Annotated in this window: 55 protein-coding genes (2 of these 55 cut by a window edge); 44 read left to right on the forward strand and 11 right to left on the reverse strand. The window is 33.2% G+C overall.

The window, feature by feature from the left end:
- The 7 genes in view from CIGNP103_RS05470 to CIGNP103_RS05500 are tightly spaced (at most 9 nt apart) and all read left to right on the forward strand, a layout consistent with a single transcriptional unit that may run on beyond the window.
- Positions 1-563 carry the final stretch of an MFS transporter gene (locus CIGNP103_RS05470; protein ID WP_086241052.1) on the forward strand. It extends 733 nt beyond the left edge of the window, so the window shows 563 of its 1296 coding nt (coding positions 734-1296); its start codon lies off the left edge, out of view; its stop codon occupies positions 561-563.
- 8 nt (positions 564-571) lie between these two features.
- Entirely contained in the window at positions 572-2500 is a 1929-nt protein-coding gene (gene abc-f / locus CIGNP103_RS05475; RefSeq protein WP_086268727.1) for a ribosomal protection-like ABC-F family protein, read from the forward strand.
- Positions 2501-2509: 9 nt separating this feature from the next.
- Entirely contained in the window at positions 2510-3889 is a 1380-nt protein-coding gene (locus tag CIGNP103_RS05480; RefSeq protein ID WP_086268728.1) for a sodium-dependent transporter, read from the forward strand.
- 6 nt (positions 3890-3895) lie between these two features.
- Positions 3896-5092 (forward strand): M48 family metallopeptidase, encoded by a 1197-nt coding sequence (locus CIGNP103_RS05485; protein WP_086268729.1) that lies wholly within the window; start codon positions 3896-3898, stop codon positions 5090-5092.
- Positions 5079-5870: a peptide chain release factor N(5)-glutamine methyltransferase gene (gene prmC, locus CIGNP103_RS05490; protein ID WP_086241056.1), complete on the forward strand. Its 792-nt coding sequence runs from the start codon at positions 5079-5081 to the stop codon at positions 5868-5870. Before CIGNP103_RS05485 ends, prmC begins: the two co-directional genes overlap by 14 nt.
- Positions 5870-6343 carry a DUF4149 domain-containing protein gene (locus tag CIGNP103_RS05495; protein WP_086238685.1) on the forward strand — a complete coding sequence of 158 codons (474 nt, stop codon included), beginning with the start codon at positions 5870-5872 and terminating at the stop codon, positions 6341-6343. The genes prmC and CIGNP103_RS05495 overlap by 1 nt, the downstream gene beginning before the upstream one ends.
- Positions 6343-6747, forward strand: coding sequence for a YbgC/FadM family acyl-CoA thioesterase (locus CIGNP103_RS05500; RefSeq protein WP_086241057.1), 405 nt, complete (start codon positions 6343-6345; stop codon positions 6745-6747). The genes CIGNP103_RS05495 and CIGNP103_RS05500 overlap by 1 nt, the downstream gene beginning before the upstream one ends.
- Positions 6748-6773: 26 nt before the next feature.
- Here the strand turns inward: CIGNP103_RS05500 and CIGNP103_RS05505 are convergent, their stop codons facing one another.
- From CIGNP103_RS05505 to CIGNP103_RS05515, 3 genes are read right to left on the reverse strand one after another with little or no spacing between them, the layout of a single operon-like run.
- Complete coding sequence (locus CIGNP103_RS05505; protein ID WP_086252361.1) at positions 6774-7910, reverse strand: hypothetical protein; 1137 nt, start codon at positions 7908-7910, stop codon at positions 6774-6776.
- Positions 7907-8527 carry a uracil-DNA glycosylase family protein gene (locus tag CIGNP103_RS05510; RefSeq protein WP_086241059.1) on the reverse strand — a complete coding sequence of 207 codons (621 nt, stop codon included), beginning with the start codon at positions 8525-8527 and terminating at the stop codon, positions 7907-7909. The genes CIGNP103_RS05505 and CIGNP103_RS05510 overlap by 4 nt, the downstream gene beginning before the upstream one ends.
- Before the next feature lie 19 nt (positions 8528-8546).
- Positions 8547-9029: a GNAT family N-acetyltransferase gene (locus CIGNP103_RS05515; RefSeq protein WP_086241060.1), complete on the reverse strand. Its 483-nt coding sequence runs from the start codon at positions 9027-9029 to the stop codon at positions 8547-8549.
- 331 nt (positions 9030-9360) lie between these two features.
- On the opposite strand from CIGNP103_RS05515, the gene purD reads away from it, so the two are divergent.
- From purD to CIGNP103_RS05545, 6 genes are read left to right on the forward strand one after another with little or no spacing between them, the layout of a single operon-like run.
- On the forward strand, positions 9361-10605 hold the full coding sequence (gene purD / locus CIGNP103_RS05520) for a phosphoribosylamine--glycine ligase (protein ID WP_086224765.1): 1245 nt from the start codon (positions 9361-9363) through the stop codon (positions 10603-10605).
- On the forward strand, positions 10605-11063 hold the full coding sequence (locus CIGNP103_RS05525; protein WP_086224764.1) for an RDD family protein: 459 nt from the start codon (positions 10605-10607) through the stop codon (positions 11061-11063). Before purD ends, CIGNP103_RS05525 begins: the two co-directional genes overlap by 1 nt.
- Positions 11053-13236: an LPS-assembly protein LptD gene (locus CIGNP103_RS05530; protein ID WP_086241061.1), complete on the forward strand. Its 2184-nt coding sequence runs from the start codon at positions 11053-11055 to the stop codon at positions 13234-13236. The genes CIGNP103_RS05525 and CIGNP103_RS05530 overlap by 11 nt, the downstream gene beginning before the upstream one ends.
- The gene (locus CIGNP103_RS05535) at positions 13233-13928 is read left to right on the forward strand and encodes a phosphoribosyltransferase family protein (RefSeq protein ID WP_086224762.1); all 696 of its coding nucleotides are present in this window, start codon (positions 13233-13235) and stop codon (positions 13926-13928) included. The genes CIGNP103_RS05530 and CIGNP103_RS05535 overlap by 4 nt, the downstream gene beginning before the upstream one ends.
- The gene (locus CIGNP103_RS05540) at positions 13929-16109 is read left to right on the forward strand and encodes a polyribonucleotide nucleotidyltransferase (protein ID WP_086252362.1); all 2181 of its coding nucleotides are present in this window, start codon (positions 13929-13931) and stop codon (positions 16107-16109) included.
- Between the two features lie 11 nt (positions 16110-16120).
- Positions 16121-16963: a universal stress protein gene (locus CIGNP103_RS05545; RefSeq protein ID WP_086232766.1), complete on the forward strand. Its 843-nt coding sequence runs from the start codon at positions 16121-16123 to the stop codon at positions 16961-16963.
- A 1-nt stretch (position 16964) separates the two neighbouring features.
- On the opposite strand, the gene CIGNP103_RS05550 is transcribed toward CIGNP103_RS05545, so the two are convergent.
- On the reverse strand, positions 16965-17324 hold the full coding sequence (locus CIGNP103_RS05550) for a histidine triad nucleotide-binding protein (protein ID WP_086224759.1): 360 nt from the start codon (positions 17322-17324) through the stop codon (positions 16965-16967).
- A 218-nt stretch (positions 17325-17542) separates the two neighbouring features.
- Here CIGNP103_RS05550 and pheS point away from each other — a divergent pair, with 218 nt between their 5' ends.
- From pheS to CIGNP103_RS05595, 9 genes are all read left to right on the forward strand, one after another.
- Positions 17543-18535: a phenylalanine--tRNA ligase subunit alpha gene (gene pheS / locus CIGNP103_RS05555; protein WP_086232767.1), complete on the forward strand. Its 993-nt coding sequence runs from the start codon at positions 17543-17545 to the stop codon at positions 18533-18535.
- Positions 18532-20868 (forward strand): phenylalanine--tRNA ligase subunit beta, encoded by a 2337-nt coding sequence (gene pheT / locus CIGNP103_RS05560; RefSeq protein WP_086268730.1) that lies wholly within the window; start codon positions 18532-18534, stop codon positions 20866-20868. The genes pheS and pheT overlap by 4 nt, the downstream gene beginning before the upstream one ends.
- A complete protein-coding gene (gene aroA / locus CIGNP103_RS05565; RefSeq protein WP_086252364.1) occupies positions 20865-22142 on the forward strand; it encodes a 3-phosphoshikimate 1-carboxyvinyltransferase in 1278 nt (425 codons plus the stop codon). The genes pheT and aroA overlap by 4 nt, the downstream gene beginning before the upstream one ends.
- The gene (locus tag CIGNP103_RS05570; RefSeq protein ID WP_086238676.1) at positions 22132-22989 is read left to right on the forward strand and encodes a 4-hydroxy-3-methylbut-2-enyl diphosphate reductase; all 858 of its coding nucleotides are present in this window, start codon (positions 22132-22134) and stop codon (positions 22987-22989) included. Before aroA ends, CIGNP103_RS05570 begins: the two co-directional genes overlap by 11 nt.
- Before the next feature lie 84 nt (positions 22990-23073).
- The gene (locus tag CIGNP103_RS05575) at positions 23074-24744 is read left to right on the forward strand and encodes a 30S ribosomal protein S1 (protein ID WP_086238675.1); all 1671 of its coding nucleotides are present in this window, start codon (positions 23074-23076) and stop codon (positions 24742-24744) included.
- A gap of 7 nt (positions 24745-24751) precedes the next feature.
- Positions 24752-25237, forward strand: a complete 486-nt coding sequence (locus tag CIGNP103_RS05580; RefSeq protein WP_086229248.1) for a hypothetical protein — start codon at positions 24752-24754, stop codon at positions 25235-25237.
- On the forward strand, positions 25234-26817 hold the full coding sequence (gene serA / locus CIGNP103_RS05585; protein ID WP_086252365.1) for a phosphoglycerate dehydrogenase: 1584 nt from the start codon (positions 25234-25236) through the stop codon (positions 26815-26817). The genes CIGNP103_RS05580 and serA overlap by 4 nt, the downstream gene beginning before the upstream one ends.
- Positions 26818-26828: 11 nt before the next feature.
- Positions 26829-27398 carry an elongation factor P gene (gene efp, locus CIGNP103_RS05590; RefSeq protein ID WP_086252366.1) on the forward strand — a complete coding sequence of 190 codons (570 nt, stop codon included), beginning with the start codon at positions 26829-26831 and terminating at the stop codon, positions 27396-27398.
- A gap of 79 nt (positions 27399-27477) precedes the next feature.
- Positions 27478-28032, forward strand: a complete 555-nt coding sequence (locus CIGNP103_RS05595; RefSeq protein ID WP_086252367.1) for an SCO family protein — start codon at positions 27478-27480, stop codon at positions 28030-28032.
- On the opposite strand, the gene CIGNP103_RS05600 is transcribed toward CIGNP103_RS05595, so the two are convergent.
- Complete coding sequence (locus CIGNP103_RS05600) at positions 28029-29135, reverse strand: FtsW/RodA/SpoVE family cell cycle protein (protein ID WP_086238672.1); 1107 nt, start codon at positions 29133-29135, stop codon at positions 28029-28031. The two genes, CIGNP103_RS05595 and CIGNP103_RS05600, sit on opposite strands and share 4 nt — an antisense overlap.
- Before the next feature lie 53 nt (positions 29136-29188).
- Here CIGNP103_RS05600 and CIGNP103_RS05605 point away from each other — a divergent pair, with 53 nt between their 5' ends.
- The 14 genes from CIGNP103_RS05605 to CIGNP103_RS05670 all read left to right on the forward strand — a co-directional run bounded on the left by CIGNP103_RS05605 (position 29189) and on the right by CIGNP103_RS05670 (position 44582).
- The gene (locus CIGNP103_RS05605) at positions 29189-30163 is read left to right on the forward strand and encodes an RluA family pseudouridine synthase (protein ID WP_086228265.1); all 975 of its coding nucleotides are present in this window, start codon (positions 29189-29191) and stop codon (positions 30161-30163) included.
- A complete protein-coding gene (locus CIGNP103_RS05610) occupies positions 30099-31310 on the forward strand; it encodes a fibronectin type III domain-containing protein (protein ID WP_086241068.1) in 1212 nt (403 codons plus the stop codon). Before CIGNP103_RS05605 ends, CIGNP103_RS05610 begins: the two co-directional genes overlap by 65 nt.
- A complete protein-coding gene (gene trmB, locus CIGNP103_RS05615) occupies positions 31310-32482 on the forward strand; it encodes a tRNA (guanosine(46)-N7)-methyltransferase TrmB (protein WP_086268731.1) in 1173 nt (390 codons plus the stop codon). The genes CIGNP103_RS05610 and trmB overlap by 1 nt, the downstream gene beginning before the upstream one ends.
- Positions 32467-33138 (forward strand): cell division ATP-binding protein FtsE, encoded by a 672-nt coding sequence (locus CIGNP103_RS05620; RefSeq protein ID WP_086224745.1) that lies wholly within the window; start codon positions 32467-32469, stop codon positions 33136-33138. Before trmB ends, CIGNP103_RS05620 begins: the two co-directional genes overlap by 16 nt.
- Positions 33125-33934, forward strand: coding sequence for an FtsX-like permease family protein (locus CIGNP103_RS05625; protein ID WP_179186983.1), 810 nt, complete (start codon positions 33125-33127; stop codon positions 33932-33934). Before CIGNP103_RS05620 ends, CIGNP103_RS05625 begins: the two co-directional genes overlap by 14 nt.
- Entirely contained in the window at positions 33935-35125 is a 1191-nt protein-coding gene (locus tag CIGNP103_RS05630) for a murein hydrolase activator EnvC family protein (protein WP_086232777.1), read from the forward strand.
- Positions 35126-35202: 77 nt separating this feature from the next.
- Positions 35203-35922, forward strand: a complete 720-nt coding sequence (gene pyrH / locus CIGNP103_RS05635; protein WP_086245040.1) for a UMP kinase — start codon at positions 35203-35205, stop codon at positions 35920-35922.
- A 12-nt stretch (positions 35923-35934) separates the two neighbouring features.
- Positions 35935-36153, forward strand: a complete 219-nt coding sequence (locus CIGNP103_RS05640; protein ID WP_086224742.1) for a DNA-directed RNA polymerase subunit omega — start codon at positions 35935-35937, stop codon at positions 36151-36153.
- 97 nt (positions 36154-36250) lie between these two features.
- A complete protein-coding gene (locus CIGNP103_RS05645) occupies positions 36251-38326 on the forward strand; it encodes a RelA/SpoT family protein (protein WP_442861923.1) in 2076 nt (691 codons plus the stop codon).
- Positions 38327-38331: 5 nt separating this feature from the next.
- Positions 38332-39537, forward strand: a complete 1206-nt coding sequence (gene tyrS / locus CIGNP103_RS05650; RefSeq protein ID WP_236843700.1) for a tyrosine--tRNA ligase — start codon at positions 38332-38334, stop codon at positions 39535-39537.
- A complete protein-coding gene (locus CIGNP103_RS05655) occupies positions 39537-40649 on the forward strand; it encodes a nitronate monooxygenase (RefSeq protein WP_086241072.1) in 1113 nt (370 codons plus the stop codon). The genes tyrS and CIGNP103_RS05655 overlap by 1 nt, the downstream gene beginning before the upstream one ends.
- Positions 40633-42162 (forward strand): N-acetylmuramoyl-L-alanine amidase family protein, encoded by a 1530-nt coding sequence (locus CIGNP103_RS05660; protein ID WP_086252370.1) that lies wholly within the window; start codon positions 40633-40635, stop codon positions 42160-42162. Before CIGNP103_RS05655 ends, CIGNP103_RS05660 begins: the two co-directional genes overlap by 17 nt.
- A complete protein-coding gene (gene mnmC, locus CIGNP103_RS05665) occupies positions 42159-44003 on the forward strand; it encodes a bifunctional tRNA (5-methylaminomethyl-2-thiouridine)(34)-methyltransferase MnmD/FAD-dependent 5-carboxymethylaminomethyl-2-thiouridine(34) oxidoreductase MnmC (RefSeq protein WP_086268733.1) in 1845 nt (614 codons plus the stop codon). The genes CIGNP103_RS05660 and mnmC overlap by 4 nt, the downstream gene beginning before the upstream one ends.
- A 63-nt stretch (positions 44004-44066) precedes the next feature.
- The gene (locus CIGNP103_RS05670; protein ID WP_086268734.1) at positions 44067-44582 is read left to right on the forward strand and encodes a hypothetical protein; all 516 of its coding nucleotides are present in this window, start codon (positions 44067-44069) and stop codon (positions 44580-44582) included.
- Between the two features lie 8 nt (positions 44583-44590).
- Here CIGNP103_RS05670 and CIGNP103_RS05675 read toward each other — a convergent pair whose 3' ends face one another.
- Genes CIGNP103_RS05675 through CIGNP103_RS05685 form a run of 3 tightly spaced genes read right to left on the reverse strand, consistent with a single transcriptional unit; the run spans position 44591 to position 49048 of the window.
- Entirely contained in the window at positions 44591-46390 is a 1800-nt protein-coding gene (locus CIGNP103_RS05675; RefSeq protein WP_086252373.1) for a dynamin family protein, read from the reverse strand.
- The gene (locus CIGNP103_RS05680; protein WP_086268735.1) at positions 46384-48462 is read right to left on the reverse strand and encodes a dynamin family protein; all 2079 of its coding nucleotides are present in this window, start codon (positions 48460-48462) and stop codon (positions 46384-46386) included. The genes CIGNP103_RS05675 and CIGNP103_RS05680 overlap by 7 nt, the downstream gene beginning before the upstream one ends.
- On the reverse strand, positions 48455-49048 hold the full coding sequence (locus CIGNP103_RS05685; protein ID WP_086268736.1) for a disulfide bond formation protein B: 594 nt from the start codon (positions 49046-49048) through the stop codon (positions 48455-48457). The genes CIGNP103_RS05680 and CIGNP103_RS05685 overlap by 8 nt, the downstream gene beginning before the upstream one ends.
- 80 nt (positions 49049-49128) lie before the next feature.
- Here CIGNP103_RS05685 and CIGNP103_RS05690 point away from each other — a divergent pair, with 80 nt between their 5' ends.
- The 5 genes from CIGNP103_RS05690 (at position 49129) to CIGNP103_RS05710 (ending at position 53552) form a co-directional block, all read left to right on the forward strand.
- A complete protein-coding gene (locus CIGNP103_RS05690) occupies positions 49129-49941 on the forward strand; it encodes a DUF234 domain-containing protein (RefSeq protein WP_236847420.1) in 813 nt (270 codons plus the stop codon).
- Complete coding sequence (locus CIGNP103_RS05695; RefSeq protein ID WP_086268737.1) at positions 49934-50917, forward strand: sensor histidine kinase; 984 nt, start codon at positions 49934-49936, stop codon at positions 50915-50917. Before CIGNP103_RS05690 ends, CIGNP103_RS05695 begins: the two co-directional genes overlap by 8 nt.
- Positions 50918-50978: 61 nt before the next feature.
- The gene (gene galU / locus CIGNP103_RS05700; RefSeq protein ID WP_086268738.1) at positions 50979-51809 is read left to right on the forward strand and encodes a UTP--glucose-1-phosphate uridylyltransferase GalU; all 831 of its coding nucleotides are present in this window, start codon (positions 50979-50981) and stop codon (positions 51807-51809) included.
- Positions 51796-53004: a glucose-6-phosphate isomerase gene (locus tag CIGNP103_RS05705; protein WP_086268764.1), complete on the forward strand. Its 1209-nt coding sequence runs from the start codon at positions 51796-51798 to the stop codon at positions 53002-53004. Before galU ends, CIGNP103_RS05705 begins: the two co-directional genes overlap by 14 nt.
- Before the next feature lie 110 nt (positions 53005-53114).
- Positions 53115-53552, forward strand: a complete 438-nt coding sequence (locus CIGNP103_RS05710; protein WP_086268739.1) for a Dps family protein — start codon at positions 53115-53117, stop codon at positions 53550-53552.
- Positions 53553-53586: 34 nt separating this feature from the next.
- Here CIGNP103_RS05710 and CIGNP103_RS05715 read toward each other — a convergent pair whose 3' ends face one another.
- Complete coding sequence (locus tag CIGNP103_RS05715; RefSeq protein ID WP_086224728.1) at positions 53587-54153, reverse strand: YceI family protein; 567 nt, start codon at positions 54151-54153, stop codon at positions 53587-53589.
- Positions 54154-54223: 70 nt separating this feature from the next.
- Complete coding sequence (locus CIGNP103_RS05720) at positions 54224-54595, reverse strand: HIT family protein (protein ID WP_086241081.1); 372 nt, start codon at positions 54593-54595, stop codon at positions 54224-54226.
- A 97-nt stretch (positions 54596-54692) separates the two neighbouring features.
- Here CIGNP103_RS05720 and CIGNP103_RS05725 point away from each other — a divergent pair, with 97 nt between their 5' ends.
- Genes CIGNP103_RS05725 through truD form a run of 3 tightly spaced genes read left to right on the forward strand, consistent with a single transcriptional unit; the run spans position 54693 to position 56981 of the window.
- A complete protein-coding gene (locus CIGNP103_RS05725) occupies positions 54693-55073 on the forward strand; it encodes a hypothetical protein (protein ID WP_086226198.1) in 381 nt (126 codons plus the stop codon).
- Entirely contained in the window at positions 55052-55870 is an 819-nt protein-coding gene (locus CIGNP103_RS05730; protein WP_086268740.1) for a thiamine-phosphate kinase, read from the forward strand. The genes CIGNP103_RS05725 and CIGNP103_RS05730 overlap by 22 nt, the downstream gene beginning before the upstream one ends.
- Positions 55848-56981: a tRNA pseudouridine(13) synthase TruD gene (truD, locus tag CIGNP103_RS05735; RefSeq protein WP_086268741.1), complete on the forward strand. Its 1134-nt coding sequence runs from the start codon at positions 55848-55850 to the stop codon at positions 56979-56981. The genes CIGNP103_RS05730 and truD overlap by 23 nt, the downstream gene beginning before the upstream one ends.
- Before the next feature lie 83 nt (positions 56982-57064).
- Here truD and CIGNP103_RS05740 read toward each other — a convergent pair whose 3' ends face one another.
- Positions 57065-57671: the 3' end of a methyl-accepting chemotaxis protein gene (locus tag CIGNP103_RS05740; protein WP_086268742.1), read on the reverse strand. The gene runs 1193 nt beyond the window's last position; only the last 607 of its 1800 coding nucleotides appear in the window; its start codon lies off the right edge, out of view; its stop codon occupies positions 57065-57067.

Genomic DNA, 57671 nt, shown 5'->3' on the forward strand with positions numbered 1-57671 from the left:
TTACTTGGGTTTTAACTGGATGTATTGTTGTTCTTATACTTTTAATGCCAAATTTTATGCCTAAGGCATTTAACGCTGATGGAGTTGAGTTAGGGCGTCTTACAACTATATATATGCAGATGGGTGCTATAGTTCTTTTATGTTTTGGTTGTTTCATTTATGGTAGATTAAGTGATAAATATGGTATTGCTAAAACTACTTTAGTATTGGCTTTATTATTTTCAATTAGTGTTTATGCCTATTTTGATGCGCTTTATAGTGGGGCGAGTTTTGAGATGGTTCTAGGGCTTTATTTGCTTAGTGGCTTACTGGCTTGTGTTGGTCCATGTGGAGCGCCATTTTTAATGATTGCAATATTTCCTAATAAACTTAGATTTAGTGGGATTTCATTTGCTTACAATATTGCTTATGCTATAGCTGGTGGTGTTACTACTCCATTTGCTACTGCTATGGTATTTAAATTTAACCCTATGTATTTGGCGTATTATATGGTAGTTCTTGGCTTTATAGCTGCTGGTTGTAGTATATGGTTTATGCTTAGACGCAAAGATCTTAACATATAGGAATTGATATGGCTCTTATTGATCTTATAGAAGTTAGTAAAAAATTTGGCGATAAAATTATTTTAAATGAGACGAATTTCAGTGTAAATGAAAAAGAAAGAATCGCCATAATAGGTAAAAATGGTGGCGGTAAGAGTACATTAATGAAGATCTTGCGTGGAGAGTGCGAGATTGATAGCGGTAGAGTGATAAGGCAAAACTCAATAAGTATTGAGATGTTAGCTCAATCACCTAAATTTAATGATAATTTAAGCGTAAAAGATGCATTAAATTATGAATTAAAAGAGATATTTGATGCTAGAGATGAGTATGAGAAAGTTTTAGCTCAAATGAGCAATGAGCATGAAAATCCTGAATTGCTCCACCTCCAAGATGGGCTTGTTAAATTTATTGAGTCTAAAGATGGTTGGAATATAGAAAATAAAATTGAGAGAATTTTAGATAGTTTTGGCCTTAGAGAGTATGAAAATAGGCTTGTAAATAGCTTAAGCGGCGGAGAGATACGCAGGGTAGCACTTGGTGCTTTAATATTAAAAAAACCAGATGTGCTTTTACTTGATGAGCCGACCAATCATCTTGATGTTTATATGGTGAGATTCCTTGAAGAGCTATTATTAGCCTCTAATCAAACAATTGTATTTATTAGTCACGATAGGTATTTTATCGATAGACTTGCTACTCGTTCAGTTGAGATTGAAGATGGAGCATTAAGAAGTTTTGATGGAGGATATGCTAATTATCTAACCAAAAAAGAGGAAATTCTAAGAAGCTTAGCTAAATCTCACGAGACACTAATAAAAAATTTAAAAAGCGAAGAAGAGTGGTTAAGACGCGGTGTAAAAGCAAGGCTAAAACGCAATGAAGGTAGAAAACAAAGAATCTTAGCTATGCGTGAAGAGGCTAAGAAAAATCCAGGATTAATTAGAAGAGTTAAACTAGAGCTAGAAAGAGCTAGTAAGAGTTTTAATGGTGGTGGATTAAATCAAAATCGCAAAAAGATGCTATTTGAGTGTAAAAATTTATCTAAAACTATAGATAATAAGGTACTTTTTAGCGATTTTAACGCTAGGGTTTTACAAGGTGAGCGCATAGGAATAGTAGGTAGAAATGGTAGCGGTAAATCTACTATGCTAAAGATATTGCTAGGAGAGCTAAGCCCAGATAGTGGTGTAATCAATCGTGGCGATATCAAAATTGGCTATTTTGATCAAAGCAGAAAGAGTATTAGTGATGATAAGTCCTTAATTGAGCTATTTTGCCCTAATGGTGGCGATCATATAATGGTTCGCGGAAGAAATTATCATGTGTATGGATATCTTAAAAATTTCTTATTTCCAAAGGAGTTTTTAGACAAATCTGTGGGCGTACTAAGTGGTGGAGAAAAAAATCGCCTAGCTCTAGCTCTTCTTTTTACTAAAGAATATGATTGTTTAATTTTAGATGAGCCAACAAATGATCTTGATATCGCTACTATTAATATATTAGAGGAGTATCTGCTTAGCTTTGAAGGAGCGATATTAATAGTAAGCCATGATAGATATTTTATAGATAAGATTACTAATAAGCTTTGGGCGTATGAAAATGGCAAAATCGAGCAAATTTATATGGAGTATAGTGAATACTTAGATATAGAAGAGGAGCTAAATCAGCTAAGTGATATAGAATCAGAGCTAGGTCAAAACATAGAAACTAAAGAGAAACAAAAAACATCTAAGGTTAAACTAACCTATAAGCAAAATCAAATCCTACAAAATCACCCAGCACTAATAGAAGCTTTAGAGAGCAGAATAAGTGAATTGAATCACGCTCTTTCAACCCCAGAAATTTACCAAAAAATAGGCTTACAAACTTTATTTGAAGAGCTTGAAGAGAAAAAGGGTGAATTGAATTTGCTAGAAAATGAGTATTTTGAGGTGCTTGAGCTTTCTCAAAATTAAGGGATATCAATGGTAGAAAATAGACAAACTTGGAGTTCTAGACTTACATATATTTTAGCTGTTGCTGGTGCTACTATCGGCTTTGGCGCTACTTGGCGTTTTCCATATTTAGTAGGCCAAAATGGAGGCGGAGCTTATGTTCTTATATTTTGTATAGCGATGATTGTTATTGGCATTCCAATGATTTTGGCTGAAAATGCCATAGGTAGAAGACTACATATCAACTCAGTAGATGCATTTGGTGGTTATGCAAATGGTAAAAAAGTAAATCCATTGTGGAAAATTGTCGGATGGATGGGGATTTGTGGTGCCTTTGGTATTATGGCGTATTATATGGTAATTGGCGGTTGGGTGTTAGATTATATATATAATATTATTGTTGGTGGATTTGATATTTCACAGCCAATTAGTGCTACTGTAACAGCTGAGTTTTATGAGACAAATATTATTAATTCGCCACTTGCTATTGGTATTATGACGGCTATTTTTGTGCTTATTAATTATATTATATTAGTAAAAGGCGCAGTAGATGGAATAGAGAAGGCTGCTAAATATCTAATGCCATTACTATTTATATTGATGCTAGCTATGGTTGCTAGGAATGTCACACTTGATGGAGCTATTGAAGGTATTAAATTCTATCTTACGCCTGATTTTAGTAAAATAACTATGAAGCTATTTATCGATGTTTTAGGTCAAGTTTTCTTTGCATTATCGCTTGGATTTGGGGTTATGATTACACTTTCTAGCTTTTTAAGAAAAGATGAAGATCTTATAAAAACCTCAGTAATTACTGGGGTTGTAAATACCGTAATTGCTGTAGTAGCTGGATTTATGATATTTCCATCTTTATTTACTTTTGGAATTTCGCCTGATAGTGGGCCTAGCTTGGTTTTTAAAAGTTTGCCAATTGTATTTTCTAATATGTTTGCTGGGCAGATTATGGCTATTGCGTTTTTTGGGCTACTTATGATTGCGGCACTTACTACTTCGTTGCCAATTTATGAGGTTATTATTACTGTTTTAGAAGAAAAATTTAAAATTAAACGCCATAATGCTATTGTGTTAGTACTTAGTGTAATTTTTGTAGTTGGCAATATCCCTTCTTTGATGGCGACAAATATCCTATCAGATATTACAATTTTTGGTAAAAATATATTTGATGCTTATGATGCTATTAGTGCTACTATATTTTTTGTGCTAACTTCTTTGTTTTGTGCGCTTTTTGTTGGTTGGGTGCTAAAAGATGAGGCTAAAGCTGAGATAATGTATGGAACGAAAAGCTCAAAAACTATTGTAAATATGTGGTTTTATTATGTTAAATTTGTAATTCCATTTATAATCTTAGTTGTATTTATTAGTAGTTTTTATAATAATTTTTTAAAGTGAGTTTTTATGCTTGAAATTTTAATTACTTTGTATGCTTTATTTACAATTTATAGAGTGGTTTTAAGTATCTTACAGATAAATTACATTAAAAGATGTAAGGAGCCAGTAGTATTGCCTGAGGCAGAATTTCATAATGCCGCAATCGTAGCAATACAAAAGCAAAAATTTGAGATAATTCATAATATTTTTCTATTTATTACTGTAGCTATATGGAGCATATGGGGCGCTAGTGCTTTGGCTTCTAGCCTTAGTGGTATAGAGATGGTTATGGTAAGAGATGCTTTGCTTGTTGCTTTATTTTTAGTCATTGGAGCAGTAATTAACCTACCTTTTGAGATATATAGTAAATTTGTAATGGATAAGAAATTTGGCTTTTGCAATAGCACAGTTGGGCTTTTTGCTATGGATTTTATTAAAACTATAATAATGATTTTTGTATTTGGATTTGGAGTTTCATGGATTTTATTAAATTGCTATGAGTTTTTAGGGCAGAGCTGGTGGATATGGGCTTTTGCGATTAGTTTTGGATTAATTTTGTTAGTAAATTTGATATATCCGACAATTATTGTTCCAATATTTAATAAGATTACTCCATTGCAAAATGATGAGTTAAATTTAGCTATAAATAATCTATTAAACTCATGTGGATTTAAAAGTAGTGGTATATATAGTATGGATGCTAGTAAAAGAGATAATAGATTAAATGCTTATTTTGGTGGGATTGGAGCGACTAAGAGAGTAGTATTATTTGATACATTAATAAACAAACTTGATAAAAATGAGATTATAGCAGTTCTTGGCCATGAGCTTGGTCACTTCAAACATAAAGATATAATTAAAAATATAGCCTTAATGAGTGCGGTTTTATTTGGTTTTTTTGCAATTTTTGGAAATATTCCAGTTAATATTTATACCGCACTTGGATTAGAACAAAGTGGTGGCGGATTGTTTATCTTTTTCTTGCTATACTCTTCACTTTTTATGGTGGTTGTAGAGCCTTTAATATCGACATTTTCTAGGTCGCATGAATTTGGCGCTGATGAATTTGGCGCTAATAAAACTAATAAAGAGTATATGATATCAGCTCTTAAAAAACTTGGTAAAGAAAATAAATCTTTTCCACTTTCTCATCCATTTTATAGTTTTGTATATCATTCACATCCAACCCTATTTGAGAGGCTAAAGCGTCTTGAGAATTTGTGATGGTTTGAACTTAGCCAAGGAATTTGGTAATCGTTTTGCGTACTTATTAATGGAGTTTCATTTAAAAAAAAGTAGAGAGTGGATATTTTTACATTTAAATGATGAGTTGGCTAAAAAAGATAAATTCATAGAATTATTAGATAGATATAAAAATGGAGAGCCATTAGAGTATATTTTTGGTTGTTGTGAGTTTATGGGAAGAGATTTTGAGGTAGGGCAGGGAGTTTTAATCCCAAGATTTGAGACTGAGATTTTGATAGAAAAAGCCCTAGAGATAGCTAGTAAATTTAATGCACCAAGGATTGCTGAGATTGGTGTTGGGAGTGGAATTATTAGTATATCTTTAGCCTTAGAGCTTAAAAATGCTAAAATAATTGCTACTGATATTAGTCCAGATGCACTCAAGTATGCTAAGATAAATAAAGATAAATTTCAAGTCGATATAGAGCTTATAGAGTCAAATTATCTTGATAAAGTTAATGGTGATTTTGATATTATTATCTCTAATCCGCCATATATTGCAGCCAATTATCCGCTGGATAAATGGGTTTTAAGTGAGCCAAAAACAGCATTAATAGGTGGTCAAATTGGTGATGAGATATTAAAAGATATTATTAATCTAGCAAAATCTAGAGCTAAATATTTAATTTGCGAAATGGGCTATGATCAAAGAGAATCTATGAAAAATTATCTTGATAAGCTTGATTTTCAAAGTGAGTTTTATACCGATTTAGCTGGATTAGATCGTGGGTTTGTAGCTTATAATAAAGGAAAATAATGGTTAAATTTAGAAGTTTTTATCTGCTTTTGCTTGGTATTTGTATTGGTGCTGAGCTTGCTATTGGGATATTTATGGCGCCTGTGATATTTTATCCATCGCAATATATTGGCGAAGGAGTTTTGAGCCACTATCAAAGCGGTCAATTAATGACTCAAGTATTTTTAAAATATAATGTGATGTTGACATTTATCTCATCGCTAATTTTTCTTTTTGAGATTATTAATTTGAAAAATAGCGAGAGTTTTAATTATAAAATTAGCGCATTTTTCTTAGCACTTATTATAACTCTTTTGGCTATGTCGTTTGTATTTTATTTCACGCCATATATTCTTCAAGCTCAAAAAATCGGCGCTGAAGCGACTGCTACGGCTGAATTTGCTAGTATGCATAAAGCTAGTGAATTTGTGATGAAAGCAATGATGTTGGCTCAAGTGGCACTATTTTTCATTAGAGTGCGTAAGGAGAGTTAATGGGATTAAAGGTTAGAATTTATTACGAAGATACAGATAGTGGTGGGATAGTATATCATAGCAATTATATTAAATTTTGTGAGCGTGCTAGAAGTGAGATAGTATTTGCTTCGGGAATTGAATTTAATGATAGTCGTCACTTTGTAGTTACAAAGCTTGAAGCGCACTATTTAAAACCTACTGTTTTAGGAGATATATTAGATGTTCAAACCAAGCTTGTCAAGGTTGGCAGTGTAAGTTTAACCCTAGCTCAAGATATATATAAAGTAGCAAACATTAAAGGAGAGTGCGAGCGTGAATTGATATTTCGTGCAAAGGTTATAGTAGGGTTTATTAGCGATGGAAAGCTCTCTAGACTTGAGCCAGAATTTGCTAGAGTTTTTGGCCGGTTAAATGAACATTAAAGCTAAGTAATAGGATTTACCTATTACTACTCATCAAAATAAAATCCATAATTTCCAGCACGCATAATATTTATATTGTATTGTATTTGATTATTTTGCATCTCTTCTTTAAAGATAGCTTTTGCGCTTTTGTTTATGTAGTTTAGATATATAAAATCCATTCCAATCATTGTAGAGTAAGCCACCCAATCATAATCAAGCTTTTCTCCTAAAATAGCACTAAGTGTCTCTAGCTGGCTATCAGGAGTCATTATGGAGTTAGCAATATACATATTTTTACGATCACCACTTTGAGTAAGGCTGATTAAAGCGCTATTATAGTTAAGCTGAGTTGAGAGCAGTATGTGAGGTGTAAGCTCAAATACTCTAAATTGCGAACTAAGTAGTGCGCTTTTAATTAATGGAGTATTTAAAAATATAGAGCTATTTTTAACTTTATAATTATTTTTTAAGAAATTTAGCTTTATATCACTACCTTCTATATTCTTAATATATGCTTCATTTGTGTTATTAGTAACTAGATTATTTAGCATATCTGAGACTCTACTACCATCGCCAAATGCGGTTATTTTATGGTTGGCTTTTGTTAATAGCTTTTGAATTTGTGCTTCATAATCAATGCCACCAAAGAATAAATTTGATCTTGGGTTTGAAATATTTTTGATATTGATTGTTGGAATGTAAAATATTAAATCATCATAATCATCGCTATTTACAATCTCTAAGCCGTTTGTTGTTAGTGGAGCAATAAGATATTTAAATCCAGCATTTTTTGCTCTGTTTATAGCTAAATTTAGATTTTCTGCACTCTCATCACCGCTATAAAATATCTCAATATGCGAACCAACATCACGTTTGAAAATATATGCAAAAACTGAATCACTTACTACTACAGAGTAGCTTTTTATTACATCTTGAGGAATTATTAGGGCAACTTTTATATCTTTGCGGCCAATCTCAATCTCTGGAATGGTTGCAAGCTTTTTAATACCAGCATAGTAGCTCTTAAAAGGTTCGCTCATAGTTAGCGGAGTGTAGATAAATTGGATAAAATCAACCCCACGAGATAACTCTTTTAAGCACTCTTTATCACATCTAGATTGCGAATTTGCCTGTATGACTGCTATAAAAATCATAAAAAATGAAATAATTAAATTTTTCATAAATATCCTTTTATTTTTTTTAAATCTGCTATAAACTCATTAGCTTTACTAGGATTTTTGTCTATCCAAGCGTTATCAAAAGTCGGCATATAAAGTGAATTTTTAAGTCTATAAATGCCACCTCTATGGCTCTCAAATGAGCCATTTTTAGCTAGTTCTTTAAAACAATTTAATCCAAAGCTTACAATAAATTTAGGTTTAATGATTGCAAGTTCTTGGTTAAAAAACTTTGTACAAATATCATTATAATACCAATTATTCTGCTTATTAATACATTTTAAAATATATGTAAAATATATCTCATTTGCGTTAAGTCCAGCTAAATTTAAATATCGCAAAAGCGAATCATCAGGAGTACAAAGACCATTTTTATCGCTTCTAACATTTGGACTATCAAGCACAAAAACTACACCACTACTAATATTTCCACTACCAATGACTGCGTTAGTTCGGCTTTTGCATAGCTGGCAAAGATTACAGCTTTTTATTTGTGTATTTAATAGCTTTAAAGAGTTAAACTCAGATATTTTATGTGGTAAAATCTCATCAAAGCTAACAAATTTAAAACCCATTGTACGCAATATCTCAAGCTTGTAAATGGTATAATTTTTATCCATTATACTACCAAAAAGCTATTTAATCTTTAATAAAATTTGCTAAATTTTCCAACTCTTTACCATCGAGTCTAAGATGAAAAAACTCATCTCTATTTTTAGCGCCAAGTTTATAATAAAACTCTAAACTTGGTTTATTCCAAGTCAAACACTCCCACTCTAGTCGCCCCAATCCTTCATCAATGCATTTTTTAGCAAGAATAGCTAAAAATTGTTTACCAATACCATTGCCACGGAATTTAGGCTGAACATATAAATCCTCTAAATATATCCCCGCACGCCCAAGAAAGCTAGAGAAGGTATAAAAATATATAGCATATCCTATGATTTTTTCGCTATGTTGGCAAACTAAAATGTGAGCGTATTTTTTTTCAAAAATAGAATTTTGAAATAATTCATCACTAAATTTTATCCTATCACTCATCTTTTCATATTCAGCCAGTTCTTTAACAAGATTAATTATATCTTTGATATCATCTTTTTTGGCGGGTCTAATTTTATACATTTTCTACCTTAAATTTTAAAATTTATGCTAGATTATAGCAATTTGGAGCTGAATTTGAAAAAAATTTGATTTAAAATCCAATAAACTATCTAAAATTTAAGTCAAATTTGATATAATTTCCCTGCCTGGATGACTCGATAGCATTTTTATGAAGGTCCAACAAATTAGTATTAGCGAAGATGTGCAGAGTGGTGTGACGCGACTTTGATTGATGCCTAACGGTTTAGAAGCTGCGACCTAAAGCTGCTGCCTATTTGCAAGATTGGCTTTATATTAGGGCCGATTCTACTATGCACCGACCATCTGGGTATTTTAAATTTATAGGAATTATATGAATATTCTCATTATTGGAAGTGGCGGTAGAGAGTACGCCATTGGACTTAGATTAACTCAAGATAACCAAACACATAATCTTTTTTTCTCGCCAGGTAATGGAGCAACTGCAAATTTGGGTCAAAATGTAGATATTAAAGATTTTAATGATCTTGCTAAATTCGCACTTGAAAATAAAATAGAACTTACTATAGTTGGTCCTGAAAATGCTTTAAGCGATGGTGTGGTTGATATCTTTAAAGCTAATAATTTAACTATTTTTGGTCCATCACGTGCTGCTGCAAGATTAGAGAGTTCAAAAGCATATATGAAGGAATTTTTAGCCAAAAATAGCATAAGAACAGCAAGATTTATAAATACTAATAATTATGATGAAGCGGCTGAATTTATTGATACCTTAGGCGATATAGTTGTAGTAAAAGCAGATGGGTTATGTGCTGGAAAAGGTGTAATAATTGCTAAGAGCAAAGATGAGGCTAAGACTGCTGTAAAAGATATGCTAAGCGGGGAAAGCTTTGGTGCAGCTGGTAAGAGAGTTGTAGTAGAAGAGTTTTTAGATGGATTTGAGCTTAGTTTTTTTGCTATTTGCGATGGAAATAACTTCGTCTCACTTCCAGTAGCACAAGATCATAAAAGATTGCTAAGCGGCGATGAAGGGCCAAATACTGGTGGAATGGGTGCTTATGCACCAAGCCCATTAGCCAATGAAGAGCTAATAAAAAGAGTAGAAAAAGAGGTAGTAGAACCGACACTTAAAGGAATGCAAGCTGAGAATGCGCCATTTTGCGGGGTATTATTTGTAGGATTAATGGTGGTAAATGATGTGCCATATGTGCTTGAATTTAATGTTAGATTTGGCGATCCGGAGTGTGAGGTTTTAATGCCATTAATTCGTGGTGAACTAGGTGAGATTTTGCACGGTGCAGCACTTGGAAAATTAAGTAAATTTGAACTAGAAAATGAGATTGCTGTAGGCGTGGTGCTAGCTAGTAAAGATTATCCATATAAAAGCAGTCCAGCAGCTAAAATAAGCGTAGAAAATATTCCACAAAACTCGCATATAGCATATGCTGGAGTGTCGTTAGAAGGCGGTAAATTATATGCGACAGGTGGTAGAGTACTAGTAGCTGTAGGTAAAGGAACGAGTGTAAAAGAGGCTAGAGATAGAGCTTATGAACTAGCTAAAAATATTCAATTTGATGGTATGCAATACCGTGATGATATCGGATATCAGGCGCTTTAATGAGAGAGAGCTTAGAAGAGAAATTATATAGAGAAAATATTACTATTGCAAGCATAAATAAGAGAGCTCTAGCTTATGCTATCGATGATGTTATCATATCTGTGCTATTTATGTTAATTTATTGGGATTATATCGCTAGAGCCAGTGATATTGGCGTTGAGGCTACATTAGCTGCGATATCAAATTTATTTTGGCAAATTGCGCTTATGAAAGTGGCGTATCATACATTTTTTATCTGGTACTATGCTGCAACCCCTGGTAAAATGTTATGCAAGCTTGTTTGTATAGATACTGTAATGCTATCTAGACCTAGCCTTAGTAGTAGCTTTTTAAGAGCTTGTATGAGGCTTTTGAGCGAGACGCTATTTTATATTGGATTTTTGTGGGCGCTTGGTAATTCTCAGCGGCAAACATGGCAAGATAAATTAGCCAAGACTGTAGTTTGTAATGCGTATTAGATTACTAGCATTTGCTGGGCTTTTATGTGGCGAGCTTTTGGCCAATATAGAAAATGTCGAATTTTTAGCTAGTGATGTGCAAAAAGATGGCGATATAATCAGTGCTAGTGGTAATGTTTTGTTATATTCACAAAACTACTTAGCTAGTGCTGATAGTGCAAAGTATGACCAAAAAAGTAATATTATAGAGCTATTTGGTAACGTAAATTTAATGCGTGGTGAGTATGAAGCCAGCCGCTCAGAATATGCTAGAATTAATCTTGCAACTAATGAAATGAGCTTTGATAGAAGCTTTGCAATTGACAAGAAAAAAGAGATTTGGCTTCAAAGTAATGAGAGTTGTAGTTCTGATGAGATGCTAAGTGTTAAAAATGCTATTGTATCTAGTTGTAATGTTAGCGATCCAGATTGGCATATAGGATTTAGTAGCGGTGAATTAAATAAACAAAGCAAATTTTTACATCTTTACAATCCTGTATTTTATGTTAAAAACACCCCTGTGATGTATCTACCATATTTTGGTTTTAGCACTGATAAGACTAGAAGAACTGGACTTTTAACTCCACAGTTGTCATATAGTGGAGATGAAGGACTGGTGTATTTACAGCCAATTTATGTGGCTGAGTATAATGAATGGGATTTAGAATTTGACCCGCAAATCCGTACAAATAGAGGGGTTGGGCTATATTCAACTTTTAGATTTGCTGATTCACCGTACTCTAATGGATATATTCGTTCTGGAATATTTAATGAGAGAAGTGAGTATAAAAATCGTGAGAATTTAAAAAATAAACAGCATCGTGGAATTGAGTTAGGCTATGATAGAGATAGGTTAATTAGTTATTTAATTGATGGTGATTTTAAAGAGGGCTTGTGGCTTGAATTTGTAAATCTAAATGATATTGATTATTTAAATTTACGTGGTAGAGATGGATCTAGTCATGCCTCACTAGTAGAATCTAGATTAAATTATTTTATTGCTACAGATAATCACTATCTAGGTACATATGCTAAATACTATATTGATACGGCAAAAATCGGTACAAAATATGGTAATGATGATACGCTTCAAGAGCTACCAAAGGTGCAATATCATAGCTTTTTTAATACCTTTATAGTGCCAAATTTGACTTATTCATTTGATGTTAAATATCATAATTACACTAGAGAAATTGGCGTAAGTGCTAATCAATATGAGATTGATATTCCTTTGGGATTACAGTTTGGATTATTTGATGATTATGTAAATTTATATATTAGTGAGAATTTATACGCTTCACATGTTGATTATAACAGAGCAAAGTACTATGATGGCAGTGATTTTTACAATAATCATTATGATGATATAATTAACCATTATCATAGAATCTTGTTAGAAAATGATATGTCAAGGGCATTTAGCAGCTTTTATCATACTATAAATTTTAAATTTGATTATATTAAACCAGGGTATAATAATGGTGATATCAACGAAAAGCTATTAAAGTATTATATGATAAAAGATGGCGCAACCTATGATCCAAATAATCTAGCACTATTTGAAGATAACTTTATCGATAGAGTTTCAAATAGCTTTACAACTGAGCGAATAACATTTGATGGAACTCAATTTTTTTACGATGTTAATGGCCAAAAAGTGCTAAGACACAGCGTAAAAGAGAGCTATGATTTTGATAGAGATGAGTTTGAGAGTTTTGAGAATCGAATAAATCTATATTATGGTAATTTTGATTTTGGTAATAAAATAGAATATTCGCATTTAGATCATGATATCGCAAAGATTCAAACCGGTATATCATATAGCGGAACTAAAATTGCTACTAGAATCTGGCATACATATGATAAAAACTTTTATGATGGCGATGCATATGATAAGGAGAGCTATCTAAGTGGCAATGCAAGTTTAAAACTTCCATATAATTATGAGATATTTGCAGGTGTGGATTATGATCTGCAAAGGGATTATACTAAAATGTGGCAAGGCGGTATCCACTATAAAAGAAAATGCTGGGATTATAGCTTAATTTATAAAGAAGATATCGAACCTAAAAATACTAGCGCTGGATTAGAGTCTAAAAAAAGCCAGGGCGTGTATCTATATTTTAGCTTCTATCCATTAGGGGATGTGGGATATGATTTTTCCATTGAACAAGATAATAAGGCCACAAATTGATAAGCCCAAATGATCTTAAATTTCAAGATGAACTAGATGCAGCAAGTAAATTGCTAGATGTATTGCCACATAATGAGCTAATATCTGGCGATTTTGTCGTAGTTTGTTCATCTTTAGATAGTGTTGTTTTGGCTAATGCTATTGCTAATGAGCTAGATCTTAGTTATGAGCTGTTTTTTAGTGAGCGACTTTATGCACCAAATAATCCTGAGTGTGAAATTGCTATAGTTAGCGAGACTGAGGAGATTGTTTATAACAGTGAATTGGTTAATGCTTTTGATATAAGCTTAGATTTTATTTATGGTGAAGCACACCGTAAATATGAGGAAAAAATTTTAAAAAATGTTTATAAATATCGTAAAGGTAAGCTTTTAGAAAATCTTCAAGGTAGAAATATTTTATTAGTTGATTTAGGATGTCAAACAGGTATTACAGCACTTGTATGCATTAAATCGTTAATAAATTTAAATGTAAAATCTATAACATATGGCACTCCACTTATAGCAGCTGATATATTATCATACTTTAATACCTTGGTTGATAGTTTATATTATGCTAAAAAGATAAGCAATTTTGTGGATGTAGATTTTTATTACAATTCTAGAGTTGCAGTAGAGTCGGCTATGTCTATTTTAGAAGATAGTCCGCACTATTTACCACTACAAAAAATACAAAAATCAAAGGAGATATAAATGCAGTGCAGTATAGAAGTAAATAATCAAATTCAAATTTTTGATCTAAATAAAGTTGCTAAACAAGCTAGCGGAGCAGTGCTTTTAAGGGTAAAAAATACCGTAGTACTAGCTACAATAGCAAGAGAAGATACTCAAGTTGAAGAGGATTTTTTGCCTTTGACTGTTCAGTATTTAGAAAAACAATATGCAGCTGGTAGAATTCCTGGCGGGTATGTCAAGCGTGAGACAAAGCCAGGGGATTTTGAAACTCTTACTAGTCGTATAATAGATAGAAGTCTTCGTCCATTATTTCCAAAAGGCTATGCATATCCTACTCAAATAGTAGTTATGGTATTAAGTGCTGATCCTGAGGTGGATTTACAAGTTGTAGGATTAAATGCAGCGAGCGTGGCTTTGTATTTAAGCGATATTCCAGTTGAGCGTCCAGTATGCGGGGTTAGAGTTGGACATATTGATGGAGAGTTTGTATTAAATCCTAGTAATTCAGAGCTTAAAAAATCTACACTTGATCTATATGTAGCTGGGGTTAAAGATGAACTTTTGATGATTGAGATGAGAAGCTTACCGACATTAACTAATGATATAACCTCTATGATAGCGATGGATCCAGTGGTGGATATGGGTCTATGTAGTGAGTTTATTCAAAAGCAATCAATGAATGAATTTGATGAATCTAAGATGCTTGAAGCGATTAAATTCGCTAATGAAGCTATCATAAATGGCTCTAATGCCTATGAAGAGGCCTTTAAAGATTATAAAAAACCAGCAGCAAATTTGGAGTATAAAAGCGAGATAGAAAATAACGATATCGCAATTTATATAGATGAGTTTTATAAAACTGAAGTTAAAAATGCTATAAATCAGATGGCAAAAAGTGAAAGAGCAAGTGAATTAGTTAAAATAGCTAATCAAATTGCCCTTAGCGATACAGCTATAAGCGAAGGCTGGGATAAGAATTTAATACTAAATATATTAGGTAAATATAAGAAGAAAATCGTAAGAGAACAGATAATAAATGAATCAAAAAGAGCTGATGGTAGAGGGCTTAAAGATGTTCGTCCAATTAGTATCGAGACAAATATATTGCCAAATGCACATGGTAGTTGTCTATTTACAAGAGGGCAAACACAAGCTTTAGTAGTAGCTACCTTAGGGACTGATAGTGACGCACAAATGAGCGAGATATTAACAGAAAAGGGCGTTGTAGCAGAGAAATTTATGTTTAATTATAATTTTCCAGGCTTTAGCGTAGGTGAGGCTAGTCCTATTAAGGCTCCAGGTAGAAGAGAGCTAGGGCATGGAAATTTAGCCAAAAGAGCCTTGTATCCAAGCGTAGATTTAGATAGTCCATATTCTATTAGATTAGTAAGCGAAATTTTAGAGAGCAACGGATCGAGTTCTATGGCTAGTGTATGCGGTGGTTCTTTAGCGCTTAGGGCTGCTGGAGTACAAAGTTGCAAGCTAGTAGCAGGTGTGGCTATGGGGCTTGTATTTGAAGGTGATAAACATGCTGTATTAACTGATATTATGGGCTTAGAAGATCATGATGGCGATATGGATTTTAAAGTCGCAGGTAGCAAAGATGGTATAACTGCACTTCAAATGGATATAAAACTTGGCGGCATTAGTCATGAAGTTTTAAAAGAGGCTTTATTGCAAGCCAAAGAGGCTAGAGAGCATATCTTAGCCATTATGGAAAAAGCCAGTGATGATATAGTTATAAATGAAGAGATATTGCCAAAATTAGAGCTATTTAGCGTAGATCCATCAAAGATTGTTGATATCATCGGTCAAGCTGGAAAAACTATCAAAGAGATAATTGAGAAATTTGATGTAAGCATCGATTTAGATAGAGAAAAGGGCGAGGTTAAAGTAGCTGGTTCGCAAAAAGGCAAGGTTGAAGCAGCCAAAGAGTATATAATCCAAATCACACAAAAAGATCTAAAAACAAGAGGTGGTAAAAAAGAGGTTAAAAATATAGATAATTTTAAAATTGGAGAGGAATTTGATGGAGAGATTAAAAAGATAGCTACTTTTGGTGCTTTTGTCTCATTAAGAGATGGGGTAGATGGTCTTCTTCATATCTCAAAAATTAAATCACCTATTAAAGAAGGTGATTGCATTAAAGTAAAAGTAAGCGAGATAAAAGCTGGTAAAATTTCACTAGATTTAGTTTAAAAGGGGTGCTTATGAATATCAAAAAAATATTTTGTCCATTAGTTAATAATGATGAAATACAAAATCATATTTATGGTGGTTTGCTTATTGCTAAGGAATTTGGTGCTCATATAGATTTTTTATCTTCTCAGATAGATCTTGAGTTAATATCAAATTTAGATATGACAATTAGTAGAAGCAATATGTTTGAGTCTTTAAAAGGTGCTTTTGCTACTGAATTAAATGATCAAAAAAACAAAAATTACCAAATTTTTGAAAAAATTTGCGGTGAATTAGGCATCAGCATCGGCGATATCACAGGCACAGCAAGTGCGAAATTTGAGACACAAAATGGAATTAGAAGTCGCCTTTATGAGTATGAGGCGAAATTTTGTGATTTAGTTGTGGCAGCGACTCCATTAAAGGGCGAGGCGACATCTACATTTGATGCAACGGTAATAAATAGCGGCAAAAATGCTATTATTATCCCAAATGAGATGAAAAAATTTAGTATGGATAATATATTAATTGGCTGGAATGGTACTACAAGTATCTCAAGAAGTTTAACAAATTCTATAAATATTTTAAAAAGAGCAAAAAATATTCATATTATCGTAACTAAAAAATATGATGATACAGCTTTAAACGCTAAATCAAAACTACTTGAATATCTAAAGTATCATAATATCAATGCTACATTTGAGGTGGTTACTACCACAAATATACCAGGAGAGGCTTTATTAGAAAATACACTAAAAGGCAAATTTGATATGGTTATAGCTAGTAGCTATGGAGAAAATGGGGTAAAAGAGATATTCTTAGGTGGTAGCACGAAGTATTTCTTAGAAAATACTCCAGTGCCAGTTTTTATGTAGTTTAAAAGCTACTTTTTGGGTCGTGTTGGTGATTGTCTGTCCATTTTAGCATAGTTCCTCCTAGCATATGGAAGTGTAGATGCATCACCTCTTGACCGCTATTTTCACCACAATTAGTCACTAAGCGATATCCGGTTTTATCCACACCAATTACTATTGCAACCTCTTGAATAAATTTAGTCATCTCACCCATTAAAGCTGGATCCATTTCTTGAAAATTTTCATAGTGCTTTTTAGGGATTATTAAGATATGAACAGGTGCTTTAGGATTTATATCGTGAAATGCTAAAAATTTATCATTTTCTAAAACCTTATTTGAAGGGATTTCTCCAGCTACAATCTTATCAAAAATGCAAGACATCTAAACTCCTATATATAAATTTGGCTATATTATATCAGATAATTTTATATAATTTTCTATAATGCTGAATATTTTTTGATTTTCACTAAAGTTGTTTAAATATTTTTTAATAGGCTTAAATTTGGCATCGTTATGATTATAAATTTAAGTAATTAGTATCAATTTATTTTAATTAAATTTTAGATACAATAAAAATAAATTTAGTTAAGGAATATGGTTTGCAAGATATTATTAACAAGATCGACTCTGCTCTAAATTTAGATGAATTGGAGCAAATTCGGCTTGAGCTATTTGGTAAAAAGGGTAGCATTACGGCTGAATTTAATAGATTAAAAGATGTTGAGCCTGAAAATAAAAAGGCTTATGCCCAAAGTTTAAATATCAAAAGAGACACTCTAACAGCTAAGCTAAATGAGAAAAAACTTAGCCTAGAAAGTGAATATATTAAATCTAAGATGAAGAGTGAAGCTATTGATATTTCACTATTTAATGAGCCTTTATCTACTGGTGCCTTGCACCCTGTTATGGAGACTATGGATAGGATCATTGAGTATTTTGTAGCACAAAATTTTAGTATCGAGACTGGTCCATTAATAGAAGATGATTTTCATAATTTTGAGGCTTTAAATTTGCCTAAATATCACCCAGCAAGAGATATGCAAGATACATTTTATCTAAAAGATTTTAGACTTCTTAGAACTCACACTAGTCCAGTTCAAGTTCGTACTATGTTAAATCAAAAACCACCAATTCGTATGATAGCTCCTGGTTCTGTTTTTCGTAGAGATTTAGATCTTACTCATACTCCGATGTTTCATCAAGTAGAAGGTCTAGTAGTAGAAGAAGAATCAAAAGTTAGCTTTGCAAATTTAAAATATATCTTAGAGGATTTTTTAAGATATATGTTTGGTGATGTTAAGGTTAGATTTCGCCCTAGCTTCTTCCCATTTACTGAGCCTAGTACAGAAGTTGATATTAGCTGTATATTTTGTAGTGGATGCGGATGTAGAGTATGCAAGCAAACAGGCTGGCTAGAAGTGCTTGGTAGTGGAGTAGTAGATCCAAATGTATTTAAAGCAGTAGGATACAAAAATGTAAGTGGATATGCTTTTGGGCTTGGAGTGGAGCGTTTTGCTATGTTGCTTCATAGAATTCCTGATCTTAGAAGCTTATTTGAAGGGGATATTAGACTATTGGAGCAGTTTAAATGATAATAAGCAAAAATTGGTTAAATGAGATTATAGATCTTTCAAATTTTAGTACTGAGCAGATCTGTGCTAAGCTAAATTCAATTGGATTAGAAGTAGATAGTGTTACTAATATAACAATACCTGATAATATCGTAGTTGGCTATGTTAAGAGTTGTGTAAAACATGAAAATAGCGACCATCTACATGTCTGTGAAGTTGATGTAGGAGATAGAGTTTTACAGATAGTTTGTGGTGCGAAAAATGCTAAGGCCGATATATATGTTGCTGTGGCTTTAGTGGGTGCTGTAATGCCAAATGGGTTAGAGATAAAAGAGGCGAAATTACGAGGCGTTCAAAGTAGCGGAATGCTATGCTCATCAACTGAATTAGGCCTACCTAAGATCAATGATGGAATCATGATCTTAGATGATAGCATTGGAGAGTTAGTCTTAGGCAAGGCTTTAAATGAATTTGATATCTTTGATGATGATATTATAGAGATTGAACTAACGCCGAATCGTGGAGATTGCTTAAGTATTTATGGTATAGCCAGAGATCTTTCATGCGCTCTTGATCTTATTTTACGAGATGAAAAAGCAATAAATGAAGATGATAGACAGCTTGGAATTGGGCGTTTAGTTAGCATACATTGTGAAGCTTTGATTAATGGTGCTTTTGCTTATAGGGCTATTGAGATAGGTGAAGGCTTTAAAGAAAGCTTAAAATTAGCATTAAGAGCCGCATTAATAGGATCGCAAAAGACTACGAATTTAGAGCGACTTTTAGAGTGCCTAACTCATTATACAGGAGTTATATTTAGGGCTTATGACCATGGTAAGTTAGCTAGTAGTAGTGATGAAAAGATAGCTTTAACTATAAAAAAGCTTGAAAATGGCGCATACGGAATTCACTGCGGAGATAGACTTTTAAGCATTGCAGGCATTAGTCAAAATGACGATGCAAGAGTGGATGAAAATAGTAAAATAGCTATTATAGAGGCTAGTTATATAGAGCCAAATTTAATCTCAGAGATTTTAGGCAACGATAAAGATATTAAAAAAGATGAGTTTGCTTATCGTTCAACTCGTGGTTCTGAACCAAATTTAAATTATGCGATGAATATTTTATTTAATATTTTTACAAAAAATCATAATATCACACCATATTCTGGTACTCAGCAAGTCCAGCTTAGTAGAGAGCCAATTGCTATTGGTTTTGGCTCATCTGAGATTAGCGCAATGATTGGAATGACAATTAGTAGCACAGATATTGCTAGAATTCTTAAAAAGCTTGGCTTTGAGATTAGCGCAACATCTGATAATGAACAAATTTATGCTAAAGTTCCGCTATGGCGTCATGATATTGTAAATTCGCATGATATTTGCGAAGAGATTGTAAGAATAATTGGGATTGATAATATCCCATCAAAAGCCTTAGAATATAGCGAAAAAAACCGCACAAATGAGTCTTATAAGCGATATAAGCTTTCACATAATATTAGACAAAAAGCAGCAAATTTAGGATTTTTTGAAAGTGTGCATTATCTATTTGATAATCCAATTGAGCTTAAAGAGTTGGGTGTGGCGTGTTCGTCTGAAGTGCTATTAAATCCTATAAATAGTGAGTTAAGTGTGTTAAAGCCTACATTAATAAATCACTTGCTAAATGCAGCTAGCTTTAATATCAAAAACTCAAAAAGATCGGTTAAATTGTTTGAATTTGGCGATGTTATTAGCAAAGATGGGATTCAAAGGGCTAAATTTGGCTTTGTTTTTAGCGGACTTATAGGTGAGCCAACGCTGTTAAATGGGGCTAAACCAGCGACGATTGATTTTATACATTTTGCCAATTTAATCCAAAATATTTTAGGTAAAATTGAGCTAAGAAAATCAAGTGATATTGAATTCCTAAGCGAATTTGAACAAGCAAAAGTCTATCAAAATGGTGATTATATCGGCTATATCGGTAGAGTAAATGCTACAATAGAACAAAGCAGAGACCTATTTAAAACCTATGTTTGTGAGATAGATTTTGATAATTTAAAACCTATAAAAAAATTAGCAAATCCATACTCTAAATTCCAAAGCTTAAGTAGAGATTTAAGCATCATAATGCCAAAAGATATGCCTTATATCCGCATTAAAGAGACAATTGAGAAGTTAGATATTAAGAACTTAAAAGAGTTTTTGCCAGTTGATATCTATAGTGATGAGAGCTTTGGCAATAGCGTGAGTTTGAGTATTAAATTTACATTTCAAGATGATAGCAAAACACTTGAAGATGAAGAGATTGTAGCTATTATGGATAGCATTTTAAGAGCATTAACAGAGAATTTGGGTATTGGATTAAGATGAGAGTAGAGCCTTTAAAATCAAAATTTGATGTAGAGTTTGACCTAGTATCAACAGATAAATCCATTAGCCATAGGTGTGCGATATTTTCGCTTTTGAGTGATGGAGTGAGCGTAATTAGCGATTATCTTGAGGCTGAAGATACTTTAAATTCATTAGAAATTGCTAAAAAACTTGGTGCCAAAATCGAAAAAATTGATAATAAATACTATATCACTCCACCAACCAAAATTAGCTCGGCTAAATCAGTTTTAGAGTGCGGCAACTCTGGAACTGCGATGAGAATATATATGGGGCTTTTAGCTGGTTGTGATGGATTTTATGTATTAAGTGGCGATGAGTATCTAAATGAACGCCCAATGAGGCGAATCGCTGAACCACTTATGAAAGTTGGTGCTACTATCGATGGTAGAGATAGCGCTAATAAAGCACCGATCGCTATTAGAGGTAGAAGCTTAGACTATTTTAGCTACGATTCTAAGATATCTTCAGCACAGGTTAAAAGCGCCTTAATCTTAGCTGGACTTTGTGCGAAGGGTTGCGAATTTAGCGAACCAGAATTGAGCCGAGATCATAGTGAAAGAATGCTAAAAGGAATGGGTGCTAATATCAGCTATAAAAATGGTAAAATCATAGTCCAACCGCTAAATTCAAAAAAGCTAAAACCACTTATAATGAGTGTGCCAAATGACCCTAGCTCGTGCTTTTTTTATGCTGTAGCAGCAGCTATAACGCCTGGTGCTAGGGTGAAATTTAAAAATATCTTACTTAATACAACTAGAATTGAAGCTTATAAAGTGTTAGAAAAAATGGGAGCGAAAATCAATTATACTCTTACTAGTTCTCAGTATGAAGATATCGGTGATATCGAGATTATCGGTGATGAGTTAAATGCTATTATCGTGGATAAAAATATCTCATGGCTCATTGATGAAGCCCCAGCTCTTGCTATCGCTTTTGCTTGTGCTAAGGGAAAAAGTGAGCTTAGAAACGCAGCTGAGCTTAGAGTAAAAGAGTGTGATAGAATTAGCGTAACTATCAACGCCCTAAAAGCTTGCGGGATAGAGGCCGGAGAGTATGAAGATGGATTTTGGGTTGTTGGTACTAAGCCAAATAGGGCATTAGTCGATAGCCACGGAGATCATAGAATCGCTATGAGTTTTGCAGTGCTTGGGCTAAAATGTGGTATGGATATATCAAAGAGCGAATTTATCGCTACATCTTTTCCTAAATTTAGCTATTTCTTGCGAATGTTGGGGGCTAGAGTTGAAGATTGAACTTGCTAAAAATTATGGATTTTGCTTTGGTGTTAAAAGGGCTATTAAGATTGCTGAAAATTCGGCTGGATCACAAAAATCCACATCTGCTACAATCGGTGAGCTTATCCATAATAGCTTAGAGATTAATAGATTAAAGGATAATTTCAGGGTTAAAACCTTAAAAAATATAAGCGAATTAACCGATGAAAAAAGAGCAATTATCCGCACTCACGGCATAACAAAAGGGGATTTAGAAAAGCTCAAAACTACAGGGATTGAGATAGTAGATGCGACCTGCCCTTTTGTCACTAAACCTCAAAATATCGTTGAAAAGATGAGTAATGAAGGCTATGAAATAGTTATTTTTGGGGATATTAACCATCCTGAGGTTAGAGGTGTTATGAGCTACTCAAGCAAACCTGTCCATGTAGTCTTATCAATCGATGAGCTAAAAAATACAAAACTACCACAAAAAGTAGCCGTCATCTCTCAAACAACCAAAAAAATTGAAGAATTTATCTCAATTGTCACCTATCTAATGCAAAGGGTAAAAGAAGTTAGAGTCTTTAACACTATATGTAATGCAACATTAGAAAATCAAGAAGCCGTAAGAGAGCTAGCCTCCAAAGCCGATGTAATGGTAATCGTAGGTGGCAAAAATTCATCCAATACCAAGCAGTTATATTTAATAGCTAAAAATTTATGTAAAGATAGCTATCTAATAGAGAGCCAAAATGAGCTAAATTCAGAATGGTTTAAAAATAAAAAGATATGCGGAGTAAGCGCTGGAGCTAGTACGCCTGAGTGGGTTATTCAAAATGTTATAAAAGAGCTTGAAAATATCGATAAAATTTGCAATAGTTAATATAATATAAAGCTAAAAAAAGGTAAAATTGAGTACTTAAATGCTTTAAAGCAGAAAGAAAATCTATAGATAAAAAGGAACAAGATGGCTGAGGCGAATAAATTCGTTCATAATGAAATTGACAAAATCGACCTAGATGAAGATTTTGCTACTATGTTTGAAGAGTCTTTAAAGAGTGAAGAAGCTACTGTGTGTGATGGTGTCATCGTAAATATAAAAGATGACGAAGTGTATGTAGATGTACACAAAAAATCTGAAGGCGTAATGCATATATCTGAGATTACCGATGAAAATGGAAATCTAGTACATAAAATCGGTGATGTTATCAAGGTAGCAGTAACAGGCTCTAGAAATGGCAGACCTAGCGTATCTCATAAAAAAGCTCTTAGAAAAGAGAAGGTAAAAGCTTTCATAGATAATTTTAATGAAGAGGCTGAAAATATATTTGATGTAAAAATCATCTCAAAAAATAAGGGTGGATTTGTCGCTGTTAATGATGATGGTATCGAGTTCTTCATGCCTAGATCACAAAGTGGATTTAAAGATCCAAATCAAGCTATGAACAAAAGCTTTAAAGTTAAAGTTATTAAAATCGATAAAGACGATCAAAGTATCATTGTATCACGTAAAAAACTAGTTGACGAAGATAGAAAAAAACGTAAAGAGATAGTGTCTGCAATTTTAGAAAATACTGATGTAATCGAAGGAACTATCAAAAAAATCACTACATATGGTATGTTTGTTGATGTAGGCGGTATAGATGGACTAGTTCATTATAGTGAAATTAGCTATAAAGGACCAGTAAATCCAAATACTATATATAAAGAGGGCGATAAGGTAGATGTGAAAATCATTAAATATGATAATGATAAAAAACATTTATCGCTATCAATTAAAGCCGCTACTCCAGATCCGTGGGATGAAATTAAAGATGGCCTAGAAGTTGGCGATACTATTAAAGTAACTGTAAGCAATATTGAACCATATGGTGCCTTTGTTGATTTGGGTAATGATATTGAGGGATTTTTACATATTAGCGAAATTTCTTGGGATAAAAATATCAAAAATCCAAAAGAATTTATAAAAGAAAATGAAGAATTAGATGTAGAAGTTATTGAGATTAATCCAACTAGTCGCCGTCTAAGAGTGAGCTTGAAAAACCTACTTCCAAAACCATTTGATGAATTTAGTGCTAAATTTAAAGAGGGCGATATTGTAAAAGGCGTGATAACTACACTTACAAACTTTGGTGCATTTGTAAGAGTTGGTGGATTGGAAGGTTTATTACACAATGAAGATTCGTCTTGGGATAGAAATGATAAATGTAAAGATATCTTTAAAGCCGGTGACGAGGTAGAGGTAAAAATCATTAAAATCGATCCAAAAGAGCAAAAAATCTCTCTAAGCCAAAAAGATTTAAAGGCTAGCCCAGCTATGGAATATGCTAAATCTCACTCTATAGGAGATATCGTAAATGGCACTATAAGAGATATTAAAGATTTTGGTGTATTTGTAAGCTTAGATGATAATGTAGATGCTTTAATTCGTAAAGAAGATATTGGCTCACTTAATATTGATTCTTTAAAAATTGGGGATAAAATCGAGGCTGCTATTGCTTTTATCGATGAGAAAAAAAATAGAATTCGCCTAAGCGTGAAAAGATTAGCTAAACAAAAAGAGCGTGAAGTTTTAAATGAAATCAATAATGATGATAAAATGACGCTTGGCGATATCATTAAAGAGCAACTAGCATAATTAAGCTATGAAAAAAAACAGCCTTTATCTAATTTTAGCTGTTATATTTGTAGTAGTTTTTGGTGGGTTTATATCTCTGTTTGCTTATTTAAATTCAGGGTTATCCTCACCATCTATTCATACTAGTAGTAGTGGTGTAGATTTAGAATACAACTATCAAAAATCAGATAATTGGCTTGAGAAGATTGCGGAGTTTGAAAAAAAAGACTCCGTACTACCTACAAATTTGATGATAATCGAGATAGGCGAGAAGAGTAAATTTGAAAAATATATTTCAAGATACTATATGCTAATTATCGATAGATGTGATTTTTATTCTATGTTTTGTATAAATAGAGTTATTAAAGATTTTAATATAAATTTTACAATTGTAAAAGATGGCGATCAAGCTACCATTTATATAGATACAGATAATAAAGATATAGCCTTAAGTGTAGCTAATGAACTCAAAAAATATAATATTCATACAACTTTAAAGGAAATTAACCTATGAAAACAGTTATAGTATGCGATGCTATTCATCCAGTTGGATTTGAGATCTTAAATGCTCAAAAAGATATCAAAGTTATAGATGCTGTAGATATGCCAAAAGATAAGCTTTTAGAGATTTTAGGTGAAGCTGATGTGGCAATTACTCGTAGTTCAACTGATTGTGGCGAGAAATTTATAAATGCAGCTACTAAGCTAAAAGCCCTAGTTCGTGCTGGTGTTGGTGTTGATAATGTTGATATAGATGGCTTTTCAAAAAAGGGCATTATAGTTATGAATGTGCCAACTGCAAATACAATTGCAGCTGTTGAAATGACTATGTGTCACCTATTAAATAGTGCTAGAAATTATATCAATTCTGTAAATGATTTACAACAAAATCGTGTTTGGAAGCGCGAAAAATGGTACGGAAATGAGCTTTATGGCAAAACCTTAGGAGTTATAGGTTTTGGCAATATTGGCTCTAGAGTAGCATATAGAAGTCTTGCTTTTGGTATGAAAGTTATAGCTTATGATCCATATATTGATCCTAGCAAAGCTACTGATATGGGAGCTACATATACTACTAATTTTGATGATATTTTAGGTTGTGATTTTATTACAATTCATACACCAAAAAATAAAGAGACAACCAATATGATCGATGAAGAACAGATCGCTAAAATGAAAGATGGCGTTAGACTTATTAACTGCGCTCGTGGTGGCTTATATAATGAAGATGCGCTTTATAAGAATTTAAAAAGCGGTAAGATCGCTTATGCTGGTATAGATGTATTTGTCAAAGAGCCAGGAAATGATCATCCATTGCTAGATTTAAATAATGTAAGCGCTACTCCGCACCTAGGTGCCAATACTTATGAATCACAAAAAAATATCGCCATAGATGCAGCTGAACAAGCTATTAGTGCTGCAAGAGGTATTTGCTATCCAAATGCTCTGAATTTACCTGTGAAAGTAGAGGATTTACCGCCATTTGTAGCGCCTTATACAGAGCTTTTACCTAAGATGGCGTATTTTGCTTCTCAGCTTAGTGGTAAAAAGCAGATTAAAGCTATTAGGTTAGAGCTTGAAGGTGAAGTATCTGACTATGCTGAACCGATGTTATCATTTGCTATTGCAGGTGCTTTAAAAGATGTTTTAGGTGATACTATAAATTACGAAAATGCCACATTAAAAGCAGCTGAAAAAGGGATTGAAGTATCTACAACTATAGTCCCAGCAAGCGGGTATAAAAGCAAATTAACAATCAAACTAATCACAGATGAAGACTCTGTGAGCGTTGGCGGAACGGTCTTTAGTGAGACAGAGCAGAGAATTGTAAGTGTCAATGGATTTAAAACAGATTTTAAACCAAAAGGCAGAATGATAGTATTTAAAAATCGTGATATACCAGGCGTTATAAGTGATATTAGCGGAATTTTAGCTAAATCTAAGATTAATATTGCTGATTTTAGATTAGGCAGGGATAATGATGGTTTTGCTTTGGCTGTTATATTAGTTGATGAAGATATCAAAAAAGATATTTTAGACCAGTTAAATGCACTTGATGCGTGTGTTTGGGCTAGATACGCAGTATTAATTTAAAAGGAGAAAATATGGCTACATACTCTATGGGCGATTTAAAAAAGGGCTTAAAAATTGAAATTGATGGTAAGCCTTATAAGATTGTTGAGTATCAACATGTCAAACCAGGTAAAGGTGCGGCATTTGTTCGTGTAAAAATTAAATCATTTCTTGATGGTAAAGTATTAGAAAAGACTTTCCACGCTGGTGATAAATGTGAAGCTCCAAATCTAGTAGAAAAAGAGATGCAATATCTCTATGATGATGGTGAATATTCTCAATTTATGGATGTTGAATCATATGAGCAAGTGGCTATCGCTGATGATGATGTTGGTGAAGCTAAAAAGTGGATGATAGATGGTATGATGGTTCAAATTCTATTCCATAATGGTAAAGCAATTGGCGTAGAAGTACCGCAAGTAGTGGAGTTAAAAATAGTTGAAACTCAACCAAATTTCAAAGGTGATACTCAAGGTAGCAATAAAAAACCAGCAACCCTAGAGAGTGGCGTTGTAGTACAGATACCATTTCATGTGCTTGAGGGCGAAGTTATCCGTGTCGATACTGTCCGTGGCGAGTATATCGAAAGAGCAAATAAATAGCCACTCTTCTCCTTGTAAATTTATCTTACAAGGAGTTTATTCTAATTATTACATAATCTGCTTGATTTTGGGGTGATTTATGAAAAGATTAATTTATGCTATTTTATTGATTATTTTAGCTTTTGGTGTTTATAATTTGGTTGATAATAGGCTTAAGATATCCAAATATGATTTTGACGCTAATAGCACACTTGGAAATGTCAATATAACAAGCTTTAAAGATGAGTATAAAATATTATATTTTGGATATACATTTTGTCCTGATATCTGCCCATCGACTCTTACTATTTTGTCATCTGTGATTGATGAAATGAAGCTTAATAATGATATTAAAATACTATTTGTTACGCTTGATTTACAAAGAGATAGCGAAAAAGAGTGTGATGAATTTGCTAAGTATTTTTACTCAAATTCAGTATGCTTAAAGATGAAAGAAGATGAGTTAAAAAAAGTTGTAAAAAACTACAACGCTAAATACGCAATTGTAAATTTACAAAATTCAGCGATGGATTATAGTGTAGCTCATAGTTCTTCAGTTTATCTATTTAAAAGAAATGGAAAATTTTATAAAGAGATCTCAAATTTAACAAAAGATGAGATTAAAAAAGAGATTTTAGAGCTAACTAAAGATTAAAAATTAATCTTAACAAATCTATTGGTCTTGTCAAATCTAAAGGTCAATAGATTTTGTAAAATCCCAAATAGACACATAAAAGTAATAAAACTACTTCCACCATAACTATAAAAAGGCAGAGGGATTCCAACTACTGGCGCAAAACCTATTGTCATAAAGATATTTACACTAACATAAATAAAGATTAAAAGCGCTACAGCACTTACTGCAGCTTTGATAAAATACTCATCTTTAAGTTTATAATTTAAGCTTAAAAGATGCATGATTAAAAATCCATATAGCATAATTAGTCCTGCACCACCAATAAATCCATATCTCTCAACCGTATAAGCAAAGATAAAATCGCTAGTGGCGATTGGTAGGAATTTAAATTTAGTTTGCGTGGCCTCATCGATGCTTTTGCCGGTGATACCGCCATTACCGATTGCGATAATACTTTGTCTGACTTGATAGCTTGGCTTTTCGCTTATAAAGTCAGCTATTCTTTGCTTTTGATAGTCGTGTAGATTTTCATATAAAATTGGCGAACAAACGCCAATTAACAAGGCTATACTAATCCAAATTTTGCGATTAACACCTACTATAAACAACACCCCATAGCCAGTAATTAATAGCATAAGTGCCGTGCCTAGATCTGGCTCTTTTAAGATTAAAAAAAATGGTAGAAGGATATAAAAGCTAATTTTTAAAAATTGTTTAAAGTTATATCCATTTTCATCGGGGGGAGTTTTTTTGATGATATAAGCTAGCATCAAGACAAAAGCAGGCTTCATAATCTCACTTGGCTGAATAGTAAAATTAATAAATGGAATCTCAATCCATCTTTGAGCGCCAAGTTTGCTAACGCCTACAAATTCGACACTTAGTAGCAAGATAATATTAACCCAATAAATTGATGGAATGAGCCATTCAAGCTTACGAATCGGTAATAAAAAAAATAGCATAAACGCCCCAAAGCCAATTATAAAATAGGCTATCATCTTAGCTGAAAGCATATCGCTAGCTTCGTTTATTAGGCTATATGAGAGAAATATAATCGGAAGTATAAGTGCTGGCTGAACATAATCAAAATGTGTTAAAATTCTCTTATCTAGTAGTATCAAAATTCAAACCTAAGCAAAAATTAGCTAGAATTCTAGCTAAAAAAGGGTTAATATTGACTGAATTTATATCATCGCAGACTTTAAGGCTTGATCAAGAATTAGCTGCCAAGCTTCAAGTCTCACGAAATCAAGTAGTTAATCTCATTAAAAACGGTAGCGTAAGTGTAAATGGTAAAATAGTTACAAAAGCTGGTTTTGCTCTAAATTTAGGCGATAAAATATCTCTTATAAAACCGCAAATTACTCCAATTCAAAGTGAATTTAAAGCTGAGTTTGATGTAGAAATTTTATATGAAGATAGCGATATTTTAGTTATCAATAAACCAATTGGTGTTACTGTTCATCCAGCACCAAGTGTAAAAGAGGCCACTCTTGTTGAGTGGTTAAAGCAAAAGGGTTATACGCTTTCAAGTTTAGGTGGAACAGAGAGAGCCGGAATAGTACATAGGCTAGATAAAGGTACTAGCGGGGTAATGGTTGTAGCAAAAAATAATCAAGCACATACAGCACTAAGTCAACAGCTAAGTAGTAAAGATATGGGAAGAATTTATTTAGCACTTTGTGATTTACCACTTAAGGAAAATTGCGTTATAGACAGACCAATTAGTAGACATCCTCAAAATCGCCTAAAAAACGCAGTAGTAAGCAGTGGAAAGCCGGCAAAATCAGCCTTTGCTAATATCATTTCAAGTCAAAATCGTAGAGTAAATTTAATTTCAGCAAAACTTTTTACTGGGCGTACACATCAGATTCGTGTTCATCTAGCTAGCATTAATAGGCACATTTTAGGTGATGATTTATATGGTTTTAAGAGCAATAGTGATAAAATAAGCAGAATTTTTTTACATGCTTATATTTTGAGATTGATTCACCCTAAAAGTAATCAAATTATGGAATTTAAAGCCCCTTTGCCTAGTGAGTTTTATGAACTAATTAGTAAGGAATTTAATAAGGAGATAGTAGATGAGAATATTAGCGTCTTGTGTGATATCTTTGGGGGTATTGCTCAGTGGATGCGTTACGACTAAGACAACGCAGATAAATCCAGATTTGCCTACAATGAGTGGATTAAAGACTATTAGTGATATGACTGAAATTGCATTTGAGTGGCCACTTATGGCTCAAAGCAATATTAGTGGATTTTACCTATATCGCTCAAATCCAAATGCAAATAATCAGCTAAATGCAATTGCCAAGCTTGAAGATAAATTTATTACTCACTATGTAGATAGTAATCTAGCTCCATCAACTGAGTATATTTACGAGCTTAGAACATATGATAATCAAGGTAATATATCAGCTGAAGGAGAAAGGATTAGCGTTGCTACTATGCCGTTAATCGAGTCTGTATCATTTATCCAAGCACTTTATGGTTTGCCAAATAAGATAAAAGTTTTATGGCGTCCTCATCCAGATTTGCGAGTGGTTTCATATATATTAGAAAAAAGTGCTTTATCAAGCAACAACTGGCACGAAGTTGCTCGTATAAATGGTAGATTAAATGTCGAATATATAGATAATGATGTTGAGCCGGGACAGAATTATAGATATAGAATTTCAGTTAAAACTTATAACGGCATAATATCAGTACCAAGCAAGGTAGTAGATGCACAGACAAAAGCATTGCCAAATATGGTTATAAATTTAAGCGCTAGTGTGAATTTGCCTAAAAAAATTATCCTAACTTGGGAGCCAAATTCAAATGATGATTTTGACCATTATGCTATTTATAGAGCAACAAATGATATCTTTCCAATGACTAAGGTTGCAACAACGACAGCAACAGAATATGAGGACTTAATCAATGATAATGGGGTAAATTATCATTATAAAGTTACAGTAGTAGATAGAGATGGTCTAGAAAGCCCTCGTCAAAATGCTTCAGTAGTAGGCTCAACCTTGCCAGCACCTAAAGAACCGGTATTTAGTTATGCTAGATTTAATGGTTCATTAGTAGAGCTTAGTTGGAATCAAAGTAGTGACTCAAGGGCGCTTAAATATAAAATCACAAAAACAAGTAGCAATGGTGAGGATATCATTTATGATATCGATGGGTTAAGTTATAGCGATACTCAGGTTCAAAAAGGTGTAGAATATACATATAAGATTCAAGCCGTTGATGAATATGGCTTAGAGTCTAAATATAGTCAAAAAGCAGTGGTGATAACTAAATAATGCCAAATATTGTAGCAAAAAATTTAAAAAATGTAGAACTTCCGGTTAAATTTAATGAAGTTGAATTTATCTGGGAAGCTAAAAGTAATGATGAGAAATTAATATATACTAAAGCACTTGGGTATGAGTTTTGCCTAGTAGTAAAAGATAGAGACAATAGCTATGTAATAAAGTGCGATAAGCTTACTAGACCAGCTAATCTTGAAGCTGTGCAAATGGCGCTGGAGGCTTATAAGCAGCTATTTGTTAGCGATGTAATAAGCCAAGCTACAGCAGTTAAGAAGCCTAAAAATTTAGAGAGCAAATATATAATAAATAGCGATGAATTGCTAAATAGACTTGAAGACTGTGAGTATAAGAGGATTTTTGTAGAGATTGGCTTTGGTAGTGGTAGGCACTTGCTTTATCAAGCAAAAGAAAATCCAGAAGCGCTTATAATCGGTATAGAAGTCTATAAGCCAGCATGTTTGCAAGTAGAAAATTTAGCTGGAATAAATGGGCTAAAAAATATCGTTTTATTAAATTTAGATGCTAGATTAGTGATGAGCTTGCTTAAATCAAATAGTATAGATAGGCTATTTTTGCACTTTCCAGTACCGTGGGGTAAGAGCAAAATGCGTCGAGTAGTTAGTCCGCAATTTGCCTTGGAGTGTCAGCGTACTTTAAAAGATGGTGGAACATTTGAGCTAAGAAGCGATGATAGGGATTATACAGATTTTACAATTGGTTGCTTTATGGATCTTAAAAATGCCAATATACAGATATTTAAAAACAGATTTTTAGAGATTTCAAGCAAGTATGAAGATAGGTGGATTAGACAAAATAAGGATATTTATGATGTAATTTGCGCTTTTTATGGTAGTAGTGATGAGTTAGATTTGGATTTTAAATTTGAGTTTAGTGGATTAAAATTAGAATATATAAAATCAAATTTTGCTAATAAAACTATAAAATATAGCGATCATTTTATCCATTTAGAGCGAATTTATATTTTAGACAATGGTGATGCATTAGTTAGAGTAGCGTTTGGGTCTTTTTATAGACCAGAGCATAGATATTTATTAATTTCTAGACAAAATACTATCTATTTATTTAAAAAACCGTTACTAACACCAGAAAATATTAAGGCTCATAATAATTTAGAGGATATGCTAAAATGCGCCACATTGTAGAAGCTAGAGATCTGATTTTAGAGTATGATAAGAGTTTTAGAGTTATAAATAAGGCAAATTTTAGCATCAATGTCAACGATTTTGTCTTTATTACTGGCAAAAGCGGCAGTGGTAAATCTACTTTAATTCGCTCTATGTATGGCGATATGGCTATTAGTGATGGAAGTTTAAATGTCTGCTTAAATGAACTTAAAGGTATTAATCATTCTAGTTTAGCACTTCTTCGTCAAAGAGTTGGAATAATTTTCCAAGATTTTCGCCTAATAAATGAATGGAATGTAGAAAAAAATGTAATGCTTCCACTAATTATTAAAGGTTATAATCAAAGTGTGTGCAAAAAGCAAGCTGCAAAGCTTTTAAATCATGTAAATTTACTGCATAAATCTGATAGATTTCCGCTTGAATTAAGTGGTGGAGAGCAGCAAAGGGTTGCTATGGCTAGAGCTTTGGCTCATAACCCTCAGTTGCTATTATGTGATGAGCCAACTGGAAGTTTAGATGATTACTCAAGCGAAGTAATATGGATGTTGCTTCGTTCAGCAAGAGAAGCGCTTGGTACTTGCGTAGTGGTCGTAACGCATAAGATTCCAGCAGGTTTAAGAATGCATTATCGTCACTTTGAGTTATCAAATGGAGAGGTAAATGAGATCATTTAAGAGCCATATTAGCGTTATTTTTCCACTTTTAATTTTGCTTTTTGCGATTGAATTTAGTCTGATGCTGGGCAAATTTGTGAGTGATTATGAAATAAAAATGGCAAATGATTATAATATTATAATTGTCTCAGAAAACAATCTAAACCAAGAGTCATTAATTTCGCTTATTCCTACTTTTGCTTCTCTTACTAGTCTTGATCCAAAAAGTGTTTTAAACCGCCTTAAAAATGATATATCATCTAAGAATATATCTGTACTAATTAGTATTTTACCAAAATTCTACTCACTCAAACTGACTAAATTTCCATCAAAAGAGACAATGGAAGATATTAAAGAAAATTTGAGCAAAATTCAAGGTATAAAGCGAGTCGAGACATTTTCTAAAACGCACGACCAAGTCTATAATATGCTAGTTTTATCTAAAAATGTAGCTGAGTGTTTTGCGTTTATGGTTGGACTTTTAGGACTTGTTTTGGTGTTTAAACAGATGAGAATTTGGCTTTATGAGCACCGTAGGCGTGTTGAGATTATGACTCTTTTTGGGGCGCCGTATTGGCTAAAATCTGCTATGCTTTATAAGCTTGCTGTGGTTGATAGTATTATTGCTACTACGCTTGTCGTTGTATTTTATGCGATTTTTCCAGCACTTCCTAGTTTTCAAAGCGCAATTTTTTCTATTGGATTTGAACAACCAAATTTAAATCTTTTTAGTGATGCTTTGATTTTATTTAGTGCTTCTATTAGTATATCTATTATCGCAGTTAGTCTTGTTATGCTATTTTCAAGGCGTTCGTAAATGATTAGATTTTTATTTATTGGCTTGATTTTTTCTTCGCTTTTTAGCGCAAATGTATCTGATAAAATTAAAGATCAAAAAAATAGTATTGATTCAGCCAAAAAGCTTGAAAGTCAGATAAATAAAAAACTTGAAGAGTTAGCTAATGATATAATTGCTGGCAATAAAGCTGTGCAAAATACTGCTAAGCAGATTGAAGAGCTAGCTAAGCAAGTTGAGGAATTAGAAGATAGTGCTCATAGTGCTAATCTTGAACTAGATAAGCTTACTAGCCAAAATGGTGAGCTAATTCGTAGTCAAAAAGATATGGAGCTTAGGCTAGTCAAAATTATAAGTGAAGATTTTGCCTACGATTTAGTAGCGCCAAATGATTATAGTGAGAGTCAAGATAGCATAATAGCAACTGAGATTTTAAAAAATTTAAATAGTGTAATGAATAGTGAATTTAAAAAATTAGCTCAGGATTATGAAGAGACTACAAATTTGATAAAATCACAATCAAAAAAGATTGAATCGATTAAATTTGATTTAAAAGAATTTCGCCAAAAGCAAAAAGCTTTAAAATCGCTCCAAACTAAGCAAAAGAAAAATTTAGAGATTTTAAATCAAGATAAAAATATCTATTCTAAAAAGTTAGCCGATATCAAAAAACAGCAAGATGAGATGAGAAAAACGCTTGAGAGCTTACAAATTTTAGCTATAAAACCAAAAAAACAACCAAAGCAGCAAACCCAAACTACAGCTAAAAACGATGATGTAAGAGTGATAGGTACAAGCTATCAAGCAGGTAATGTAAAGCGATATAGTGGCTCTAAAACCATTGCGCCTTTGGATAAATTTAGCGTAAAGCAAAAATTTGGCGATTATGTTGATCCTGTTTATAATATTAAAATTTTTAATGAATCTGTCGTACTTCGCTCAGCCACTACAGATGCTAGGGTGAAAAATGTTTTAGCTGGGACAATTGTATTTGCCAAAGAGACTCCTGTATTAGATAAGGTGGTAATAGTAGAAAATGGCAATGGAATTCACACAATTTATGCTCATTTAGATAAGATTGCTCCTACTATCAAAGTAGGTCAAAAGGTGAAAAAAGGCTATGTTATAGGGCGAGTGAAACAAGATTTGACCTTTGAGGTTACGCAAAAAAACTATCATATAAATCCGCTTGAATTGATCGCTATGAATTGATTGGCTTGAATTTAATATTGATTAATGCGTTTTTTAATTTGTTTTAGATATAATTGCCAAATTTTATGGAGATGGTAATGAGTAAAAATAAGCGAATTTTAGTTAAATTTTCTGGTGAAGCACTTGCTGGTGGTAATGGATTTGGGATTGATTCTCATATTTTAAAGTATATTGCTGGTGAGATTAAGTCTTTGGTAAATAGCGATATTGAAGTAGGCATTGTAATTGGCGGTGGTAATATAATCCGTGGTGTAAGCGCAGCCCAAGGCGGCATTATCAAAAGGACAAGTGGCGATCATATGGGGATGCTAGCTACTGTTATCAATGCTATTGCTATGCGTGAGGCGTTGGAGCATTCAGGACTTGATGTAAGAGTCCAAAGTGCTATTAAGATGGAGGCTATATGTGAGACATTTATCACAGGTAGAGCCCAAAGACATTTAGAGAAAAAAAGAGTTGTGATATTTGCTGCTGGGACTGGAAATCCATTTTTTACTACCGATACGGCTGCTACTTTAAGGGCTATTGAGATAAATGCTGATATGATTATCAAAGCTACAAAGGTAAATGGCGTCTATGATAAAGATCCTATGAAATTTAACGATGCAAAGCTATTAAATGAGCTAAGCTATGAAAGAGCTATGGAAGATAATATAAAAGTTATGGATGATACCGCTATTGCTCTAGCTAAGGATAATGCTCTTCCGATTGTAGTTTGTAATATGTTTGAAGATGGGAATTTATTAAAAATCGCAAATGGTGATTATAATAACTGCTCAATAGTTAAAAATTTATAAGAAGGGAAGATAATGAGAATAGAAGAGATAGCTGCTAAGGCTTTAGAAGCTGTGGGTGATGATAGATATAAATTAGCGCTTTTGGTGGCTAAAAGGGCTGAAGCTATAGCAAATGGCGCACAAATTTTAGTAGATGCAAATGCTCAAAAGATGAAATATACAGATATAGCACTTTTAGAGATAGCCCAAGGTAAAGTAGCTTTAGAGGGAATAATTGAATCAAATAGATAGCGAGCAGCTCTTAGAGCAGCTTATAGATGAAGTTGTCTGTGCTAAGAGCATAGAGTCGGCAAAGGATGTTTTATACTCTGTAGCTAAGCCAACGGGGATGCTTTTAAAGGCTGTTGATTATTGTATTAGATTACATGATGGGCAGTTTAGAAAGAGTGGTGAACCATACTCTATTCATCCGATTTTGGTTTGTTCATTTGTAGCGCACATGGGTGGCGATGAGAGTATGCTTATTGCTGCTTTGCTCCATGATGTAGTAGAAGATACAGAATGCACTGAAGAGGAGTTACAATTTGAATTTGGCGAAGAGGTAGCGCTATTAGTGCGTGGGCTTACAAAGATTGTAGCTATTAGAGAAAATGAGCTTATAAGCTCTAGTTCTAATGAGAAATTAGCAGCTTCGGCCTTGACATTTAGAAAGATGCTTTTAGTATCTATAGAAGATGTTAGGGTTTTAATTATCAAGCTTTGTGATAGATTACACAATATGCTAACTTTGGATGTGTTAAGACCAGAGAAACAAAAGCGAATTTCAGAAGAGACCTTGGTAGTGTATGCGCCAATCGCTCATAGGCTTGGTATATCATCTATTAAGAATATATTAGAGGATTTAAGCTTTAAATATGTTATGCCTAAAGAGTATGCTGGAATAGAGTCATATATAAATGAGCATAAGCAACAACTTCAATTAAAGATAAATTCATTTAGTCAAAAGGTTAGCGAAAAGCTTTTGGCAAATGGCTTTTCTGAAGATAGCTTTGTTATGCAAAAGAGAATCAAACACTACTACTCAATATACCTTAAAATGCAACGAAAAGGGATAAGCTTAGAAGAGGTTTTAGACCTTTTAGCAATTCGAATTTTAGTCCATAATCCAAAAGATTGTTATTTGGCTCTTGGTATTATACATATGAATTTTAACCCATTAATATCAAGATTTAAAGATTATATAGCTTTACCAAAACAAAATGGATATCAAACGATCCATACGACAATTTTTGATAATAAAACTATTATAGAAGCTCAAATTCGCTCATTTGACATGCATAAAACCGCAGAGTATGGTGTGGCGGCTCATTGGAAGTATAAAAGCGGTGGCTTGGTACCGCCTAAGCTTGATTGGTTAAGCGATATTAAAGCTCAAGAGAGCGATGATAAGAGCATTGAGGATCTATATGAGTATGCTAAGGATAGCTTATATGTAGAAGATATCGCTGTCTATTCTCCAAAAGGTGGGATTTTCACACTTCCTAGGGGTGCTACGGCTTTGGATTATGCGTATGAAATTCACTCCGAAGTTGGTTTGCACGCTAAAGAAGCTTATATAAATAGGATAAAGGTTCCTTTATTAACTGAGTTAAAAAATGGAGATATAGTCCGTATTATCACAGGAGATGAGGCCAAATATCGTTGTAGTTGGCTTGATAGTGTTAAGACTGGGAAGGCTAGGGCGACTATTAGAAGTTTTTGTCGCCAAAAGTTGCGTGATATAAACTATCAAGTATCGATTGATATTTTATCGGCTATATTTAATGTCAATGAAGCTAAAATTTTGGAGTGGTTAGAAGAAGAGGGATTAAGCAAAAAGATCTCAAAAATAGCCACAGACTCTGTCTATTTACAAGAGGTAGTCCAAATTTTAGATACTCACTCTAAAAAAGATAAGCTATTTTCGCTTAAATTTAGTGATAAACACGAGGTTAAAAAGCAGAAATTTGACAATATAGTTGTATATTCAAATTTCACTATTAAGAGTGTGGATTTTGACTATTGTTGTAACCCAAAACGGGGCGATGATATCATAGGATTTAGAAATAATAGCAATGTTACAGTCCATCACAAACTATGTGAGAGAGCCGCAAAATTGATGAGTGATAAAGAGGAGATGATCTTTGTTAAATGGACTAGAAATGCTCCGCATAGATATAAGGTTATTTTAAGTATCGAAAACAAAAGAGGAAGTTTGGCTGAATTTTTAACATATTTAGCTAAACTAAATGTTGATTTAGTCACTATCACGCTTAGTCAGAGCGATGATTTGATAGCGGCTGATTATTTCGATGTTGTGATAGAACTTAGCGATAATCTAGATAGCTCTGTGATTAGAGATAGATTAAAGGATCGCTATAAGATAGCTGAATTTAGCTCTCTAAGTGACGCATATAAAAATTAAGGAAGATTATGATAGCTAAAATTATGAGTGAGATCAAGCGTGGAACCGCCGAGATAATTGATTATGAGAGAATTGAAAAATTGATTAAAGATTACTATGAAAATGGTAAAAATTTCTATATCAAAGCAGGATTTGATCCGACTGCCCCTGATCTTCATCTAGGTCATACAGTGGTGTTAAATAAGATGAGATTACTTCAAGATCATGGTGGTATCGTGCAGTTTTTGATAGGTGATTTCACTGCTAAAATCGGTGATCCAACTGGCAAAAGCGTTACTAGAAAGATTTTGAGTGATGATGTTATAGCACAAAATGCCAAAACCTATAAAGAGCAGGTTTTTAAAATTTTAGATGAGAGCAAGAGTGAGATTATGTTTAACTCAGCTTGGCTAAATAGCCTTGGTGCTGATGGATTAATAGCCCTTGCAAGTACATTTAATGTAGCTAGAATGCTTGAGCGTGATGACTTTACTAAGCGATATAAGGCTGAAACTCCTATAGCTATAAGTGAGTTTTTGTATCCGCTTTTGCAAGGTTATGATAGCGTGGCGATGAAGTGTGATATAGAGATGGGTGGAACGGATCAGAAATTTAATCTTTTAATGGGTAGAACTCTTGGTCGCACATATAATATAGGAAAAGAACAAGCTATCATCATGATGCCACTTCTAGTTGGTCTTGATGGTGTCAATAAAATGAGTAAAAGTCTTGGTAACTATATCGGTGTGAGCGAATCTGCTAAGGATATCTTCGCTAAAACTTTGAGTATTAGTGATGAGCTTATGTGGGTTTGGTATGAGTTACTTAGTAGTTTAAGTGGAGATGAGATTGAGAAGCTTAAAAATGATGTTAAAAGTGGAGCTTTACATCCTAAGGTCGCTAAGGAGAATTTGGCTTTAGAGTTGGCTGCTAGATTTAATAGCATTGAAGAAGCTCAAGCTGCTAGGGATGAGTTTAATAGAGTTCATGCTAAGGGTGAATTGCCAAGTGATATGGCTAAATTTGAGATTAATGCTGATGATATTTGGATAGTTGAAGCGCTTAGTTTGTGTAAGTTAGTTGGGTCAAATTCAGATGCTCGTCGCCACATTAAGGCAAATGCTGTTAGTGTAAATCAGGCCAAAATTAGCGATGAGCAGCTTAGACTTTCTAAGGGCGAGTATGTATTGCAAGTTGGTAAAAAAGCTTATGCTAGATTAGAGGTAAAATAATGGAATTAAAAAGTTTAAAAATCGGAAAATATGTGATCAAATACCCTATTATCCAAGGTGGTATGGGGCTTGGTATAAGCTGGAATAAATTAGCTGGTAATGTCAGTTTAAATGGTGGTTTAGGTGTTATCAGCTCTGTTGGTACTGGATATTATGAGCATAGAGCTCACATCACTAAAGAGCTAAACTCAAAACCATATGATAGTGTGAATTTCTACTCTAGAAATGGCTTTAAAGCTATAATTGACAATGCTCGTAAAATTTGTGGAGATAAACCGCTAGCTGCTAATATAATGTGTGCTAGTAATGACTATGCTAGAATAGTCAAAGATGCTTGCGAACACGGCATTAATATCATAATTTCAGGTGCTGGACTTCCTACGAATTTACCTGAGCTTACTAAGGGATTTGCCGATGTGGCTTTGGTGCCGATCATTAGCTCGGCTAAGGCTTTAAAGATAATTTGTAAAAGATGGTATGATAGATATAATAGACTACCAGATGCTGTGGTGCTAGAAGGGCCACTTAGTGGCGGACATCAGGGATTTACATATGAGCAGTGCTTGGATCCAAACTATCAGCTTGAGAAATTGATTCAGCCTGTTGTAGATGAGGCATCTAAATGGGCTGATATAGGCGGAAATCCTATCCCTGTGGTGGCAGCTGGTGGGATATGGGATCATGATGATATAGCTAAGGTTATAAATCTTGGGGCGAGTGGTGTTCAGATGGGAACTAGATTTATAGGAACTCATGAGTGTGATGCTTCTGATGGGTTTAAAGAGGTCTTACTAGCGGCTAAAAAAGAGGATATTAGACTTATCAAAAGCCCTGTTGGATATCCGGCTCGTGGGATTCAGACAAATTTGCTTGATCTAGTAGATAAAAAGGCTGGGCCTAAAATTCAGTGTATTAGCAACTGTGTCGCTCCATGCCAAAGGGGCAAAGAGGCTAAGCAAGTTGGGTATTGTATCGCTGATAGGCTCTATGATGCTGTAAGTGGCAATAAAGAAACGGGGCTATTTTTCAGTGGCGCTAATGGATATAGGCTAAATGAGATAATTAGCGTTAAAGAGCTTATTAAAAAGTTGGTTTATGGGGAAAATAGTTAAGCTTTTATTGCCGTTTTTTCTTGCTATTTTTGCTTTTGGTGGTGGTGTTTTTGATGATTTTGATAATAAATTTACCAAGGCAAATAAGCAAGATAGAATCCAAATTTACCACGAATTAAAGGGTGTCTATCTTAGTTCTATTTTAAATAATAATGATAAATTAAAGCTAGAATGCCTTGAGAGATTAGTAAGTGGTGGCAAGAGCCTTGGGATTGATTATAGTGTTTATGCTAATGAGTTAGATTTACTTAGTTCAAAATTTAGCAAATTAAAGCCAAAAATAGTAGAAACTAAAGAGCCAGCTCAGTTAGCTAAAAATACAACCAGTAAGATAGTTCAAAAAATAGAGTATAAAATCCTATCTACTAGTAGTTCTAAAGATGAATTCATTATTAGACTAAATGAAAATAGCAGCAATATAAAGATCAAAAAATCTCAGCTCAACACAAATAAAAGCTATCGTCAAATTTTTGATTTTGATGGGGTTTTGACTACATCATATAAGAATAAAAAAAGCCAAATTTCAGATCAAATAAGGGTAGCACAATTTGATAAAAATAGCGTTAGAATTGTATTTACAAATGATACAAAGCAAGAGATTAATTACACTATTGATGGTGAAAATATAATTTTTAGTATAAAAAATAGTACTCAAAAAACAACTACTAAAACTAAGAGTGCTAAAACAAACCAACAAGCAACTCAAAAAACAAAGACTAATGAACAAAAGCAAAGTCTAACAACAACTTCAGCTAAGTCTGGTATCAAAAATGATACACAACAAAATATTAGTAAAACTACAGCACAAAAGGCACAAGCAAGAGGTGTAAATAAAAATAGGATAATCGTATTAGATGCAGGGCATGGTGGCAAAGACGCAGGTGCTGTTGGAAAAAATAAATTATATGAGAAAAATATCGTTCTTAGCATTGCTTTAGAGACTGGCAAAATTCTAAAAAGTCGAGGATACAAGGTATATTTTACCAGAAGTAATGATAAATTTATAAATTTAAGAGATCGAACAAGCATAGCAAATGAGAAAAAAGCTGATATTTTTATTTCAATTCATGCAAATGCTGCCCCAAATGCTAAAAAAGCCAAAGAGATGCAAGGAATAGAGACATATTTTTTAAGCCCTACTAGAAGTGAGCGAAGTATGCAAGCTGCGAATTTAGAGAATAAAGCTGATACTGATGAGATGAATTATTTTACTAAAATTAGTTATCTAAATTTCTTAAATCGTGAAAAGATTATTGCTTCAAATAAGCTTGCAATAGATGTGCAAGCTAATTTATTAGGAGCAGTAAAATCTAAATTTAAAGTAATAGATGGTGGAGTAAGGGAAGCGCCATTTTGGGTTTTAGTAGGTGCGCAGATGCCTGCTGTATTAATAGAGACTGGATATATATCCAATGATAAAGACCATAAGCTACTATCTAATAAGGTATATAGAGATAAGATCGCCCTTGGTATAGCAAATGGAATTGATGATTATTTTGTTAAAAATAGATGATAAAATACCATAATAACGCACTTTATAACTCTGAATTTGATGATATATATTTTAATACTTATGAGCCTTTGGCTGAGTGTGAGTATGCTTATAGTAGTGCTTTAGATGGAGTTAATAAAAGTACAATTGTAGTAGCTGAGGCTGGATTTGGCGTTGGATTGAATTTCTTTTGCACTATTGCAAAGTTTAAAAGCTTAAATAAAAAGAGCCTTCACTATATCGCAGTTGAAAAGTATCCATTTAGCAAAGATGAATTAGCTAGTATTTATGAGCAATTTGGGCTTGATAGTGCTATTTATAAAGAGTTTTTAGATAACTATCATATTATACCAAATTCGCTTTTGCGTATATATTTACTAAATCGTACAATTATTCTTGATCTATATTTTGGTGATATTTTAGAGTTTTTAGAAGAGTGCGAGTTTAGAGCTGATGTTTGGTATTTAGATGGTTTTGCCCCAAGTAAAAATCCGCAAATGTGGAGTGAGAAGTTTTTATCAAATTTAGCTTGTTACTCTTATAAAGATACAATTATTAGAAGTTTTAGCTGCGCTAGAGTTGTTCGTGATAGACTTAGTCAAAATGGATTTGATGTTAGTAAACTAAAAGGTTATCATAAAAAGCGAGAGATGTTACAAGCTATTTGCATTAAGCCAAAATCTAGGATAAAAAAGCAAATTTGGTTTGATTCTCCAGTAATTACAAAACCAAAAACTATCTTAGTAGTTGGTGCTGGAATTTCTGGATTAGCTATTGCTACGCTATTTAAAGAGGCGGGATTTGATGTTGTTGTAGCTGAAGCTAATGATAAAGCTGCACAAGGTGCAAGTTCAAATTTAGCTGGAATTTGCGCTCCACTTATTACTCAACCTGGCGTAGCTTTGGGTGATATGCATATGAGTAGTTTTTTGCTCTCTAGGCAATTTTATAGGCAATTTGGTGGTGATTTTGTAGATTTTTGTGGGTGTGATGAGTATTTAGTAAATGATAAAATGCTGAGTAAATTTAATCACGATAGCAAGTTTTTTAGTATCAGTAATGATATTTATCCTAAAGCAAATATTGATTTAGCTATGCAAATTCAGCCTCAAAATCTCTGCCTTGCATTGGCAAAAAATCTTGAGATTTATTATGGATATGAGTATAAATCGCTCAAACAGCTAGAAAGTTGTTATGAAGTAAATTTTAGCAATTTAAAGACAATTAAAGCCGATGTGGTAATATTTGCTAATGGTAATAGGGCAAAAGAGCTTTTTATAAGTGAGTTTAATGATCCATATATGCAACTTAGCAGCGTTCGTGGGCAGACTACACTAGTAAGTGAGTTTGTAAATCTCAATAGACCACTTAGCGCTAGGGGATATATCACAAAGGCGATTGATAAAATTCAACTAATAGGCGCTAGTTACGCTAGGGGTGATGAGTATGCCTTGCCTAGGGATAGTGATGATGAGTCAAATTTGGCTTTGGTAAGTGAGTTTATAGATGGTAAAAATATAGATATAATTGGCTCAAATGTTGGATTTAGGGGTTATAGCGGGGATAGATTTCCTATAATTGGTGGGATTCATGATGCTAGTGAGTATATGCGAATTTACAGCTCGCTCTTATGGACAAAGGCTAAATCAACTCACCAAAATCCGATATACCATCCAAATATTTTGATATCAGCAGCTCACGGATCAAGGGGGCTTAGCACTGGAATTTTGGGGGCTAATATGCTATTAGATATGGTTTTGGGGCGTCAAATTTGCGTTAAAAAGAGCGTAATCAATGCTCTAAATCCATCAAGATTTCTAATTAGAAAACTAAAAAAAGGCTTAGTAAAATCAAGTAGCTAAAATAATAAGCTAAGTCAATTATAAATTTAGTTAAAATTACCAAAAGCTTATAAAAGGATTAAAATGTATTGGCAAGATACGCAAATAGCAGTTGTGGAGTGCGATGGTAGGTTTTTTGCTTTAAATGGCTGGAATGATGAGTGCTTTGATAGATGTTGGGAGTGTTCTAGCAAGGATGGCAAGAGATTTGATAGCATTGTAGGCGATGAGACATATCGAATTTGGTGTGATGAAAATGGCGTTAGGTTGGAGTTAAACTGCTTTGGTGCTAAGGATAGTATAGAGTATATGTATAAGGTTTTGGTGCCGTATTCTGGGGCGGCAAATAGCGTAAATGGCGAGATTTTACGAGCTGTTTTAGCTATAGAAAATGGCGAGTCATATAGAAGTGGAGCTATAAAATTTATAAATTCACATATAGATGATAGTGAGATTTTAACTCTTTTAGACTCTTTAAAAGATGGCGATATGAGTAAATTTAGCGAGTTTAAAAGTATGGTCGAGAGCCATATCTATGCTAAGTTTTTGGCAAATGAATTTATAGATAATTTTGTTGATTTTGAAGATTTGGCAGATTGACTCTGCCATCAAGACCAGCTAAAACTGCTAAGTTCATCAAGATCGCCTTTATATTTGGCTTTTAATGAGTTTATGTAGGTTTGGTTTTTATCCATTAATTGTTCTGTTTGGGCTTGGAGTGAGTTTATGAATTTGGTGATAAATGTGGAGTTACCAGTAAATTCACTCTCAAATTCATAGTAACTTAACTCATTTAAGATTCTCTCATTTATCTCACTAAGTCTAGGATAATAGAGGCTAAAAGCAAGTGGGTCAGACTCATAATCTTTACTACTTTTTTCGCATTTTTGGGCGATGAAATTTACACTTAATCTAATTGCGTTTTGATAGTTAGCACTAACTTTGATAAATACCCTTTCAAAAAATAGCTCTAAATTTGAAAATTTAGCCAAAAATAGAGTTTCAATATTGCTTAAAAATAGAGAATAAACCTCACTTGAAAATTTGCGAATATCAGCAAATAGCAGATCTGAGTGGAGTGGGTCAGATTTTCTAAGGCTTTCATATTTGGCTTTATAGCGAAGTGTTAGCTCTTTTAACTCATCAAAAATAGCTTGTAAATCAGCTAGGATTTCGCTTTGAAATTCGCTTAAATCTCGCTTAAATTTCTTAAATATCTTGGTAAATTTCTCATCGTTATAGATTAGTTTAGCCAAAATTTCATCTATATCCAAGCTAACTCTTTCATACTCTATCTTCTCAAAGCTATTTTTATTTAAAAAGCCGGTTTTTTCTTTATAATAGGCGGATTTTTGGTTTTTTAAAGCGGAGTTGATCTCATTTGCGATTAGGGCGGCATTTTGTTTGATAGCTTCAAAAAATATCTCAAATTTAGAGTTATAGATATCTTTTAGTTCGCCAAATTTGAGATTAGTTTTGTTTTGAAATTTAGTGAAAATATCTGAAATTTCATCTAAGATATTGATGAAATTTAAATTTTGATTTTGCGATGAAAGAAGTATCTCTTGCGAAGTTGCTTTGATAAAATCCTCTTTTGTGTTAGCTATTTTATCTAGGAATTTAAAGACAGCTTCAAATCCACTATCGCCACTATTTTCTCTTTGGAGTTTGGCTGAGATAGCCTCAACAGAGCTAAAATAATTGCTATATGTTAGATTGGCGTGGGCTAAAACTCTAGTTATCTCATCGCTACTTAATTTATCTTTTTGGTTTAATAGGGCAATTGCGTTTTGTTTTAGGCTATTTGGGATGAGAGTTAGCTCATCTAGCTCGCTTTTTCTAGCGGCATTATCGATTAAGCTAATCCAAATTAAAGCTACGGCTTCTTTTAATATCATTTTAGTCTCATTGGTATCAGCGTCGCTTCTTGAATTTAGCCCAGGAGTATCGATGAAGCTTATCTTTTTAAGTAGTTCATTTGGGGCGTATATTGTAAGATTTTTGACATCTTTTAGGGCGTGGCGTTGATCTACAAAGGCGCTTAGCTCATCTATATTTTTATACTCATCTCTACCATCATTGTGTAGAATTTTAAGCATATAATTTGGTGCGTACTTGATAAATGTAGGCTTAGCGGTTACTGGCACAACCCCAGTTGGTAATATATCAGCACCTAAAAGTGCGTTTAAAAAGCTTGATTTCCCGCTACTAAACTGCCCGACAATCGCTACAAGCGGCGGTTCGTGGCTTAGTAGGCTAAGGAAGTTTAATCTCTCGATTAGCTCCTTACTAGGGTGAAATTTAGGCTCACAAATAAAGGCACAAAATCTCTCAAATTCACCTAAAAATCCATCATCAAAGCTGATTTGATATACTCTTTTATACTCTTTTATAAACTCTTTTAGCATAGCTCTATCCTATTTTTGATCTCTTGGCATTGCGATATTTTGGTATCTATATCGGTTATTAATTGCTCTTTGTCTTTGATATTTTCAAAGGCTGATTTGGCTAGTTTGTTTATCTGTTCTTCTTTGGTTTGTAGATGCTCTCTCATAGCGTTTAATTCAAATTTAATGCCATTTATATACTCGTTAGTACAAGCACTAGCTAGTTTGCTAAGTTGGTTTGGTAGATTTAAACTCACTATAAAATCATCAAAAATTTTGGTTAAATTAGTCCCTATAATCTCAATATTTTTATCACTTTTTATAGCTTTATTTACATCGCTATTTAAAATTTCGTAGTTGATTTTAGGTAGATTTTGGTCTATATAACCCCTAATATCTGGCAGATTCAAATTCGCATTTTTCGCCCCAAGTTTTAGCTCTAAAATTTTATTAGCAGAGTCAATATCTTTGCTGATTTGTTGCTTAAAATCTCTGAAAAAATCTATAAAAGAGTCATTAAAACCACTCTCTATAATCACCCCAAGTCTAGCGATATCTAGCTTGATTTTTTTATTTGTGGCGTATTTGACATCGCTGATTACTCTATCTTTGATTTTAGCGCTTATGGCTTTTAGTGTTGCGTTGCTATTTTCGTTATCATAATTTAATCTTTTAAGTAGATTTTCAAGTTCGCTATTTATGCTATTTGTGGCACTGCTTATCTCATCTATCTCATTTTGGAGTGATTTGACAAGCTCTTTGGCTGTGGAGGTATCTGAAGTTAGGGCTGTTTTTTGTGCTTTTAGATCATCTTCTATTAAATTTGCGATATTTAAAAGCTCTTTTTTGTAGTTATCGATAATTAGGGTTGCCTTTTTAGAATTTGAGCCAAAAAAGCTCTCATAAAGATAGCTTTTTAGCTCATCTATTCCGATATTTTTAATCGCTGAAATGGTAAAAAACTTCGTCTCATCAGCCAAGCTCTCATCAAACCCACACTCACTAAGCTCGGTTTTTATGCTATTTTTGGTGTAGTTTAAAACCTCTTTTATATCATTTGGACTAAGCTTATCAATGTGAGTAAGAGCGATGATTAGGCCTGCGCTTTTACCATTTTTTAGAGTATTTACTATAAATGCCATATCTTTTTTTGTTGCGCTTTGACTAGCGTTCATTAGATGAAGTGTAAAATCGCTTTGACTCATATAATTAGCTGTTAAAATCTCACGCAATACCACCGCATCATCAAGGCCAGGAGTATCAACTATATCAATTCCATCTTTTAAAATATCTAATTTAATCCCCAAAATCACCTCTTTAACCATCTTGCTAATCTCATTAGAAGCTGTTGTGTAGGACTTTAACTCATCTATTGGGATGATTTTGTCTTCTAGGATTTTTGGTTCTAAATCCATTGATTTTAGCTCTTCAGGCGACCAGAAGCAGACTTTGGCAAATTCATCTTCGCTATATGTTAAGACACTTAAATTCGCCGTTTCAGGGATATTTGATGCGCCTAGAATTTTCTTATTCATCAAAGCGTTTAAAGTGCTACTTTTACCAGCGTTGATAACTCCAGTAACTGCTATTTTAAATTTAGAGTTATTAGCACTTTCATATGCATTGCTTAATCTTTTACTAACTTCGCTAAGTTTAAATTCACTTAAGATTTGATGAATTTCATTTAATGTATGTAAATTTTTATGAAATGGCTGAGTTTCAGCACTATTTTGAATAGTAGGGTTTAATTCAAGATTATTTATAAAATCACTTATAAGATTATATCCATTAAAATCTATAATCTCATTTTTGGCTAGTTCATTTAATCCATTTAATACTTTTTGATTATCCATTTTTATAGATTTTATAGCATTGATTATACCTATTTGACTTAATTGGACGCTATATTCGTTTAGATTTAAATTCGCTTTTGAAAATATATCTTTTAAGCTTTGAAGTTTGATTAATCTATCATAATTTCGTGGATTTATACAAAGTATTATCGCCGCTTCATCGCTGTTAAATTCACTTATGTGATTCTCATCTACATATAGGGTTTTAACTCCCCAAATTTGCTCTAATATTTTAACCATTTTTTACCTTTTTAACTCTTGATATTAATAAAATTGCTCCTAAAATCAAAACTAAAATAAATATAGCAAAAGAGATTTGTGCCATATTAATTAGCTTTAAGTTTGGGATTAGATACCAGCCATTTTGATATAAATCTATCAAATAGGCTTGAAGTGGGTCAAATTTACTTCCAAGTGGTGGCATAGGCATATCAAGGCCACATTGCCCAGTTGCTTTAAATAGCGATGGCAAAATCTCATCCCATGCAATTTTTAGCTCAAAAATAGGCCTGTCAAGACAGCCTTTTACTCCAAATGGATTTGCATTGGCAATTGCTTGATGGATTGTATTTAGTTTCAAACTCTCTAAAAGACCACAAATCGCCCCATAACTAAAAACTAAACCCCCAAATATATAAAGTAAAATTTGCTTATAAAATATCGCTATAAAAATAGCTCCAAATCCTGCTATAATCATATAATATCGTATATAGATACACTGCACACATGGACGCATATATAGATAATTTTGAAATATAAAATGTGCCACGCCGACGCAAAAAAGCATAAAAATACCTATATAAATCCATAATCTTTTACTACTCATTTAATACCATTGTGTTGAATTTGGGCTTTATTATAACCAAAACTTGCTATAATTTTGTAAATTTAAAAGGTTATAGTGATTTGGATACCTTAAAATATCTGCAATTTTATTTTGTTTTTGACCGGATTTTAGATGGTTATGATGATATTTTTGAGGCGATTGATGGCGAAATTTTGGCTAAATTTGATAGTTTTTGTAGCGAATTTAATTTCTATCATGATGAGGCGAAAATATTTCTAATGCGCCTTGCTAAGGGTGATAGAAAGAGATTTGTAGCAAGTAAATATCTACCAAGACCATTAAGTAGCGCTATAATAAGCGAGCTATTGGATAAAAAATTTATTAAAATTGAGCAATCTAAGGAGATAAAACCTATTAAAAATCGCCACCAAAAGTTAAAAAAAGAGCTTAGAAGATATCAAATTCAAGATAAAATTCACTTTACTAAGCGGTTTTATAGATTTTGGTTTAGATTTATTGAGCCAAATTTAGAGCTTTTAAAAGCTGGTGATAAAGAGTCTGTAATGGATAAGATAAAAGTAGAATTTGACCACTACTGCTCGCTTGAGTTTGAACTAGCAAGCATTGAGTTACTCTCAAAAAATTTAAATATTCCAAAAGAGCAAATCTCAAGCTATTGGGATAAGGAAAATGAGATTGATATCTACACTAGTTATGATGGTTTTACTCTAGTGGCCGAAGCTAAATATAAGGAGCGAAAAATCTGTAAAAATATACTAAATTTATTAATGCAAAAATGTGAAAAATCTAAAATAAATTGGGATAAGATGGCGTTATTTTCAAAATCTGGCTTTAGCAATGAGCTTTTAGGGCTTAGAGATAATAGAGTGATTTTGTTTGGACTTGATGATTTTAAGGATTTATATGAATGAGAATATAAAAAGTATAGAAGAAGGGCTAAAAAGCCTAATAGAACAGACATATTTAATAGAAAAAGAGTATAAAGTATTAGGCGAGTCCTATGCAAATTTGCAAAAGTTTACCCAAGGGATTGTCGAGAGTTTAGGTGCATCACTATGGGCGATTAGTACTAGTGGCGAAGTAATGCTAAGTAATGATAAAGCCAAGCAAATTATGGATATCTTGCCTAGTATTAATATGCAAAAAAGTACTCAAGAGGTTGAATTTGATGGTAGGGTTTATGCTATTAAAATTACTCACAATATGCAAAATAAAATAATTTTAGCTACTGATATAACTGATGAAAAACGAAGTGCTAGACTAGTATCAATGGGTGCAGTAGCAGCACATCTTTCTCATGAGATTCGCAATCCAATAGGTTCAATTTCGTTATTAACTAGTACGCTTTTAAAACGAATAGATGATAGAAATCGACCATTAATAGAAGAGATAAAAAAGGCTATTTATAGAGTTGAGGGGATTATAAAGGCAACATTGCTTTTTACCAAAGGTGTTCAAATAAGTGCAAATGAATTTAAGTTAAAAGATTTAGAGATTATGTGTGGCGAGGCGGTTGCACAATATGCATTTACTAAAGATATCGAGTTTAAATTTAGTGGTTTTGATGGGGTGATTTGCGGTGATATAAATTTGCTTGATTTGGTATTTTGTAACTTTATATTTAATGCTATTGATGCGATTGAAGAGAGTGATGATGATAACGGTGTAGTAAGTATAGAACATAAATTTAAAGATGGTATGCATAATTTTTATATCAGTGATAGTGGTGTGCAGCTACCTAGTGGAACAATATTTGAGCCGTTTAAGACTACAAAGCTTAAAGGTAATGGTTTGGGTCTTGCGCTTAGCTTAGAGATTATAAATGCTCATAAAGGCTCAGTTGCAGTTCAAAATGAACCAAAACTATTTACAATAAGCCTGCCTTAAAAGTGCTTTTTAAGTAAATTTGTGGTAAATTTAGCAAATTCTTATACATTAAGGAGTTATAATGATACAAACTTGTCTTTTTCCTGCTGCTGGATATGGGACTAGATTTTTACCCGCAACAAAAAGCTTGCCAAAGGAGATGTTGCCAATCTTGACAAAACCGCTTATCCACTATGGTGTAGATGAGGCTAGAGAGGCTGGTATGAATAATATGGCTTTTGTTACTGGGCGTGGTAAAAGAGCGCTAGAAGATTACTTTGATATTAGCTATGAGCTAGAACATCAAATTGCTGGAACTAGCAAAGAGTATCTATTAACTGATATTAGAGAATTGATGGGGCATTGTACATTTAGTTTTACTCGTCAAACTCATATGAGAGGTTTAGGTGATGCAATTTATAGTGGCAAGGGTCTTGTAGGAGATGAGGCATTTGGTGTAATTTTAGCTGATGATTTGTGTGTTAATGAAGATGGCGAAAATGTCCTAGCTCAAATGGTAAAAATTTATGAGAAATATCGCTGTAGTATAGTTGCTGTAATGGAGGTACCTAAAGAAACTATAAGTAGTTATGGCGTCATAGATGGCAAATTTATCGAAGATGATTTAATAATGGTAAATGATATGATAGAAAAACCAGACCCAAAAGATGCACCAACAAATTTAGCAATAATTGGTAGATATATTCTAACTCCAGATATATTTGAGATCATAGAACATACCAATCCAGGTAAAAATGGTGAGGTGCAAATCACCGATGCGTTACTTAAACAGGCGCAAAATGGAATGGTTTTAGCCTATAAATTTAAAGGACGAAGGTTCGATTGTGGAAGTGTAGCTGGATATGTTGAAGCTACGAATTTTTTCTATGAGCATGAATATGGTAAAAAATAATCTTAAATTTAGCCCAAAAAATATCACAACAATCAATAGCTATGCTAGGCGAATGAATGATGAAATTAAAGGTGATGATATAGGGTATTATCATCTTCCTAGTTTAGGAATGGATATAGTTAGCAAGATAGAAGAGATGGCTAAATGCGATTTTGATAGCGTAGTGCTTGTAGGAGTAGGTGGAAGCTCTCTTGGAGTTAAAGCACTATATGATATGTTAAATTTACAAAAAGAGCTTATATTTTTAGATAATCTTGATCCATATAGTATAGAAAAAAAGTGTGCTAAAATCGATCCTAATAAAACGCTATTTATAATTTCAAGTAAGTCAGGTACTACAATTGAAACTATATCTATATATAAGTATATTTTAGCAAAATTTGTTATAAAAAGTTATGAGAATTTTATCTTTATTACTGATCCAGATAGTCCGCTTGAGAGCTATGCTAAAAAAGTTGGAGCTAAGATTTTTAATATTCCAAAAAATGTAGGTGGAAGATTTAGCGTTCTTTCAGCTATCGGACTTGTACCGCTTGGTTTGTGTGGAGCTGATATTAAAGATTTACTAGCTGGAGCAAATAGTGCTAAAGAGCAGTATCTAGATAATGGCGATGATGGAGTACTACAAAAGGCTTATTGCTATGCTACTCATGGTAGTGCTAGGATAAATGTATTATTTAGTTATAGTGATAGATTAACAAGCTTTAATGAGTGGTATGTGCAGTTATGGGCTGAGAGTTTAGGGAAAAAGCGTGGGTATAAAAGAGTTGGTTTAACTCCTGTTGGTCTAGTAGGTAGCAAAGATCAACACTCATTTTTACAACTTATAATGGAGGGCGTAAAAGACAAGACAGTAACATTTATAACTATAAAAGATCACAACAGCACTATATCGGTGCCAAATTTAAAATTAAATTTTTTAGATGGATGTGATTTTGTAAATAGCAAAAGTATAGCTGAGGTTTTTAATGCTCAAGCGCATTCTACTATGCAGGCTTTGGCTAGCGAGATGATTAGTATTGATGAGTTAGTTATTGATAGGCTTGATGAGTGGCATTGTGGTTGGTTAATATACTATTACGAGCTACTTACTAGTGCAACTGGATTAATGCTAGGTATCAATACTTACGACCAGCCAGGCGTAGAAGCTGGTAAGAGAATACTTAAAAAGCTATTAGAGAGCAAAGAGAGTTGAATTTAACTTAAATAGTAAAATATTCTAAATAATAAAAATTATTACTTACTTTATACTTTTTTAAGTTAATTCTGTGTATAATTACACAACTTAAATATAAAGGATAAAAAATGAAAAATGTAGTAACACAACTTAACCAACTTCAAGCTGATGCACATAGCTTGTTTGTAGCTTTCCATGATTATCACTGGAATGTAAAAGGTTTGCAATTCTTCTCAATTCATGAATATACTGAAAAAGAGTATAATGAACTTGCTGAGCTTTTTGATGAGATGGCTGAGCGTGCTATTCAACTAGGCGGCAAAGCAATTACAAAAACTGATGAGCTTTTAAAAGTTGCTAAAGCCCCAGTAGTTAGCAAAGATAGCTTTACTTCAGTAGAAGTAATTGAAGCTTTAAAAGATGCTTTTGTTTATCTATTGGCTGAGTTTAAAAAACTTGAAGAGATTGCTGAAAGCGCAGGTGATAATACAACTGTAGCTATAGCGCAAGAAAATTATGCAAGTCTAGAGAAAAAAATCTGGATGCTTAAGGCTACTTTGGCATAATTTAATAAGAGTGGCTCATAAGCCACTCAAATTATTATTTTTTAACCGCTTCAATCTCGATATTTAGTTTAATCTCATCACCAAGTGCCACTGTGCTAGAATCTGGCGCAAAGTTAAAATCACTTCTTTTGATCTTGCCTTCTAGGCTAAATCCTACTATTTCGGTGCCTTGTTTGTTTTTACTTACGCCGCCAAATTCATAGTTTAGCACTACTGGTTTAGTAACATCTCTAATTGTTAAATCACCTTTGATTTTGCCTTCGCCATCTCCGCTTTTTTCATAGCTTTTCATTGCGAATTTGATTTGTGGGAATTTCGCAGTATCGAAAAAATCAGCCTTTTTAAGGTGTGCATCACGACCTTGATTATTTGTATCTATAGAATCTACTTCTATTGTAGCTGTTAGATTAGATGGGACTTTGTCTGTGATATCTAGCTCTCCATTAAATTTGCTAAATGTCCCTGTAACATTGCTAACTTGAAGGTGTTTGATTTTAAAAGCTGTACTAGAATGAACCGCATCGACGCTATAAATTGTCGCATTTGCCGCACCAAAAAGCAAGCCTAAAGCCGCAACTGAAGTTAATATTTGTTTTTTCATATTTTCTCCTTTTGAGTTTGTAAAATGATTATATTTAGCTAAAAATAATATATCTTAAATAATCTAAAATTTAGCCAAAAAGCACCCTTAAACGATGGGCTAAAAAGCTAGAAAATTCATCTATTTTTATATCTCTTGGTCTTGCTTCTCGCTGTTTTTTACCCCATAAAGACTCTGGAAAATACTCATCATCTTTAAATCTAGCTTGAATATGCATATGTACTCGTGGCATATAATTTGCAAAGCTTGCCCAATTAATCTTATCAGGGCTATAAAACTCAATCATAGCTTTTTCGCACTCAAGTGCTGCTTGAAATAGTCTATTTCTCGTATCAGTATCGCAATCGCTAAGTTCTTTAAATTCGCTTTGAGTAAATATTTTTACCCATGGAGAGGCGTTTGGTTCTATCTCGATATATATAAATTTATCGCTATAAATCATATTAATCCTTTCTAAAATTTATATAAATTATATCAAATTTATCGCTATTTTATAGGAGTTTTGATACTATTGCGCTATTAAAATAATAAGGTTAAAAGTGAAAAGTGCAATTATTGTCTATGATGGGGTAAATTTTCTTAGTTTTGCTAGAATTTATGATGTTTTTATGCGATGTGGAATTGATTTTGTCGTGATTGGATTTCGTGGAGATGCCCGCGATGAGATGGGATTAGCTCTACCTATGCATCTGAGTTCTGAGTCACTTTATGGTTATGATATTGTAGCAATTCCTGGTGGTTCAGGTGCTGATGTCTGGGCTGATGATGGGATATTTTTAAGCTGGATGAATAGCAGCAGCCAATCAAGAGATATAATCTCACTAGATAATGGAGATTTAATACTTGATGGTGCAGGGCTAAATGGGCGTAAATTTAGCTATGAAGAGGCGCTTGTAGAGTGGATAAAGAACAGAGCATAATATCGAATTTTAAGCATAACTTAAATGGCGATGATGGTGCTATCATCGGTGATATGGTATATAGTAAGGATATGTTTGTAGAAGATATTCATTTTAAATTACACTGGTTAAGTCCAAAACAGATTGGTAAAAAGGCTATGATAGTAAATTTAAGTGATGCAATTGCTATGAATGCTACACCAAAATATGCACTTTTAGGTCTTGGACTACCTAAGAATTTAAGCAATAAATATATTAAAGAGTTAAGCATTGGATTAAAAGAGTGTGCAGCACAATATGGCACGCAAATTATCGGAGGAGATACTATCTTAAGCAATAAGCTTATAATTAGCTTAACTATAATCTCATATTTAAACTCAAAAAAACCATTAATAAGAAGTGGAGCCAAAATAGGTGATATAGTATGTTATACTGGGGTTTTAGGCGGTTCTATTAAGGGGCTTAGAACGCTTTTAAACGGTGGTAAAATTAGCTCAAATTCACGCTTTGTAACTCCAAATTTAAGGCAAGAGTTTATAAAACAAAGTGCTAAATGGATAAGATCAGGAATGGATATTAGCGATGGTTTAGCTAGTGATTTGCCAAAGATTACACAAAATAGAGCAGTTAAATTTAATAAAAAATTATCCAAATTTGAGTTTATTAGCGGGGAAGAGTATGAGATGTTAATTGTCGTACCGCCTAAAAATATAAAAAGAGTATTAAACCAAGCTAAAAAATGTAGAGTAAAATTAAATTTACTAGGTAAAATTATAAACGAAAGGGCAAAATTTCATGGAAAATTCACCCATTTTTAAGCCATTATTAACAACAACACATACGCCAATCAATGCGCATTTTAGCAAAAATGCAAGTGATTTTGTGGTGCGTGAGATTCCACTATATGAGTTTAGTGGAAATGGCGAGCATTTAGTTATGCAAATTCAAAAAAAAGGCCTAAGCACATCTGAGGCATTGAGTATTTTAGCATCAGCTACTGGTGCTAAGATTAGAGATTTTGGCTATGCTGGATTAAAGGATAAAGAGGGTATGACTACGCAATATATCTCAATTCCAGCTAAATTTCAGAGTGCTATAAGTAGTTTTTCTAATGAAAATATTAAAATTTTAAATGCTACACTCCATAATAATAAGCTAAGAATTGGCCATTTAAAAGCAAATCACTTCTTTATTCGTCTTAAAAAGGTATTGCCAAGTGAGGCTAAAAAGCTTCAAAATGTTATAGAATTGATCAAAAATCGAGGTTTTGCCAACTATTTTGGCTATCAAAGGTTTGGTAGATTTGGTGATAATTATCAAAACGCTAAAGAGTTATTAATAGCTATGGCAAATAATGATAAAAAGAGTCTTAAAAAATATAATCCAAAGCTTAGAGATTTTTTGATTTCTGCATATCAAAGTGAGTTATTTAATCGCTATCTTAGCAAAAGAGTAGAGATTAGTCGATTTTGCGAGAGTTTTAGCGCTAAGGAGTTAGCTGAAATTTATAAATTTGATAACGATACTATCAAAGATTTAAAAAGTCAAAAGCAGTTTTTTAGATTAATTCGTGGTGAAGTGATGGGACATTATCCATTTGGCAAGTTATTTTTATGCGAGGATTTAGAATCTGAGGTTGATAAATTTAATCAGCGTGATCGCACCAGCTGTGGTTTATTAGTTGGAGCTAAAGCTTATGAAGCTACTGGTGTGGCGTTTAGTCTTGAACAAGAGATTATGGCTGAGGGATTTGGATTTGCTAAATTTGCTAATGGAGCAAGAAGATTTAACTGGGTATGGGCCGATGAGATGAAGTGTAGTTATAATGAAGAGGAGGCACAATTTAGCCTAAGCTTTACATTACAAAAGGGATCTTATGCTACTGTGGTTTTGCGTGAGATTTTAGGTAGGGAAATTTTTGATATTTAAAGATTATTAAATTTGCCAAATGCTATGATTATTAGCAGCTTGTCAGCAATGTAGTTTGTGCTGACAAGTCTTATTATAAATATCTATTTAAAGCTAGTTAGCTTATCGTTTAGTTTTTTTGCGCTATTTAAAATTTCATTTGATACTATCTCAATTTGAGTAGCTAATTGAGTCAGATTAGTAGCTGCTCTACTTACCTTATCTATATTACTATTTAGCAGCGTTACACGCTCTTTGGCTGTGATGGATTTTTCTTCTACGGTTTGAGTAGATTGAATTCCAGCGTTTAATTTATTTATTGAATTTGCTATATTATTTTTTAGATCAGCAGCTTTATTTGAGGTATTATTCATAGAGATATGGATATCATCCATTAGGGTTTTATTATAATTAACTTGTTGAACAATAGTTTGAACAGTTATATTTATCTCGCCTAACGATCTGCTAGTTTTATCAGCTAGCGCACGAACTTCATCAGCTACTACTGCAAAACCTCTACCATGTTCTCCTGCACGAGCAGCTTCTATAGCAGCATTTAACGCTAGTAGGTTTGTTTGGTCTGCGATATCTTTAATAGCACTTGTAACGCTATAGATAGTATCAGCGCTTTTTACTAGTTGATCCATATTAGCTACGATCTCATTTTCTTGTTGGCTACTAACTTCAATTAATTCAATCAACTCTAAAAGC

The sequence above is a fragment of the Campylobacter sp. P0103 genome (assembly GCF_002139545.1).
Taxonomy (GTDB): domain Bacteria; phylum Campylobacterota; class Campylobacteria; order Campylobacterales; family Campylobacteraceae; genus Campylobacter; species Campylobacter devanensis.

What these genes read in the sequence shown, in the direction of transcription:
- CIGNP103_RS05540 (WP_086252362.1), top strand. Translation starts at nt 13,929, where the DNA reads ATGCAGTGCAGTATAGAAGTAAATAATCAAATTCAAATTTTTGATCTA.
- CIGNP103_RS05545 (WP_086232766.1), top strand. Translation starts at nt 16,121, where the DNA reads ATGAATATCAAAAAAATATTTTGTCCATTAGTTAATAATGATGAAATA.
- trmB (WP_086268731.1), top strand. Translation starts at nt 31,310, where the DNA reads ATGCCAAATATTGTAGCAAAAAATTTAAAAAATGTAGAACTTCCGGTT.
- efp (WP_086252366.1), top strand. Translation starts at nt 26,829, where the DNA reads ATGGCTACATACTCTATGGGCGATTTAAAAAAGGGCTTAAAAATTGAA.
- pyrH (WP_086245040.1), top strand. Translation starts at nt 35,203, where the DNA reads ATGAGTAAAAATAAGCGAATTTTAGTTAAATTTTCTGGTGAAGCACTT.
- galU (WP_086268738.1), top strand. Translation starts at nt 50,979, where the DNA reads ATGATACAAACTTGTCTTTTTCCTGCTGCTGGATATGGGACTAGATTT.
- CIGNP103_RS05550 (WP_086224759.1), bottom strand. Translation starts at nt 17,324, where the DNA reads ATGTCTTGCATTTTTGATAAGATTGTAGCTGGAGAAATCCCTTCAAAT.
- CIGNP103_RS05580 (WP_086229248.1), top strand. Translation starts at nt 24,752, where the DNA reads ATGAAAAAAAACAGCCTTTATCTAATTTTAGCTGTTATATTTGTAGTA.
- CIGNP103_RS05710 (WP_086268739.1), top strand. Translation starts at nt 53,115, where the DNA reads ATGAAAAATGTAGTAACACAACTTAACCAACTTCAAGCTGATGCACAT.
- abc-f (WP_086268727.1), top strand. Translation starts at nt 572, where the DNA reads ATGGCTCTTATTGATCTTATAGAAGTTAGTAAAAAATTTGGCGATAAA.
- CIGNP103_RS05660 (WP_086252370.1), top strand. Translation starts at nt 40,633, where the DNA reads ATGGGGAAAATAGTTAAGCTTTTATTGCCGTTTTTTCTTGCTATTTTT.
- CIGNP103_RS05610 (WP_086241068.1), top strand. Translation starts at nt 30,099, where the DNA reads ATGAGAATATTAGCGTCTTGTGTGATATCTTTGGGGGTATTGCTCAGT.
- serA (WP_086252365.1), top strand. Translation starts at nt 25,234, where the DNA reads ATGAAAACAGTTATAGTATGCGATGCTATTCATCCAGTTGGATTTGAG.
- aroA (WP_086252364.1), top strand. Translation starts at nt 20,865, where the DNA reads ATGAGAGTAGAGCCTTTAAAATCAAAATTTGATGTAGAGTTTGACCTA.
- CIGNP103_RS05620 (WP_086224745.1), top strand. Translation starts at nt 32,467, where the DNA reads ATGCGCCACATTGTAGAAGCTAGAGATCTGATTTTAGAGTATGATAAG.
- CIGNP103_RS05670 (WP_086268734.1), top strand. Translation starts at nt 44,067, where the DNA reads ATGTATTGGCAAGATACGCAAATAGCAGTTGTGGAGTGCGATGGTAGG.
- pheT (WP_086268730.1), top strand. Translation starts at nt 18,532, where the DNA reads ATGATAATAAGCAAAAATTGGTTAAATGAGATTATAGATCTTTCAAAT.
- CIGNP103_RS05515 (WP_086241060.1), bottom strand. Translation starts at nt 9,029, where the DNA reads ATGTATAAAATTAGACCCGCCAAAAAAGATGATATCAAAGATATAATT.
- CIGNP103_RS05715 (WP_086224728.1), bottom strand. Translation starts at nt 54,153, where the DNA reads ATGAAAAAACAAATATTAACTTCAGTTGCGGCTTTAGGCTTGCTTTTT.
- purD (WP_086224765.1), top strand. Translation starts at nt 9,361, where the DNA reads ATGAATATTCTCATTATTGGAAGTGGCGGTAGAGAGTACGCCATTGGA.
- CIGNP103_RS05675 (WP_086252373.1), bottom strand. Translation starts at nt 46,390, where the DNA reads ATGCTAAAAGAGTTTATAAAAGAGTATAAAAGAGTATATCAAATCAGC.
- CIGNP103_RS05655 (WP_086241072.1), top strand. Translation starts at nt 39,537, where the DNA reads ATGGAATTAAAAAGTTTAAAAATCGGAAAATATGTGATCAAATACCCT.
- CIGNP103_RS05680 (WP_086268735.1), bottom strand. Translation starts at nt 48,462, where the DNA reads ATGGTTAAAATATTAGAGCAAATTTGGGGAGTTAAAACCCTATATGTA.
- CIGNP103_RS05480 (WP_086268728.1), top strand. Translation starts at nt 2,510, where the DNA reads ATGGTAGAAAATAGACAAACTTGGAGTTCTAGACTTACATATATTTTA.
- CIGNP103_RS05685 (WP_086268736.1), bottom strand. Translation starts at nt 49,048, where the DNA reads ATGAGTAGTAAAAGATTATGGATTTATATAGGTATTTTTATGCTTTTT.
- CIGNP103_RS05630 (WP_086232777.1), top strand. Translation starts at nt 33,935, where the DNA reads ATGATTAGATTTTTATTTATTGGCTTGATTTTTTCTTCGCTTTTTAGC.
- CIGNP103_RS05525 (WP_086224764.1), top strand. Translation starts at nt 10,605, where the DNA reads ATGAGAGAGAGCTTAGAAGAGAAATTATATAGAGAAAATATTACTATT.
- CIGNP103_RS05495 (WP_086238685.1), top strand. Translation starts at nt 5,870, where the DNA reads ATGGTTAAATTTAGAAGTTTTTATCTGCTTTTGCTTGGTATTTGTATT.
- CIGNP103_RS05640 (WP_086224742.1), top strand. Translation starts at nt 35,935, where the DNA reads ATGAGAATAGAAGAGATAGCTGCTAAGGCTTTAGAAGCTGTGGGTGAT.
- CIGNP103_RS05485 (WP_086268729.1), top strand. Translation starts at nt 3,896, where the DNA reads ATGCTTGAAATTTTAATTACTTTGTATGCTTTATTTACAATTTATAGA.
- CIGNP103_RS05500 (WP_086241057.1), top strand. Translation starts at nt 6,343, where the DNA reads ATGGGATTAAAGGTTAGAATTTATTACGAAGATACAGATAGTGGTGGG.
- CIGNP103_RS05645 (WP_442861923.1), top strand. Translation starts at nt 36,251, where the DNA reads ATGCTTTTAAAGGCTGTTGATTATTGTATTAGATTACATGATGGGCAG.
- CIGNP103_RS05695 (WP_086268737.1), top strand. Translation starts at nt 49,934, where the DNA reads ATGAATGAGAATATAAAAAGTATAGAAGAAGGGCTAAAAAGCCTAATA.
- CIGNP103_RS05625 (WP_179186983.1), top strand. Translation starts at nt 33,125, where the DNA reads ATGAGATCATTTAAGAGCCATATTAGCGTTATTTTTCCACTTTTAATT.
- CIGNP103_RS05705 (WP_086268764.1), top strand. Translation starts at nt 51,796, where the DNA reads ATGGTAAAAAATAATCTTAAATTTAGCCCAAAAAATATCACAACAATC.
- CIGNP103_RS05505 (WP_086252361.1), bottom strand. Translation starts at nt 7,910, where the DNA reads ATGAAAAATTTAATTATTTCATTTTTTATGATTTTTATAGCAGTCATA.
- CIGNP103_RS05720 (WP_086241081.1), bottom strand. Translation starts at nt 54,595, where the DNA reads ATGATTTATAGCGATAAATTTATATATATCGAGATAGAACCAAACGCC.
- CIGNP103_RS05530 (WP_086241061.1), top strand. Translation starts at nt 11,053, where the DNA reads ATGCGTATTAGATTACTAGCATTTGCTGGGCTTTTATGTGGCGAGCTT.
- mnmC (WP_086268733.1), top strand. Translation starts at nt 42,159, where the DNA reads ATGATAAAATACCATAATAACGCACTTTATAACTCTGAATTTGATGAT.
- CIGNP103_RS05595 (WP_086252367.1), top strand. Translation starts at nt 27,478, where the DNA reads ATGAAAAGATTAATTTATGCTATTTTATTGATTATTTTAGCTTTTGGT.
- truD (WP_086268741.1), top strand. Translation starts at nt 55,848, where the DNA reads ATGGAAAATTCACCCATTTTTAAGCCATTATTAACAACAACACATACG.
- CIGNP103_RS05510 (WP_086241059.1), bottom strand. Translation starts at nt 8,527, where the DNA reads ATGGATAAAAATTATACCATTTACAAGCTTGAGATATTGCGTACAATG.
- CIGNP103_RS05575 (WP_086238675.1), top strand. Translation starts at nt 23,074, where the DNA reads ATGGCTGAGGCGAATAAATTCGTTCATAATGAAATTGACAAAATCGAC.